This is a genomic window from Rhodococcus sp. UFZ-B548 (assembly GCF_903819475.1).
Taxonomy (GTDB): Bacteria; Actinomycetota; Actinomycetes; order Mycobacteriales; family Mycobacteriaceae; genus Rhodococcus_F; species Rhodococcus_F erythropolis.
Window position 1 is genome coordinate 114347 of sequence record NZ_CAIJDS010000011.1, and the last position, 43040, is coordinate 157386.

Sequence of the window (43040 nt, forward strand, 5' to 3'; positions counted from 1 at the left end):
GGTGTTGGCATGCGGCCTGATGATGGAGACCGCAACCTCGAGCCCACCGCAGGAGCAGCGCCACACAATTGCGCGTTCCCGTAATCATTGGTCGCGCTGGAACAGCAGAGGGTTCGAGTGGGCAATAAGTCGAGGTGTGGGGCTGCGCTTAGAGGAGAAGCTTGGCACGCAGAGAGTCGATAGTGCCCTGGTCGACGCCGAGGCCCTCCCGTACGTAAGTATCCATACCACCGTAGAGCCGGTCCACCTGGGCGTACGCCGCATCGAGCCACGACAGGTCCACCGCGTCGTCCCGGCCCAGGTACGTGTTCGACGCCATGAAGTCGGCACTGATGACCTCACGCGGGACACCGAGGATGGTCAGCAGGATCGCGGTACCCCAACCGGTGCGATCCTTCCCTGCGCTGCAGTGGTAGACGGTTGCGCCGTCGGAGTTGTTCGCGATCGCCGTCAGCAGATCATGGAAGGCGACATCGGAGCCACGGTAGTTGACCATGAACGGGTAGCCGATGCTCTGGCCGATGTTCGAGGTTCCGTTGACCGCGCCGTCGATCAACGCGCGACCGAGGGTCAGGGGAACGAACTCGTGGAACGCGATGCCATGGTCGATGCTGACGACGTCGGCGACCTGGTAGGTGACCCCGGCGGGGATCCGATCGGGATCCTCCGTGCGTTCGGAGGTGTTACGCAGATCGACGTCGAGGGTCAGGTTCGCGGCGGTGAGTTTGGCCAGATCAGTCTCATTGAGCGAGCTGAGCTTGTTGGAACGGAACACCAGGCCTGTCCGGACGGTCCTGCCGTCGGTAGTCCGATAGCCGCCGATGTCGCGGAAGTTCCGCGCCTCGTCGAGCCTGATCTCGGCCGCGGACGGCGGTGGGATCTCCGGCAGCGGCGGTTGCTCCCCGGACGATCCGAACTGGCTCGAACCCGATTGCGGGTCGCCGCTCGAGGCGGAGGCGAGTGCGGGGCCAGTCAAGGCCGCCACCACGGTAAACAGCGCAGTGAGGGCGATTCCGAAAGAATGCGCCCCTCGGCGGCGCGTGTAAGCAGTCGTCATCGTCGTCCTCTTCACTCGCTGTGCTGGACGACCCCGCGCCCCCGCAAACTCACGTGCGAGATTACAAGGGTGGCGCGCTCCTCGTCCCGACTTTGCCCCAGAAACCGGACATTTGTTCAGGTGTCCGAATTGCCCGCTCCTGCCACTCCTACACCCTCGGCACACTGAACCGCGCCCGTGCTTGTCACGCGGGGTTGGAGTCGAGTCGATTCCGAAGCCAAGCACCCATATCGAGCGCAGCGCGCCGGGCAACAGGCGTTGGATGGTTTGTAAATCCATGCGGGACAACAGGATAGAGACGCAAGTCGACGTCGTTACCGGCCGCCGACAGCCGCGCCACCATGGAGAGGTTCTCAGCCAGAACCACGTCTTCTGACCCGACCACCACGAGGGTAGGCGGCAGGCCGCTGAGGTCGCCGAATGTCGGAGAAATATCCGGGAGAGTGCGATCATCGACATGCCCGACATAGGCTTCGATGAAGTATTCGTCGCTGATGGTGCGGCCCGCGGGAGTCTGAGCACTGACGTCGTACGTGCCCGCTTCCAGCACGGCACCCGAAAACGACTTGGCCAGACCTCGATCACGAAGGCGCAGCAATGTCGTCGTCACCAAGGTTGCTCCCGCCGACATGCCACCGATGGCAAGCCTGGTTGTCCCGAACCGTTCGGCAGCGACATCAAGTAGCCACAAAGCGACTGCCTCACAATCGTCCGGCGCTGCCGGCCAAGGGAATTCCGGCGCAAGCCGGTAATCGACGGTAACCACTGCCACCCCGACCGCGTCGGCAAGTCTCGTACTTCGGGCGTCAGCGCTGGCCGCTGAACTCATGTAGAAACCACCACCCGGAAGATACAGATAGACCCCGTTGACAACGCCGTCTTTCGGCGTGACTACGCGCACTGAAACGGATCGACCCTCGATGTCGAGTGTGTGTTCAACAGCCCGGGTCGCCGTGGGCTCAACCACCCTGGATGCTCGCGCCACAAGCAGTTCCTGCAGCGAACTCGGACCGACACCGGCAAGCCGCGGCGCATAGAACGCTCGGGTGATCGCCACATCGTCGCCGGGTAGTTGTTCGACCAGATCAGTCAGTGCAAGCTTCACAAATGCTCCCTCGGGTCGCGACTTGTCGACAATTCTCGCACCCCGTACAGCAGCCTCGAGCCGGGGCATTCCAGGCAATGAAGACGTGACGGGTATGTGCGAATCGCGCCGCAATAAGGCGTTCTCACGCTACCCTCATCTCTGAATTGGACGTTTGTCTAGAAAGGTCGACGGATGCGTGCGCTGTTGCTTGCCACCCTTGCAATCCTGGCTATCCAGATTGCAGCCCCGGCGGCAAACGCTTCACCTCCGGATCCGGGCTGGACTCTCCCCCAACTGACCGTCGCAGATCGAACGATCAAGGACGTCGACGGACGAACGGTGTTGCTCCGCGGCGTGAACGCCAACGGTCTCAATGACTACGCAACCAACGGCACCGGTCTACCCACCGTTACGCCGCTGGGAAGAACGGACTTCGCGCAGATGGCCGCGCTGGGCTTCAACGTTGTCCGACTCAACGTCGCGTGGTCCCTCCTCGAACCGACCCGCGGTGCATTCGACGCTGCGTATGTCGACCGGATTCGAGGCGCAGTCCAGAACGCGAAAGACCACGGCATCTACACCGTTCTCGACATGCATCAGGACGCATGGGGCCCGTACGTCGGCACCCCGAGCGACCAGTCGTGCCCGTCTTTCATGGAGCCGGGAGTCGGCTGGGACGGCGCACCGGAGTGGGCAACCCTGACCGGCGGATGGACGACCTGCAATATCGCTGGACTCCGGGAAGCCGCACCGGCGATCGCCCATGCCTTCCAGGCGTTTTACGACGACGAGCAAGGAATCCAGAGTCGCCTCGTGGCTACGTGGGCGCGGTTGGCCGCCGAGTTCAAAGACGAACCGGCGGTGGCCGGATACGACCTGTTGAACGAACCGAATCCCGGCCTGCGCGATCCATTCACCGCCGCTGATCAGATCGGGCAGTTCTACAAGCGGGCCACCGACGCCATCAGACAGGCCGAATCAGGCGGATTTCCGCACCTCGTGTTCTTCGAGCCCAGCGCGATCTGGTCGGCATTCGGCTTCGACGCGCTGCCCCCACGCCAGTACCTGACCGATCCTCTGGTGGTCTTCTCGCCACATCTCTACAGCGAATCGATAACAGTCAGTGCCGAATTCCCCGGAATCGAAGACGGGTTCAAGATCGCCGACCGCGCTGCCGCCTGGTACGACGCCCCGTTGTGGACGGGTGAATGGGGTTGGTTCGGGGATGCCGGCGAGCAGGGAGCAGACGTCGACCGCTTCGTCGACGCCACCGACAAGTACCGGATGGGCGGCGCGTGGTGGTCGTGGACACAAGCGTGCGGTGACCCCCACCCGGTTCGCGACGGCAATACCCACCAGCCACAGGGAAATCTGAATCGCATCGACTGCCCGTCCGGTGAATCACTCGGGCTCGTAGAGGGATTCGCCGCGCCACTCTCGCGTGCTTATCCGCGAGCAGCGCCCGGCACACTGACGGAGTTGTCGCGCAACGGGTTTACCGGGACGGGTACCGGACAGGTCGAAGCCTGGTACCCCGGCACCGACCGGCCACAGCTCGAGACCACGAATCTCTCCGACGTCCGACTGTCCCCGCTAGAGGGCGGCTGGCAACTGATCAGCCACGCCGATGGCGACTACGCGGTGAACTTGGCCTGATAGGACACCCACCTCGGCGGTCCGCGTTCACACCACGTGAAAGAGGGCTTATCAGAAGATTCCGCCGATTCCTTTGCCGATCAGAACAACTCCGACGACCAAGATCAACACGCTCATTACCGTGGTGTTGTTGTCTTGGAGCCAGACCTTGAGCTTGGCCAACGGCTCGCGCAGACGATCAGCAGACACCAGGTATCCGATGACCGGGATCGCGACCGTTGAACTGGCGATGATCGTGAAGACAAGGACAGAGGCGATCACTCCACTGGTCGCCAGCGACGCCGAGCCGATCGACACTCCCGCCGCGATGCACATCAGCAGATTCTTCGGGTTGATCGCGGCGAGCGCGAATCCTAGGCCCAACCCCTTGACCGCGGTCATCTCGTCGATGGCTTGCATCCACTTCGGTGTTTCGTGTTCGCCGCTGCGCCCTCGCCACTGCTTGACCCCGAAGGCCAACAGGAGGACACCGAGAGCGAGTTTGATCCACGATACCGTGGCAGACGGTCCATTGTCCGAGGTGCTGAGGGCACTGGACAGGGTGACAAAAAGAACTGTGGCAATGAAGATTCCGAGCAGCCAACCCAACGCGAACCCGATGCTGGTGCTACCCGCGCGCTTGGAGAGCAACATCAAGATCGTGGCGATGACGGCTACCGGAGACACGGCGACACCGACAGCTATGGGGAGGAGATCTCCGATAACGGAACCCATGTCAAAACTCGTTTCTCATCGGGACGCAGTCGATACCGCTGCGCGCCAATCCTGACACTCTGTGCGCCTACATCGTTCGTGCCTCATTCGAAAGGGATGAGCGCCCGAACGCCGGACCTCCGTCTCGCCCCGTCAATTCGTCTGAGCTTGTTGGAATGCAGCGGCAACACCACCGACGTCTCCCCCGACTTGGAACACGCCCCTAGGCAGGTCGGGAAACACTGCATCGCTGACGGCGACGACAAACAGAAGTCGGCGATCGTCGGGGGTGATCATGTAACCCGACAACGCTTGAAGAGTGACTATCAACCTGCCGGTGTCAGATTCGACGTCGGCGGATGTTCCCGTCTTACCGATGACCTTCCCCTTTGCCGGACTGTCGGTTCCCACGCCCGACAACGAGCCTCGCTCACCGAGTACGGGTTGACCTGCCCAGAACGTATCGGCCCATGGCTGCTGGTCCACCCAGTCGAGCCACTGGAGGACGGCTGTGGGCGTCGATTGTGACGGGTCTCCACCCTGGCCGTCCATGACCACCAGGTCGGATGCTGCAATACCTGCCTTCTCGGCGAGTGCCCGCACGGTGGGAAGACCGTCGCTGCACGACGACGATCCTGTCGCTACTGCCAACAGACACAAGAAAGTGTTCGCGCCCGTGTTGTAGCTTGTCGCGAGAATCATCCCTCCCGACTCCGAAATTGGTGCCGATTGCAGGCTCGCAACTTGTCGACTTCCTGAATATGTCCGATCGACAGGCAGGGCAGCCGTGCTGTTCGTACGAGATACCGATGCAACCTCGATTCCATTGCGTCGCAGTGCTTCTACGAACAGCTGACGCGCCCACGTCGACGCGTCGGTAATGCGATAGACAGTCAGTGATGTCTTTCCAGCCGGTACCGACCCGGTTACGTTGATCTGGGTGAGATCGGACGGATCGGCCGCAACCTTCAGAGTCGAGTCGCTACCTTCCTCACCCGTGGTGACCTGAGCATCGACGCGGAACAGGCCGTTACCGGGAAGCATGTCGATGGCGGCGGGCTCACCTACCGCACCCGGACTCGCCTGGATATCGACGAGGTTGTCGTTGACGAAAATCGACGGGACCAGGCCTTCGACTGTCGAGTATGTGTCCCACAGACGAGGGTCCACCAGAACGTCGCCGTTTACCCGAGTGATGCCGGCGTCGGCCACTTGTCGTGCGAGATCGTTCAGGCCTGCCAGCGGATCACCGGGCGCGAGAACGGCTCCTGGCAGGGCATCGGCGTAGACGTGGTCGATGCCGTCGGTGGCGAAATCGAATCGGCCTTGTGCGGCGTTGCGCCCACCGAGCGCGAGGTCACCGGAGCCGACCAGCACCAGATCACCGGTAAGGGTGCCCTCGACGGGGAGAGAAGTGGCATAAACGGGGGTGGTGACAGTGTGGTCTACACCAAGGGTGTCGTAGGCGGTGCCGACGGTGAAATGTTTGGTCTGGGAAGCCAAAAACATAGAGCTATCAGCATTGTTGCTGTAAATCACCTCGTCGGTGGCGGGGTCGACCAAGAGATAGGACCACCGAGCCATGGCGTACGGATCGGTGGCCATGATGCGGGCTGCCTCCTCGGGAACCTGTTGCGCCGGAGCCGATGCGGAATCGGAATTCGACGGCTTCGCCGAACATGCGGTGAGGACTACTCCGACGCTGATCAACGCAGCGACGGCGCGAACTGATGTGGTGTGCGGCATGGACGCTCCTGAGGATGCATGACTGATTTGTCGTAATTTACTGCAAAGTGCAGCATGCAGAGTGCAGTATCGCTTAAAGTCCCTCTATGAACCCTTTTGGGAAGTCGACGTCCTTTCACAACGTCAAGACCAGCAAAGTGGCTGTGGCCTGCATCGCTACGGCATTGCTGCTCTCAGCCTGTTCGTCCGCAACCGATTCCGAGTCCCCCTCGTCGTCCCCGCCGACCTCCGCCGGGTCTGCGGACGGCGCCGTCTTGTCTTTCGACAGCGCCGCAATGGATTCCGTCGTCTCCGAGAAGGCAGAAGAGTTCCGTGAGATCGCAATGGTGGTCATGATCACGACGCCGACGCAGAAGTACGTCAATACATGGGGTTCGGTCAGGGAAGGCGTGAACGAGCCTCCCACTCTGGACACCAAGGTTCGCGTGGGCTCGAACACCAAGACCTGGACCGGTACGGCCATCCTGCAGTTGGTCGACGAAGGCAAGGTTGCGGTAACCGATCCGGTCAGCAAGTTCCGCCCAGATGTCCCCAACGGCGACAACATCACCATCGGCGACCTACTCGACATGCGTAGCGGCCTGTACAACTACACCGAAACCCTCGAACTCAACCGGGCGCTCGACGAGCAACCGGAGCGAGTGTGGACACCCGAGGAACTGCTGGCAATGGGGCTGAGCCAGCCGCCGTATTTCGCGCCCGACACCGGTTATCACTACTCCAACACCAATACCGTTCTCCTCGGCTTGATCGCCGAGCAGCTGGACGGCAAGCCGATTCAGCAGATCTTCGCGGACCGATTCTTCGGGCCACTCGCACTCGCAGGGACGTCGTTTCCTGCGAACACCGACACCAGCATCCCGACTCCGTTTGCAGACGGCTACACCTACAGTGGCAACGTCGAAACGCTCGGCGAAGGCAAAGAGGCTCTCCCACAATCTCGCCTCGACGCGATCGCCGCAGGCACCGAAAAACCGACCAACACCACTAGGCACAATCCCTCGTGGACATGGTCTGCAGGTCAGGGAATTTCGACTGCAAACGACATGGCGACATGGGTCAAAGCTCTGGGAACCGGTTCGCTCCTGAGTCCCGCCACACAAGAGTTGCGTTTGAACAGTGTGCAACCCACAGATGGCGAAGGATCCGCAGGATACGGATACGGTATCGCTCAAATGGGTCCGATGTACGGCCACATCGGCGAACTGCCCGGCTACAACTCGTTCATGGGGTACGACCCGGTCAACGACGTAACCTTGGTGGTGTGGGGAAATCTGGCACCCACGGCCGATGGTTTCGCCCCGGCCTCTGCCGTCGCTGCAGCGCTCGTCCCCTTCATCTACGGCAAGCCCGCTCAGGACACATCCGACGACATCGCCGACACCGAGGATGCAAACGGTGAAGGGAAGTAGCACTTGTAGGCTCGGATGTAACCGCGGAACGAAGGGAGCCATGTGGCTCAGCGTGATCTCACACCTACCTCGTACATGATCCTGGGACTGCTGACGGTCAAGGACTGGTCGGCATACGAGATCGCCGAACAGGTCGGACGCGGGGTCGCCGAGTTGTGGCCCAGCGCAGACCGACAGCGATACAACGCCCCCAAAATACTGCTTGAACGCGGTCTGGTCACGGCGAGCACGGTAACGAAAGGCACTCAGCGCTCGCGCACGGTCTACTCCATCACCGACGAAGGTCGCACAGCGCTGAGTGACTGGCTCGCCACCCAGGCCACACCCCCCGCCTTGCAGTTCGAAGGCATGATCCGCGTGATCTTCGCCAACCAAGGCACGATTGCCGACCTGCGGACCAACCTGACCACCATACGCGAACAGGCAACTCGGTCCCGAAGTCTGTTCGTCTCACACGCACAACGGATTTCGGCCCCCGAAGCCGGCACACTCCCCCAGCAGAATCATCTGATGGCACTGGCCAACCGGTTCATGATCGGCCACTTCAACCACATCGCAGAATGGGCCGACTGGGCGCTGGAAGAAACTGCTGACTGGCCCGACACAGTGCAACCGGCAACAACCCACCGAAAGCGCACCGTCTCCACCCTCGCTCACTCGATAGACGATGGAAGTAGCTAGATCCCCCTCGAAAGCCATCGGACGCCGGTCCGACACCTTCTCGAAACCAGTTCGATCAGCGATCTGGAAGAGAACAGTCCGACGGACGCGGACCGCGGACGAACGATCAGAGAAGCGGGACCCGCAAAGTCCGGTGACGAACGAGGATTCCAAGTGCACGGCCGGGAAAGATGTCGACAGCCGGCGGAGGCAGCACTGAACGACATTGAATCTGGAGTAATTTCTCCTCGGAGTGGTTGGTTCACGGGTAGAAGGCGATCTCGATGAGGCTTCCGTCGGGTTCGCGACAATAGTGCGAGACCATCTCGCCGAGGGCACCCAGTTTGGTCACGGGCCCGTCGAGCACCTCGACCCCACAGTTCTCCAGGTGCTCACGGACAGTTCCGGGTGACGCAAGAGTGATGAAGCACAAATCCTCGGAACCTGCCGTCTCGACGACGCCGGTGGTCCAGGCCGGGTCTTGCTCCGCCGATCCGAGAGGCCTCGGATTGATCTTCTGATCTCCGAACTTCAGTGCAGTGCGTACCGTGGGGCCGAATATCTCGATCGTCATTCCGAATACCTTCGCGTACCACTGGGCGGTGGCGTCGACGTCACCCCGCCGCCGATTGAAACGCGAAACGGCACCGAATCGCCGGTCAAGCGACTAGCGTCGAATCGTATGACTGCACTCAACGCTTTTGCACGTACCGGTGCCGCGGTCTTTGCGGCCCTTGCGATCTCCGGCGTGATGATGCCGGGTACCGCGGCAGCGGCGCCGAGCACGGTTCCGTTCCAGGTCGACCCTTACGTCCCGCTCGTCGACTTGCCCACTCCCCACCTTGCAGCGATCGTCGGCGAAGAACCGGGCGTCGCCGTGCTGCACGTGCAACGCGCACCCGGCGACGGAAACCCCCACTCCGCGGTCGTCCACTGGCTCAGTCTCGGCACCGGAGCGTACGGATCCGCATCATTTCCGACACTGGATGCACAACCCGTCACCATTCGTCCGGGCTCGGGTCAGGTCGTCGCATACGTCGATCCCCAGGCGATCGGAACACCGGGCCTCGGAACCTTTTTCGTGCCCTGACACCTGCGTATCCTCCAGACCGTGGTCCCTGCTCTGACAGGGCCTGTCACGTCGACAGCATCCGGGTCGCGATCCGCAATGCCGAGTCTTCCGCGGCATCCAATGCCCGTGATTGCTCTGACGTGATGTTGTCACACAGCCAATCCCAGTGCATCGTCACCAAGGCGCCCTGGACGGGCGTCGGTGCGAGTGAGCGGCGGTCAACGCTCCATCGCACTCGCTGCGTCACCGGCGTGCCGCGTACGAGTTGCTCACCGTCGAACTCGAGCGGGGACGAAACCACCAACGCGTGCTCCTCACTCACGTCCTCGACCACTCCCCATCTGATCCGGCAGTTCTGGAGGACGGACAGTGGGACCGCACCGCGCTTCCGAAGAAGCTTGACCCACGGATACACCAGAAATACGTGAAAACTGTGGTGCGCGAGCGCGCGGTCCCGATCCCCGAGGGCAGGGAGAAACCCGGTGTTTTCGCGTTCACCGAATGCCCCCCTCAAGTGCTGCAACAACGCCCCCGAATCAAGCGAGTCGAGGAGATCACCTCCTACCCAATAGGCTTCGATCACTCGCGGATCGAGAGGATCGTCGATGCCCGCACTTGCGGCCAATGCCTCGAGGTACGGCCACGCACCGTCGAATTGACGAGCGCGATCACGGTCGCCGCTGCCCGAGTTGCCGCTGGCCAGACGAAGCAGCACTGAAGGATCGTCGGGTCCGCAGTAACCCAACTCGTTCGGCGGATACGCGTAGCGGGCAAACAACGCCGGCCCGTTCATACCGACGGCAGTCATCAGCAGATCCGCGGAAGTTGTTCACCTGCCGGCAAATCCACTACCCGATTGCCTCCCAATGCCGTACGCGCCACCACCATTCCGCGATGTTCGGCCACGCACTCCCCGATCACGGCAGCTCCCGCACTCAGCGGATTACCGCGCATCGCTTCCAGAATTCGGTCGGAGTCTTCTCGCGGAACGAAGGCGATCAACTTACCCTCGTTGGCGACGTACAAAGGATCCAAACCGAGTAGCCCACAGGCGTCGCGCACGTCAGCGGGAATCGGCAGATCTCGTTCCACCAGCGCAACACCGATGTTCGACGCTTGAGCGATCTCGTTGAGGGTGGCGGCAACTCCGCCCCGGGTAGGGTCGCGCAAGACATGGATGTCGACGCCGGTGGCAATCATGTCGGCGACCACGCTGTTGAGCGACGCGCAATCACTGCGCACCTCGGTCCCGAATTCGAGACCTTCGCGACAACTCATCACGGCCACCCCGTGAACACCGATGTCGCCGCTGACGATCACGACGTCACCCTCTTGTGCGCGAGTGGGGTTGATGTCCACCCCGTCGGCGACAATCCCGATTCCCGCGGTGTTGATGAAGACTCCGTCGCCGTGACCGGCATCGACAACTTTGGTGTCACCCGTCACCAGTCGAACGCCGGCAACGTGCGCAGCCCGCCCGAGCGCCTTCGCGATCCCTGCGATGTCGGTCAACGCGGTCCCTTCTTCGAGGATGAATGCCGTCGACATCACCAAGGGTTGTGCTCCCGCCATCGCCAGGTCGTTCACCGTTCCGTTGACCGCAAGATCGCCGATCGTTCCGCCGGGAAACACCATGGGTTTCACGACGTACGAGTCCGTTGAGAAGGCGAGCCGCACCCCGCCGATGTCGAATACAGCCGAGTCGCCGAGCTCGGCATCGGCAGCGCTTCCGAACGAGGGCAGGAACAGATGCTCGATGAGCTCGGCGGACATCGCTCCCCCACCGCCGTGTCCCATGACGATGTTCGGCGAATCACGCAGCGGCAGTGGGCACACCCATGCCGACAGGTCCACGACAGCGGTCTCCTCAGCCGGCATGACCCGCCTCCTGCAGTTCCAGGCGTCGGTACAGGTAGTACGCAGCGCACGCCCCCTCGGACGACACCATCGTGGCACCGAGTGGATTCCGCGGAGTGCATTCCTTCCCGAAGGCACTGCACTCGTGTGGCTTGATCAAGCCTTGCAATACTTCACCGGACCGGCAGACACTCGACTCGTCGGTGTGGATATCGGTCACCGAAAAACGTTCTTCCGCATCAAAATACGCATACTTCGGCGCCAGCTGCCAACCACTGTCCGGGATCGATCCGATGCCGCGCCACGTCCGGTCCGACACCGCGAACACATCCTCGAGCATCGCTTTCGCTGCGGTGTTGCCCTCCGCCGTGACAGCACGGGCGTAGGCATTTTCGACCTCGTGTCGACCCGATTCCAACTGCAGCACAGTCTTTCTGATGCCCTCCAGGAGATCCAGCGGCTCGAATCCGGTGACGACGATCGGGACCTTGTACTTCTCGGCGAGGGCCGGGTACTCCGACGTTCCCATCACACTGCACACATGCCCGGCCGCCAGAAATGCCTGCACGCGGCACTCTGGCGAGTCCATTATCGCGGCCATTGCCGGCGGGACCAGAACGTGCGAGACGAGCAGCGAGAAGTTCTTGATACCCAGGCGATTGGCCTGATAGACGGTCATGGCGTTGGCCGGCGCTGTGGTCTCGAATCCGATCCCGAAGAACACCACTTGCCGGTCCGGATTCTCCTTGGCAATAGTCAGTGCATCCAACGGTGAGTACACCACGCGAACGTCGCCGCCGGCGCTCTTGATCCGGAACAGATCCGACGAACTCCCCGGAACTCGCAACATGTCCCCGAATGAACAGAAAATGACATCGGGCTTTGCCGCGATTTCGAGAGCTTTGTCGATGATCTCGAGCGGCGTGACGCAGACCGGGCAACCAGGTCCGTGAATCATCTCGATCTGCTCTGGGAGTAGTTGATCGATGCCGTGCCTGATGATCGAATGTGTCTGACCACCACACACTTCCATGATCGCCCATCGGCGCGTGGCCAGCGCGCGGATCTGATCCAGCAGTTTGCCGGCCAGTTCCGGATCGGAGAACTCGTCCAGATACTTCATGATTCCGTCTCCTTCGGTTCGATCCCGGCGGCCCGGGCAGCCCTGGCGAACCCGTCACCGAATTCCTCTTCGAGTACGCCGAGGTGTTCGAATTCCGCCAGCGTGCTGCGTGCGGATTCCTCGTCGAGTCGTTGGATCGCGAATCCGACGTGCACCACGACGTACTCGCCGACTCGGGCGCCCGGAATGTATTCGAGGCACACTTCTTTTCGGACGCCACCGAAGTTCACCACCGACATCGTCGTTCCGTCGCGTTCCTCCAAGGACTCGATACGTCCTGGTACGGCTAGGCACATGGCACAACTCCTGACCTCATGACGAACTCCCGACCAGCACTTGGCCGTAGGCGAGACCACCGTCGTTCGGTGGTAACTGCAGTCCTGTCAACGGCGTGAATCCGGCTTCTCCGAGCAGGGCACACGCCCGGACGAGCAGGAGAGGGTTCTGAAACACGCCTCCGGTGAGAACTACCTCGTCCACTCCCGCCAGTTCCCGGCCACGGATTGCCCACTTGAGTACGAGGTGCGCGACGGATTCGTGGAAGCGCGCGCCGATCACGTCGGCGGGCACCTTCGCCCGGAGATCACGGACAACGGCCCGAATGACCGACCGTGGATCAGCTGTCCATGAATCGTCGTCCGACTGCACCCAGTCGAAGGTGTACCGCGACGGGGCGCAGTCGACTCCCCTCGAAATGCCCTCCAGTTCGATGGCGGCCTGCGCTTCGTAGTCGACGCTCTGACGAACCCCGGTCAGCGAGGAGACTGCATCGAACAACCGCCCCATGCTCGAGGTGTCCACACACCCGAAACCGGTTGCCAACTGGTGAAGTAGGACCGACTGCTCTCGTGGCGGACAGGCTGCCACCGGCGCCAGGTCGGATTCCCAGTCCAACCCGGCATGCCAGAGGTGGGCGAGCGCCATTCGGTACGGTCGTTCCACTCCGGCATCGCCCCCTGGCAGCGGTACGTATCCCAGATGCGCGAGACGGCGATAACCCTTGTACGTCGCCAGCAGCAATTCCCCTCCCCACACTGCGCCGTCCGCCCCGTAGCCGGTGCCGTCGAACGCTATTCCGAGAACCGGTTCGCTCCCGTCCCGGCCGTTCTCCCCCATCACGGAAGCCACATGGGCGTGGTGATGCCCGACGACGCGCACCGGTCGGTCGCCACTACGACTGCGAGCCCACGAGGACGAGCGATACCGAGGATGCTCGTCACAGGCAATCTGGTGCGGCACTACTCCGGTGATCGACTCGAAGTGACTCTCCGAGGCAGCAAAACTGTCGATGACAGCGAGGTCGCCCATGTCTCCGATGTGCTGACTCGGCCAGACATACGCACCCTCGGCAAGACAGAAGGTGTTCTTCAGATCGGCCCCGACCGCCAAGGTGGGCGGTAGATCGAACGGCGCCGCAACGGGCAGCGGTGCATATCCGCGCGAGCGACGAAGCAACTGTCGTCCGTTGCCGACTATTCGCATCACCGAGTCGTCACACGGCATCAAGATCGGACGGTTGTGGGTCAACACCCCGCCGGCCAGGTCACCCACCCGTTCGAGATCGTCGTCAGAGTACAGAATTGGCTCGCCGCCGATGTTCGCCGACGTCATCACCAACGCCGCGGGGCCCGCAGCGTCTCCCGCCAACCCGAGAAGAAGATGCTGAATCGGATTGTAGGCCAGCATGATTCCGATGTCCGGAATACCTGGGGCAATCGAGGGAGACAGCGTGTATCCAGACGCTTTGGCAACCAGCACTATGGGACGCTCGCGCGAGGACATGGCATCGGCCTCGGCATCCCCGACCACACCCAGCGCTCTGGCTTCTCTCACATCGCGCACCATCACCGCCAACGGCTTGCTCGGTCGATGCTTGCGTTCACGCAAATCGTGAACCACGCGATCATCACGCGCATCGCAGGCCAAGTGGAATCCTCCAATTCCCTTGACAGCAAGAATCTTCCCGTCTCGTAGCAGCGATCGGGCTCGTAGCAGTGCACCCTCGCCGGTCTCCGTGGGCGCGTCGCCTTCCACGAACGAAAGCGTTGGACCGCACTCCGGGCAGGCAATCGGTTGCGCATGAAACCGGCGGTCGGAGGGATCCACGTACTCTGCCGCACAGTTCGCGCACAACGGGAACCGCTTCATCGTCGTAGCGGCCCGATCGTAGGGCATCGACTCGATGATCGTGAATCGTGGACCACAATTGGTGCAGGTGATGAAGGGATGACGATATCGCCGATCGCTCGGATCAGTCAGCTCCCGCAGGCAGTCGTCGCAGATCCCGACATCGGCCGGCGCCAAGGTTCGCCCGACCGCCCCCGCATCCGTCTCGATGATGCAAAACCCCTGACGACCTAGCGGCGGCGAGTCCTCGCGCTCTATCGACTCCACTCGTGCCAGCGGTGGGGGGCGGTTTCGCACCCGAGCGACAAACGCATCGATTGACTCTCCGTCGCCTTCGATGTCGATCACGACCCCGAGAGCAGAATTTCCCACCGAACCCGACAGTCCCAGTTCGGTCGCAGTCGCGTGAACGAACGGCCGGAATCCCACCCCCTGGACTACGCCACGAACGATGACACGGCTGGCGATCATCATGTCCCGACCTCGCCGGTACGAGTATCGGACTCGTCGATCTCACCGTCTTGACCACGGCCCATCAGTTCGAGGCCGGCCCGGGCGCGCTGTGCTCCCTGTTCGTCGACCTTCTCGACTGCAAAGCCCATGTGGATCACCACCCAGTCACCTGCCGTGACGGTGCCTTCGTCGAGCATCCCGATGTTGACCTTGCGCGGTGCACCTTCCACGTCGACGAGGGCGAGTTGACCGCCGTATCCGTCCAGTAGTTCGCGTACCCGTCCCGGAATCCCCAGACACATGACTCACACCTCCGGCCCCAATGTGGTGGCATCACAATCCACGTCGATCGACCGGACGAGTGCCATCACCGCAGAGGCGGCTTGCCCTACCGAATCACGCATCTCTGCACTCAATCCGATTCCGTCGCCGATCGATTTCGCGTGTGCCCCCACCACGAACGTCCGCGGGAGTGCTCCGCCGAGGGCCTGCAGGCTGGCAAACACCGAACTCGGATGCATCGAGTGTGCGTCGAAACCTCCTTGCGGACCTTCACTTTCGGGATCCACTTCGATGATCGCAAGCTTCCCCGGCACTCCGGTCACCGGTAATGCGTCGATCAGCACCAGCGCGTCCCACGACTCCAACAAGTCGTATGCCAGATGCACACCACGAATCCCGTAGTCGACCAGGCGAACCCCCGTCGGGAGATTCTCATGCTGCAACGCTCGAACAACTTCGGGGCCGAATCCGTCGTCTTCGAGAAATATGTTTCCGACGCCTGCAATCAGCACGCGCACAGTGCTTTACATCTTTCGCATTCGCAGATAGCGCTGGATGTCCGGCATCGACACCACCAGAACGATCGCGGCTGCGATCGCGGTGGCGCCGAGAAGTGCCGTCGACAGCAATCCCATGCTCCTCATGGCGGGTTCTCCTCTCGATAGCAGTGAAGTCCGAAAGCTGTGAAGTCCGATAGCTGTGAAGTCCGACAGCGTGAAGTACGTCAACTCGCGCCGTCTCGCGGCACCGGCTCTACCTCGTCCGGCGCGAAGTACAGGTAGCGGCCGTACCAGTTGTGCAGATCGGCGGCCGGGTCGTCCAAGAGCGTCACCCCAACATGAATGTCGCCGTCCACGTCTTCATGAATGGTGGCGACGTGGGCGATCCGGCCGTCGAAGAACAGGTCCTGAGCATCAGCGCGACGTGAGGGGTGAAGCCGAACCGTACTTCCACCACAGACGCGGACGCCGTTGATCAATACTGCGTCGGTGCGTGGTTGAACACTGGTGTCGGCTTCCGGCGTCCACCAGTCCACGCCGTCAGGCACCTCGGGTATCAGATCAGAACCGGCAATCGAATCTCGCAGCACGCCGTGCAGGCCGGCTAGATCGTCGGCCGTCAAGCTCTCACATCGATCGATGATGTCGGCAGCTTTCGAGTCGGTAGCCCGCGCCCGCGCCTTTTCCTCTTCGGTCATGGCGAGAATTCTCAGGGTGAGAATTTCGTCGATCTCCGTCGAGTCGAACAGGGATCCTTCGCTCTGCGGCGCAATCTCGGGAAAGTCGTACAGGATGATCGGTGACACCAGAACGGTGTGCGATGTACCGGGGTGAGTCGGATCCTCGGTCCCCGCAAGCACGGGATAACAGCGATTTTGCCGCAGCGGCTCCGAGTGATCTGGTTCGTCGAACAACGACACGAACCTCGAGCCTGCGCAGGTCAAAATGACGTGAGTGCCGAGCATCGACTGCGCCGTGGCCGTGCCCTTGTCCCTCATGTCGACGCTCGTGTCGTTCATGATGCTCACGGAGATCACCCTGCGTCTGTCCCCTGCGGAGGCGTTCAATTCCAAGCAGCCAGTCACCGGAAGCCGTGTCCGAACGACCCGTCCGACTACCCGGCCCAGAGAATCCGCCAGAGTCTCGCCGTCGACAACTCCCGCCGCACAGAAGGATTCTTCGACTCCGGCCTCGAGTTCGTCCAGACCCCACGGACCCAAGACGATCTCGGATTCGGTGGCTTCGTCCCACGAGATCGCCTCGTGCCCGTCGACGGCCAACCGATCCACCGGAATCCACGCGCCGCCGGCGCCGAGTCGTTCAACCGTCCGCGACTGGTGGTGCAAAAATCTCACCGTCGCCGTTACTTCGGCGCCGCTCCGCTCGAGTTCGCCGAGCAGACATTGGGCGGACATCGACGGTTCCTCGCCGACTCCGTCACCGGCGGCGCCGGGCGGTCCGAGAACCCCGAACTGCCAACGGGATTGATTCTTCGCCGAGCCGGCCCGGTAAGGATAGAGAAGATATCCCTCGTACAGGACAGCGTCGGCCACGGCCCGAACGTCGTGATCCATCTCAGTTCGGGTCATCGGGGCACCTCGCTCGCCGTGAGCAACTGCCGCACGGCTGATTCGAGGTCCGTGAAGCCGTGCGCTGCCTTGAATCGCACGAGATCGGCAATCGTCTCATGGTCGAGGCGTACCCAACCAGAGGCCGGATAATGCGTGGCCATCAGCTGTTTCCACACGTCGACCGGCAATTCGTAGGCAGCAGATCTGTCCCACGGGATCTGCTGTACCGAGAAACCGCGCTGCCCGTCGGTGAATACGGTTCCGCTCAGTAGAACCACGATCGGAATCGTTCCGTCACGGAGTGCGTGCATGTACTTCGACGCCGTCACCGAGAAGTCGTACGTACACGCCATGGGTAAGGCCGCGACCGTTGTTTCCGTGAATCCCTGAACGACCGCGGAACACTCCATCCACAAGAAGGTTCGCAGCGTACTCGACCAACGCTCCCGCGGACCGAACAAATCGCGCAGGGCGTCGCCTTCCTCGTCGGAGTACGGCCGGCGGTGCGGTTCGATTCGAACCTGTGCGCGTAGAGCGACTGCTCGGACGGTCGCGCCGGTAGTCTCCGACATCCTCAATCTCACCGTCAGATTTGGTGTAACCGCATACGGTTCCACCTCCACGTTGTCGACCGAGAAGTCGAGGACGGTCATGCCGACCTGCTTCGCGCCTCGACGCGCCCGAAGAACTCGTCCACCGCGCGCGCGGCATCCTGGCCCCCGTCGAATCCGCGCCACACTGTGCGCAGCCTGCCCACCAGCTCGTAGCAGGCGTCGATCGGAACAACGAAGCATCTCGGCGATTGTCCTGACGCGGGCACCGAGACAATCAACGCCTCGACGTCGGCCCGCATCTGCGAGAGCCCCGGATTCTCCGCGAGCACAGTCTCGAACGAGTCGATGGGCAGCTCGGATTCGGTAGCTCCGGCAGGTCCCGGATAGAAGACTATGTACTTGTCGAGGAGTGAGTTCCGAAAGAAGAATGCCAGTCCGACGGGGATTTCCAGGGACTCCCACCGGCCAGGGGCGAGTTCGAAGCCCGGAAATTCGAGATACCGATCGGGAACCGCTTTGTATCGGAGATCCGCGTCGACCGGCGCAAAGAGCAGATAGCAGGGACGGCACACGCACATCAGGCTCCGGACCTGTACGTCCACGACGTGTTGGTGTTCGTCACCTATGCCCGCCGCGCACATCTCACACAGCGGCCCGGTCGGAACGGCGCGCGTCGAGGCGATTCGCGTGAGTACCTCTCCCACAGTGGTTTTCATGACCAGGCTTCGTCCACGGCTAGGTCACCGGCAACACGGAATCGTCGGCAAGCGCGACCGAGAGCACACCGTCGCGAATAAGCACCGGCAGAGGCGCCAGGTGCTCGGAGCCGGTGCCGACCCGCGCACCCGCTCCGTACACGCTGAAGTGGGCAGAGCACATCGGACAGGTAAGGACAGCGGCGTCTCGGACAGGAAGGCCCATCATGCGTTCGAGCACAGCCCCCGCCATCGAATGGTCACATACGGGGCAGTGGTCGCGATACGCGTACAGATCGTCACCGGAGCGGCAGACCAACAGATCGGTATCCGATACCCGGAAACCCGCGACCTCACCCGCGTCGACTTCGGCAAATTCGGGGACCTCCACCCAGTGCGCGCCTCCCCCGTCGGCGTGTACGTGCGAGAACAGGGACTCGACCGAGATCACACCCGACTTCAGCTCGTGCGAATCCGGTGTTTCGACGTCGATTCCGGTGGTCTCGGGTGCCGCCGCCTGCACCGCGTCCTGGACCGCGGTTTCGAGGGTCACCGACGACGAAGGGCAACTGTTACAGCTTCCGAGAAGCCGTAGCCGCACCACGCCGTCCGCCACCTCGATCAGTTCGACGTCCCCGCCGTGCGAGCCGAGGTACGGACGCACGCTGTCGAGCGCAGTGCGTACGCGGGTCTCGACGTCGTGCGGGTGAAGTCCGTGCACCAGTAGGAGGCTCGACACCAGATCGTCGCGAACCATCGCATCCATCATGGCCGGATCCGCCAGTGCGACGGTGCGTTCGAGTGCGGCGCCGTACAACTGCACGACCTCGCGCACCAGTTGCTCGGCGCGATCCCTGGCCACCGGGCCTGCACCGGCATTGGCCTGCAACAACGTCTCGATGCGTTCACCTGCTCCGCGCCAGTAGTCGGCCGATTGCTCCATCGATCACTCCCCGGTCACGGACTGCGTCGGAGAGTACAACTTCTCCAGGGTCTTACCGCCGCCGAGATACATGTGAACACCACACGGCAGACAGGGATCGAAACTACGCACGGTCCGCATGATGTCGATGCCCTTGAAGTGGTCTCGATCGTTCTCCTCGAAGATCGGCTGACCCTGCACGGCATCCTCGTACGGACCGGGGGTTCCGTAGCTGTCGCGCGGGCTCGCATTCCACGGGGTCGGTGGGTACGGGTGATAGTTCGCGATCTTGCCGTCACGAATCACCATGTGATGTGAGAGAACTCCGCGGACGGCTTCGGTGAATCCGCAACCGATTCCCTCGTCCGGAACCTCGAACGACTCCCACGTCTTGGTGCGGCCTGCCCGGATCTCGACAAGCGCCTTCTCTGCGAAGTGAAGGGCAGCCGCTGCTGCGTATGCCTGGAAATACGTTCGCGCACGGTTTCTTTCGAGAGTATTGCTGCCATGTTCTGGAATCTTCCACTCGAGCGAGACGGGACCTTTCAGTGCTGTTTTCGGAAGATTGATCTTCACACTGTGTCCGGTCGACTCGAGGTATCCGATGTCGACCAGGCCGGCAAGAGCGGTGCTCCACAGACGAGCCAATGCTCCCCCGCCGGTATCCAGAGCGAGGTTGTCTTTTCCGTCGAACCATCGCGGTGACATGACCCAGCTGTACTTGTCCTCGAGATTACGCTTCTGCGGATGTGGGTTGGTGTGTTGATTCCACGGGTGCCGGCGATCGACCGGGTTACCCAGCGGATCGGTTTTGACGAACATCTCCTGATCACTCCAGTCCTCGTAATACGAGGACCCCAGCATGATTCGGATACCGAGGTTGATGTCCACCAGATCCGTGGTGACCAACTTTCCGTCGACAACCACACCGGGAGTGACAAACATCTTCCGGCCCCAGTCGGTCATGTCCTTGTACGAGAAATTGCAGTACTCGGGGTCTTGGAACGATCCCCAACAACCCAGCAGGGTCCGCCGCAGGCCAACCTTTTCGTAACCGGGCAGCGCCTGGTAGAAGAAGTCGAACAGGTCGTCGTGCATCGGCACGACCTTCTTCATGAATTCGACGTACCGCATCAGTCGCGACATGTAGTCCGTCATCAGTTCGATCGTCGCGACGGTTCCGACGCCGCCGGGATAGAGCGTCGACGGGTGGACGTGCCTACCCTCCATCAAGCAGAACATTTCGCGAGTCGAACGCGAGACTTGCAACGCTTCGCGATAGAACTCACCCGTGAACGGATTGAGAGTCCGCATGATGTCCGCGATCGTGCGATAACCGTGCTGCTCCTCGTGCGGGCAGCGCGTGTTCTCTGCCTGCGCCAGCACACCGGGATTCGTCTCGGAGACCATCTTCTCGCAGTAGTCGACTGCGACCAGATTCTCTTGAAAAATGTTGTGGTCGAACATGTACTCGGCGGCCTCGCCGAGATTGACGATCCACTCGCCTAGATGCGGCGGCTTGACGCCGTACGCCATGTTTTGTGCGTAGCACGAGCACGTGGCGTGATTGTCACCGCAGATGCCGCAGATACGACTGGTGATGAAATGCGCGTCGCGCGGGTCCTTCCCCTTCATGAACAGGGAATACCCACGAAAGATCGACGACGTGCTGTGGCACTCCACCACTTCGCGATTGGCGAAGTCGATCTTGGTGTAGATACCCAGACTGCCGACGATTCGGGTGATGGGGTCCCACGCCATCTCGACAAGACCGTCGCGGTCCGCAGTCGAGGTGGGTTCGGGAACGATGGCCGTCATTGCAGTGCCTCCCAGAGACGTTGCTCACGAACTGATTTGAAGGTATCCGGTCGGTCACCAGGTACGCGTCGCACCGGTGAGCAACTTCGACCCGCGCTCGCGCCAGTGCGGTTCCTTGTCCAACGTGTGACCGGTGATCCGGCGCAGACTGTGGATCACGGACCCGTACATTCCCACCGCATTGGTGGAGAGTTTGCCGCCAGGTGGTTCATCCATGAACGGCATGAATTTGTCCGGGAATCCCGGCATTGTGCAGCCGATGCAGATCCCGCCGACATTAGGGCACCCGCCGACTCCGTTTATCCAACCACGTTTGGGGACATTGCATTTCACGACCGGTCCCCAACATCCCAGCTTGACGATGCACTTCGGCGACCCGTACTCCGTCGCGAACTCGCCCTGCTCGTAGTACCCGCCACGGTCACAGCCCTCGTGAACGGTGGCACCGAAAAGCCACTGCGGGCGGAGGGATTCGTCCAAGGGAATCATCGGCGCCTGATCAGTGGCCATGTACAGAAGATAGGTCAGGGTCTCGGAGAGGTTGTCCGGCTGAATGGGACACCCGGGAACGCACACGATCGGGATGCCCGCCTTCGATTTCCAGGTCCACCCGAGATAGTCCGGCACGCCCATCGCACCGGTCGGATTTCCGGCCATCGCATGTATGCCGCCGTAGGTTGCGCACGTGCCGACCGCAACTACCGCAGTGGCTTTCGGTGCCAGCTTGTCGAGCCATTCGCTCGTGGTGACCGGTTGGCCGGTTTCGCGATTGTTCCCGAAACCACACCAGTACCCCTCGTCGTGAAGTTTCTCGTTCGGTATAGATCCTTCGACAACAAGAACAAAGGGTTCCAATTCTCCCCGGTCGGCTTTCCAGAACCATTCCAGGAAATCGTCAGCGCCGCCCTGCGGTCCACATTCGAAGTCGATGAGCGGCCAATGAACCGCCACCTGAGGCAGGCCGGGCAACGCACCGAGCGCGATCTCCTCGATACTGGGTTGCGTGGCCGCGGTGAGCGCCACCGAATCACCGTCGCAACTGAGACCGGCATTGATCCACAGCACGTGGATCAGAGTTTCTTCCGCTTTGGCCGCTGCGCTTTCGGGGGTAGCTGCGCTTTCGGAGGCAGGTTCCGCCGTGGTGCCAGCAGTCGATTTTTGTGTGTCCATGTCAGCCGCTTTCACGGGTGCACTTGCGCCTGATTCTCGGCGCCGCTACTGCCTGACACGCTATGGCCTCAAATTGCTGCGGCACCGAAACGCTGACGCCACCGGAGTCGAACCTCGGCCCACTTGCGTGGCACCCACTCATTTCATTAACTACCCGAGCAGATCAGTTGTCAACGGCCACCGGAGAAATCGCCGAACGACTACCGATCCACTCGTACCACTCGTCCATACCCTCACCTGTCGTGGCCGATAGAACAACAACGCGCACAGCAGGATTGAGTATTTTCGCTTGCGCGACACAGGCATCGACGTCGAACTCGACGTACGGGAGCAAGTCGATCTTGTTGATCACCACGAGGTCCGCGACGGCAAAGATGTGCGGGTACTTTTTCGGCTTGTCGCCCCCCTCCGGCGTCGAAATTAGGACAACCTTGCCTTCCTCGCCCAGGTCGAAGAGCGCGGGGCACACCAGGTTTCCTACGTTTTCGATCAGAAGCAGCGACCCGTCCGCGGGGTCCAAGGCGCGCAGCGCGCGGTCGATCATCTCGGCATCGAGGTGACAGCCCGCCCCCGTGTTGACCTGGACCACTGACGCGCCGGCCTCACGAATCCGCTCGGCGTCGAGCCGGGTTTCCTGGTCACCTTCGATCACGGCAATCGGTCGTTGTCGTCCTAGTTCCCGGATCGTTCGCGCCAGCAATGTCGTCTTACCCGCGCCGGGCGAACTCATGATGTTGAGCGCCGTGATTCCGCGACCACGCATCCACTCACGATTGTGAACCGCAATGCCGTCGTTCTTGGCAAGCACCTGCTGCTCGAGAATTACCGTGTGGTCGGAGTGACCGTGCCCATGGTCATGGTCATGGTCGTGGTCGTGGTGGTGACCGTGCCCATGGCTGTCGTCCTGCTCGTGTTCTCCGCCGGCGACGACCGACACCCGAGGTCCCGTGGCGTCCCCGCACCCACACGTCGCGCACATGCTCAGCTCACTTCCATCGACAGGATCCGCAACTCGCGGCCGGCGAGCACCTCGACATCAGCACTGCCGCACCCACACAACAAGAACATGTCGGGCGGCGAGAAAGTCACGCCACAGCTATTGCATCGCGCGCTGGTTGCAATCTGATCGATGTGCAAGCTGGCACCCTCGGCGTGAGTACCCGCCGTGACAACGTCGAAGCAGAACAGCAGAGAGTGTGGAACCACTGCGCAGAGTTGCCCTACTTCCAGCCGCACACTCGATACTCGTCGCTCGCCGGCACGCTCGCACACGGCTTCGACCACACTCTGCGCAATAGACAGCTCGTGCACGGTGAAACCCACGATTCGTGATCCGGAAACCTCCCTTCCACGATAAGCACCAACCGCCGCTGTGCGTAACCCGTACACGAAAACAGGCTGCGATCCGCAACTACTTGCGGATCGCAGCCTGTGACAGCGTTATTCGTGTGACGAACGCCGGCGAGAAGGATTACGGGTTCGGAACCGGCACCTTCGTCGTCGTGGTCGTCGACGTCACTGTCGTAGTCGGGGGCGCCGTCGTTGCATCCGTTCCCGCTACCGGTGTGGTCGGAACTGTCGACGTCGGCGTCACTGCCGCCGAACCCGTCGGAGTGGCAACCGCTCCCGATGTGACCGACGCCGATCCTGCCGCAGGCACCTGTGACGTGGTTGCGGGCGCTCCAGCAGATCCCGTGGAGCCAGTGGTCCCGGCCGGTGCCTGACCGGTTCCGGTGCCTTCAGCCACCGCGGCGTCGCCCTCAGCATTGCCGTCAGCCATGTAGGCATCGACAGCAGCACTGATCTGTTCCGGGGTCGGCTTCGCCGTTGTGTCGACGGGCTTTCCTTCCTTCGCCTGCTGGGCGAGGTAGGTGAGCCAGGCCGCTGCGTACTCAGCTGAAGTCAACGGCTTGCCGTTGGCCGCATCCGCATCTCGCCAGTAATCGAAGTGGTGTCCGACGTCTGGAGCGAGTGTCTGCTGGTAGGGGTCGCTCAAGATCACGGGAATCGTGTTCTGGTTGGTAGCAATCAGACCGACAATCTCCTTGAAAAGCTTCTGCGGCAGATATGCCAGCGGAGACACCTTGTCGGTGGACACCGTCTCGCCCTCGGCTACCGGCGCCGGCGCGGGTGTTTTTCCGGGCTTGTACTCCGGATCCGAGACCTTGAGCATCACCTGAAGGAATGTCTCGTCACTCTGCATCCAGTTGGGATTGGACGAAATGTCTGCGAACGCCTCGAAGACGATCTGGCCGAACACCACCGCGACGTCCTGACCGGTGGCCGGGTTCAGACCCTGCGCTTCGAGTTGGTCGATGTTCAACTGCCGACCGACATTTGCCGCCAAGATCAACAGAGAGATGTTGCTGGGAGCCGAGCAGGTGAAGTCACCGTCCGAGCAGAAGGACGCGACCTTGCCGTTCAGCTTGCCGAAACCTCCGGCAGTGCCGGGGAGTACACCTTCGCCAGGTGTCGCGGAGGTGCCGTTCTGGTACTTCGTATTGAAGTTATCCGGGTTCGTGAACGGATTCGTGGCACCGAGGAACGTGCCGTCGCCCGCTTCACGGCCTGCATCCGCCAGCATGACCACACCGACAACCTTGTCCGGGTCGACCCCGAACTCGTTGTTCTCCTGCGTACCGATGTCCATCGCGACGCGACGCACCACATCGGCGCCTTCGCTGTACCCGACGATCGAGAACTGAGTCTTCGGGCATTCCTTGGCGATGGCACTCATCACGGACTGCGTATTTGCAGCGCCGGCAGCGACGGCATCCTCGTAGGACGCCATGTTGGCCGGGTACGCGATGTACACAGCCGCGTACGAGCCGGGCTTGTTCGCGTTGACGGAGCCTGCCGGGTTGATCACCTGGTCGACGCGTTCACTCTTGTAGTCACCGGACAGGGCGGCCGGCAGCGGCTTCCCGTCGGCTCCCAGCAACATCTTCACCGTCGAAGCGTCCGGTGTGTCGTGTCGACCGGCAACCGCGATGCTGACCATGTCGTGACACTCGGTGACCGACGACGTCAATTGTGTCTCGATCGTGCGTGACTCCGGAGAGTCCACAGCGACCGCAACCGCGACCAGTGCGGCCACGCCGAGCGCTGCGGGCGCTACTGCACCCGCCAGTATTCGATGTCGCGAAAAGAACCCACGAACCGGCATATCTTCTCCCCAATCAACTTTTGGAAAACGTACGACCGACCCCCGGGGCGTCACGCAACGTCATTCGAGTAGTCGTCCAGTATGAGAGAAGCGTTACAGGAGGTAACGATTTCAGTCGAAAATAATGACCTGTCGGATTGCTTTTCCGTCCGCCAGTTCGTCCATGCCGGAATTGATGTCGTCCAACTCGATTCGCGAGGAGATGAGCTTCTCGACCGGTAGCTTCCCGTCCCGCCACATCTGCGCGTAGATCGGGATGTCGCGGGCGGGGACCGCGGATCCGAGGTAACTGCCGATAATGGTCCGCGCTTCGGCCACCAGCCCGAGCGGCGAGATCGACGAGCGCGCATCAGGCGCAGGCAACCCGACCGTGACGGTCGTGCCACCCGCTGCCGTCGCGGCCACGGCTGTCTCGAACGCCCGAGCATTTCCCGCAGCTTCGACGACGATGTCTGCGCGAACGCCACTCTCGGACAGGCCGGACGGTGTGAAGACCTCGGTCGCGCCCAGTTCCAGCGCCTGAGCCAGCTTGGACTCCAGTGCGTCGACGCCGATGACGTTCTCGACCCCGAGTGCCCGCGCCGCCAGGATTGCGGCCATCCCGACGCCGCCCAAGCCGACCACCATCACAGTGTCCGCCGGGCGAGGCTTGGCCGCGTTGAGTAGCGCTCCCCCGCCGGTCAACACCGCGCAGCCGAGTACGGCTGCAATCTCAGCCGGAATATCGTCTTCTACGGCAACTACGGACTTGGCGTTGACCACCGCATGCGTCGCGAAACCCGAAACGCCGAGATGATGTTTGACGCTCTCGCCGGAGCGCCGCAGTCGTTGCGCGCCACCGAGCAAACTGCCGTCGTTGTTGGCGGCGCTACCCACCGTGCACGGCATCCGGCCGTCAGTGGCGCATCCCGCGCACTCGCCACACCGCGGAAGAAAAGTCATCACGACGCGGGTGCCCACCGACAACGAATCAACGCCGTCGCCGAGTTCGACGATTCGACCAGCTGCCTCGTGGCCCAGCAACATCGGCACGGGGCGAACGCGATTCCCGTCGACCACGGAGAGGTCGGAGTGACAAAGCCCGGCAGCTTCGATCTTGACGAGGATCTCACCCGGGCCCGGGGATTCGAGGTCGAGTTCCGAAATCGAAATCGGAGTCGACTCCGCAAAGGGACGCTCCCGGCCGATCTCCTCGAGCACTGCACCACGGATCTTCAACTGCACACCCCGATTTCGATAGTTCGAACTACTTGCCCACGATCCCGCGTACCGACGCGGGAAGATCACGAACCCGCTTGTACGGGCCGACGACGGCGGCTGCAAACGGCCTCGTCAACAGCACCTGCGCCACCTCGAGCACCTCTTCGGAGGTAACCGCGTCGATGGTCGCGAGCGTCTGCGCAACACTGCGATGGTTGCCGTAATTGAGTTCACTGCGACCGATACGGTTCATGCGTGAACCTGAATCTTCCAGTGCCAGAACCAATCCGCCGCGCAGCGATCCCTTGGCGCGGGCGATCTCGGCATCGGTGATTCCGTCCGTCGCCACGTTCGCAAGTACCTCGCGGATCACTGTGGCAACCTCCCCGAGGTTCTCCGGCTGGCAACCCGCGTACACGGAGAACGCTCCGGTGTCCGCGAAGGTGTCTACGCCGGAATAGACGGAGTACGCAAGCCCCCGCTTCTCGCGAATCTCTTGGAACAGACGAGAACTCAGCCCGCCGCCCACTGCGGCGTTGAGAACAGACAGGGCCCAGCGATGACCCTCGTGCCGACCGAACGCGCGTACTCCGAGCGCAAGGTGGACCTGCTCGCTGTCGCGGTGGGTCAAGCTCAGTTCAGGCATCGTTCGCAAACGCAGAGTGCCTTCGCGCCGCGGCGCCGGCTTGACTCCACGCTCGAGATGCCCGGCGAAGGCGCGGCGAGCGAGCGTCACAACCTGCTTGTGGTCGACGTTCCCCGCTACTGCCAGCACCATCCGCTGCGGCGTGTAACGCCGAACATGGAAGGAATGCAACTGATTGCGCGACATCGACTCGATCGATTCGACGCTACCGATGATGGGACGACCGACAGGATGATCTCCGAACAACGCGGTCAGGAAGGCGTCGCCGAGCAGGTCTTCCGGATCGTCGTCTCGCATCGCGATCTCTTCGAGCACTACTTGCCGCTCGACGTCGACATCCGCAGTTCTGCAGCGCCCACGCAGTACGACGTCGGCAACAAGGTCCACCGCCATCGGGAGGTCCTCGTCGATCACGTGCGCGTAGAAACAGGTGTGTTCCTTCGACGTGAATGCATTGAGTTCGCCGCCCACACCATCCATGACCTGCGCGATGTCCAACGCGGTCCGTGACGGCGTCGACTTGAACAACAGATGCTCGAGAAAATGCGCGGCACCGGCCACACTCGGCTGCTCGTCGCGGGAACCGACTCCGACCCACACGCCGACGGAGGCGGAATGCACACCGGGGATGAATTCGGTGACGACGCGCAGGCCGCCGGGAAGGACCGTGCGCTGCACTCCCGATTCAGGAGTCGCATCGATCGGCGATTTCAGCACAGCGCTGCGGCTGCGCGTGGTGTTGGGAGTGGTCTTTGCCATGAAAAGGTTCAGCAGTCCTCGGTGCAAGTGTTGAATCAGGTATCTACAGGCTCGTGTCTACAGACAGTACAGATGCGGCCCCGCACGGAAATCCGCGCGGGGCCGCATCAGAGTACGAGTGAGATCTACTCGGAAGCAGCCTCGTCGGCGGCCGGAGCGGCAGCCTCGTCGTTGCCCTCTTCGACCGGGATCAGCGAGATCTTGCCACGTGCATCGATGTCGGCGATCTCGACGCGGATCTTGGATCCGACGTTGACCACGTCTTCGACCTTGGCAATGCGCTTACCGCTGCCCAGCTTCGAGATGTGCACCAGTCCGTCGCGTCCCGGCAGGAGCGAAACGAAGGCACCGAAGGCGGTGGTCTTGACGACCGTGCCCAGGAACCGCTCGCCGACCTTGGGGAGCTGCGGGTTGGCAATGGCGTTGATCATGTCGATCGCGGCCTGTGCAGACGGTCCATCGGTGGCGCCGACGAACACGGTGCCGTCGTCTTCGATGGAGATGTTGGCACCGGTCTGCTCGGTGATGGAGTTGATCATCTTGCCCTTGGGGCCGATGACCTCACCGATCTTGTCGACGGGGACCTTGATGGCCGTCACGCGGGGAGCGAACGGGCTCATCTCGTCCGGGGTGTCGATGGCTTCCGCCATGACCTCGAGGATCGTGGTCCGCGCATCCTTCGCCTGCGAGAGTGCACCGGCAAGAACCTGCGACGGGATGCCGTCGAGCTTCGTGTCCAGCTGCAGGGCCGTGACGAAGTCCTTGGTGCCTGCGACCTTGAAGTCCATGTCGCCGAAGGCGTCTTCGGCGCCGAGGATGTCGGTCAGAGCGACGTAGCGGGTTTCACCGTCGACCTGGTCGGAGACCAGACCCATGGCGATACCGGCAACCGGAGCGCGAAGCGGCACACCGGCGTTGAGCAGTGCGAGCGTGGACGCACACACCGAGCCCATCGAGGTGGAACCGTTGGAGCTCAGAGCCTCGGAGACCTGGCGAATCGCGTAAGGGAACTCTTCGACGCTGGGCAGAACCGGCATGAGAGCGCGCTCGGCGAGTGCACCGTGACCGATTTCGCGACGCTTCGGCGAACCAACGCGACCCGTCTCACCGGTGGAGTACGGCGGGAAGTTGTAATGATGCATGTAGCGCTTGGTGGTCTCGGGACCGAGCGAGTCGACCTGCTGAGCCATCTTGACCATGTCGAGAGTGGTAACACCCAGGATCTGGGTCTCGCCGCGCTCGAACAGTGCGGAGCCGTGTGCGCGCGGGATGATCGCGACCTCGGCGGACAGCGAACGGATGTCCGTGACGCCGCGGCCGTCGATGCGGAACTGATCGCGCAGGATGCGCTGGCGAACCAGCTTCTTGGTGAGCGAGCGGAACGCTGCTCCCAGTTCCTTCTCGCGGCCTTCGAAGTTGGGTGCAACCTGCTCGAGAACCTCGACCTTGACCTCGTCGGTCTTGTCGTCGCGTTCCTGCTTGCCGGCGATTGTCAGTGCGGCATTGAGCTTTTCGGACGCAGCAGCCTCGACGGCAGCAAAAACGTCGTCCTGGTACGCCGGGAAGACCGGGTAGTCACCCGTGGGCTTTGCAGCCTTGGATGCCAGTGCTGCCTGAGCAGCGCACAGGCGTGCGATGAACGGCTTGGCGGCCTCGAGGCCTTCGGCGACGATGGCCTCGGTCGGTGCCTGAGCGCCGTCGGCGATCTTCGCGATGACGTTGTCGGTGGCCTCGGCCTCGACCATCATGATCGCTACGTCGGCGTTGTCACCGCTGCCGGACACGACGCGGCCGGCTACGACCATGTCGAAGACGGCGTTCTCGAGCTGATCGACCGTCGGGAATGCAACCCACTGGCCGGCCTTGTTGTCCTCGGAGACGATGAGTGCAACACGCACGCCACCGACGGGTCCGGAGAACGGCAGGCCCGCGATCTGCGTCGACGCGGAAGCGGCGTTGATGGCCACGACGTCGTACAGATCCTGCGGGTTGAGGCTCATGACCGTGACGACGACCTGGATCTCGTTACGGAGACCGTCGACGAAGGACGGGCGCAGCGGCCGGTCGATGAGGCGGCAGGTCAGGATCGCGTCGGTGGAGGGGCGTCCCTCACGACGGAAGAACGAACCGGGGATGCGGCCCGCTGCGTACATACGCTCTTCGACGTCCACCGTCAGGGGGAAGAAGTCGAAGTGCTCCTTGGGGTGCTTGCTGGCGCTCGTGGCGGACAGCAGCATGGTCTCGTCGTCCAGGTAAGCAACGACGGCGCCGGCGGCCTGCTGAGCAAGGCGTCCGGTCTCGAAACGGATGGTGCGGGTACCGAAGGACCCGTTGTCGATCACGGCGGTGGATTCGAACACGCCTTCGTCGACCTCTACTACGGAATTCTCTGTCATTCTTTTCTCTTCACTTCCCTCTCGTCTTCGCCGTACCCGCGCGGGCGTTTCCACCCTCCTGGTGGAAACTGCGCACCGAGGGACGTCCCCCTCTTGAATTGCAGACGCTCCTTGCGATGCGAGCGATTTCTGCTTCGGGACGTCACGACGTTCGGGCGGCCGTCGATCGAAGTCCGCCGGAGCTTTCGGGCACTTGCCCGGTCCGGAGAACCACTACCGACAACCGACACCACGTTCTCTGGTGCATACGGTGTGCTGGCGGCGCACTGCACAACTGTGCGTAGACAACTGTGCATAGCGCCGACAGCGGAAACTGCCTTGCGGCAGCTAACGCCGAAAGCCAGCGAAGCCCAGTATATGCGTGGCTTCGCCGGCTAACGGAGTGTTCGGCAAACCGAAGCGTGCCGTGTTGCTTTCGATCAGCGTCGTGAGAAAAATCTAGCGACGCAGGCCGAGACGCTCGATGAGCGTGCGGTAGCGAGCGACGTCAGTCTTTGCCACGTACTTCAGCAGACGACGACGGCGACCGACCATCAAGAGCAGTCCACGACGCGAGTGGTGGTCATGCTTGTGGGTCTTGAGGTGCTCGGTGAGATCGGTGATGCGCTTGGTGAGCATTGCCACCTGAGCTTCAGGCGATCCCGTGTCGGTCTCGTGCAAGCCGTACTCGCCGAGAACGACCTTCTTTTCTTCCGTGGTCAATGCCACTTGATTCACTCCTGTGATGACGTTTGCGTGAAAGGAACTAGATCGGTGCGGCCACCGCAAACCGCAGCACGCACCGAGAGAAGATCCTACCAGCAGCAATGAGGCGCTTTCGCCCACCTGGAGCGAATGTGGCCGCCGCCACTAGTGCAACGAGCTCAACCTACGCTGCGCTCTGCATCCTCACTCAGGATTTGGCGTGCGCGTTCGACGTCTCGGTTCATCGCCGTGATGAGCGACTCGATCGAGTCGAACTTCTCCATGCCGCGAATCCGCGAAACCAGGTCGACAGCGACGTGTTGTCCGTACAGGTCTGCTTCGGTGTCGAGAACGTACGCCTCGACGGTTCGGGTCCGGCCGGAGAAGGTCGGGTTGGTGCCTACAGACACTGCGGCTTGGTATCGACGACCGGGAACGACAGTTCCGAGTTCCTCGCCGGCGCCGAGCACCGTGAACCACGCTGCGTAGACGCCGTCGGCCGGAATCGCCGAAAACATCGGCGGTGCAACATTGGCCGTCGGGAATCCCAACTCGCGTCCACGCTTGTCACCGTGGACGACCACACCTTCGACACGATGTGGACGGCCGAGAGCTTCGGTAGCCGCTTCCATGTCGCCTGCGTCGACGCACGAGCGGATGTAGGTCGACGAGAACGTCACCGCGTGCTCGGCGAGCAGCTGGACGCCGTCGACGGCAAAGCCGAAGCGAGCGCCCATCTCACGAAGAAGATCGACATTGCCGAGCGCCTTCTTGCCGAAGGTGAAGTTGTCCCCCACCACCACCTCGGCGACATGCAGACGTTCGACGAGAATTTCGTGGACGTAGCGCTCCGGCGTCAGCTTCATGAAATCAGCGGTGAACGGCATCACGCAGAACACGTCGATGCCCAGATCCTGAGCCAATTCGGCACGCCGTTGCAGCGTCGTCAACTGGGCTGGATGACTACCCGGCCGCACAACCTCCATGGGATGCGGGTCGAATGTCATCAACACGCTCGGAACACCACGTTTGCGGGCAGCGGTAACCGCTCTCGCTATCAATTGGGCATGCCCACGATGCACACCGTCGAACACACCGATAGTGAGCACACAACGACCCCAATCGGCCGGAACTTCGTCGAGACCACGCCATCTCAGCACGATTGGCAGCCTACGGGTCCACCGGCGGCGGGTCACGTTCGGACCCGCCCAGCGAATCACCGCTGTGCTGCCGCTCACGTACGGAAGTTCCGGATTTCGTAGCCTAAGCTAAGCGTTGTGGCAGCTCACAAGACCGGAACCTCGGAAGCATCATCGACGTCGGATGGCGACAGCACTTCGACGCACGGCGCGGCAATCGACACGCTCGCACTCTCGTCGGTGGCTCAGGACTACCTCAAGGTCATCTGGACGATCCAGGAGTGGTCCCACGAGCGGGTGTCCACCAAGCTCCTGTCCGAGAAGATGAACGTCTCGGCTTCGACGGTGTCCGAGGCGATCCGCAAACTCTCGGACCAGGGCCTCGTCGATCACGCCCGCTACGGTTCCATCGCTCTGACGGACAGTGGCCGCGCGGCTGCTGTGTCCATGGTCCGGCGCCACCGGTTGATCGAGACCTATCTGGTTCAGGAACTCGGGTACGGCTGGGACGAAGTCCACGACGAAGCCGAAGTCCTCGAACACGCCGTTTCCGATCTGATGATCTCGCGGATGGACGCCAAACTGGGCTTCCCCGAACGTGACCCGCACGGCGATCCCATTCCCGCCACCGATGGTTCGGTGCCGACTCCCCCGGCCCGTCAGCTCAGCGACTTCGCCAACGGCGAGCGGGGCCGCGTTGCCCGGATCTCCGATTCCGATCCCGAAATGCTTCGGTACTTCGATTCCGTCGGCGTCAGTCTCGATGTCGACATCACTGTCGAAGAACGCCGTGATTTCGCCGGAACAGTGTCCGTTCGACTCGGCGACAGCCCCGACACCATCGACCTGGGAAGCCCAGTCGCTCAAGCAATTTGGCTCGTGTAGTCGAGGCCGCTCAGCGCGGCAGACGATATCGCCGTTCCACGGGCCGGACTCCGTCGGTCCGGGTCCAGTCGGCGAGCCTCTCGTCGACGAACACCCAACCTCGACGCTCGTACAGCGCGATCGCCGGCAAAGCGTCCTCGACGACGTCGAGCACCAGTTCCAACTGACTTTCTGCTGCGAAATCCGTGACAGCGTCGAGTAGCGCACCGCTGAGGCCGTTTCCGCGGGCATGGGGATGAACGAACAATCGCGACACGGCTATCGATCCCGCGGTGGTGGGCGCGCCTGCAACCTCGCGGTCGACGGCCACATGACCGACAACACGGCCGTCGCCCTCACCGACCCACGCCTTCACCACCGTGGGCGAACTGAGCCAGCGGTGCGGGTTCTGTGGCCACGTGTTCGGATATCCGTCGCACTCGTGGACCTGTGCCAGCGCATCGACGCAACCGTCGAGGTCGCCGTCGACACGCTCGCGGACGATCACCCGCGAAGCGTCGCCGGTCGCACGACCATCACCGAACTGGCGCGTCGACCCTTCTCCTGCAGAAGCGCAATCGTGTGACCGGTGGGATCGATCGCCGCACAGATCCCCTTCATCCCGATCGGCTCGAGCCAGCGCCCCTGGCTGATCGCCTCGGCTTCCTCCGCCGTGATCTGCCGATGCGGAAAAGCCGTCTGCGCGGCCTGATCGATGTCGAGGCTCACACCCGGCTGTTCCGCGAGATCTTCGAGCGTGCGCGCATGTTCGAGAGTGAACGGCCCGACGCGGGTGCGGCGCAATGCCGTCAGATGACCACCGACGCCCAATTCACGACCGAGGTCGCGTGCAAGCGAGCGGATGTATGTTCCGGAAGAGCACTCAACGTCTACATCCAGATCGACGAAGCCACCAGGGACATCTCGCCGAGCCAGAACTTCGAAAGTCGACACCGTTACCGGGCGCGGCGCCAGCTCGACGGTTTCTCCCGCACGCACCAGGGCATGTGCGCGTTGACCGTCGACCTTGATAGCGCTCACGCTTGCCGGGATCTGCTTGATGTCTCCGGTCAGCGTTGCCACGATCGCCGCGATCTCCGCGTCCGTCACCTGCGAAGCGTCTGCGGAAGTCAGGACCTCCCCTTCGGCATCGTCCGTGTCCGTCGCTGCACCGAGGCGAATGGTCGCCGAGTACGCCTTGGTTGTCAGTGCCAGGAGTCCGAGCAACTTGGTCGCACGCTCGACGCCGAGAACGAGGACGCCGGTCGCCATGGGATCAAGAGTCCCGGCATGTCCCACCTTGCGGGTGTTCAACAACTTGCGGCATCGCGCGACCACGTCGTGGCTGGTGATGCCCGCCTCTTTGTCGACAATCAGGATTCCGGCGCCGACAAGACCGGAGGAAGGCTTTTCACGAGCTGACACGTGTGCCGATTCTGCCAGTCGCGCTCACTGCACCGAAATTGCCGTCAGAATAAGCCCGTCCGACACCAACCACCTGCCGTCGAAAGAGGTGAGCGGCGGACCAGACGTCGCCTCACCGGGGACCAGCAGACGCGAGTTGAAAGTTCCTGAAGTGTCCGACTCCGCCTCGAATGTGATGTGTGCGTCCTCGAAACCCAACCAGCGCCCGGTGAGCGGAAACCACGCCTTGTACGTGGCTTCCTTCGCGCAGAAGAGCACTCGATCCCAGTGCACCGGACCGCCGGTTTCCTGAGTGTCCAGCCACGTTCGTTCCGCTTCGATGCTGACCGCGGGCAATACCCCGTCCGGCAGCGGGCCGTGCGGCTCGGCGTCGATACCGAGTGAGCGGACCTGCATGGAGTACGCCAGGACAGCGCCGCGGTAGCCGTCGCAATGGGCGAGGCTTCCGACCACTCCCTGCGGCCAGAGTGGGGCACCACGCTCGCCGCGCATGACAGCGGCAGACGGAACACCGAGCTTGCCCATCGCCTGACGCGCAAGGTGCCGGGTAGTCACGAACTCGCGACGGCGCTTCTCGACCGCGCGGCCGATCAACGCCTCCTCACTGGGGTGCGGAACCAGACCGGGCGGATCCACGAAGGCCTCGGCCGTCGCAACTCCACCGGGAAGAATCTGTTCGATCACGTAGCGATACCTCTCAGCGTCCGGCGCGCATGCGCTCGACTTCGGCTTCCTGCTCCGGCGTGACCTTGAAGTGGCCACCCCACTTGTTGAGCGTTCCCGGCGGGTACTCCGGAACGGGAAGAATCTGACGCAACAACTTCTCCGGCAGTCCACGCCGACGCCATTCGCGCGGGTACCCGAGTGATACTTCCTCGAAGCGGACGCCGTCGTAGTACGTGGTTCGAGGAATGTGCAGGTGCCCGTACACCGAGCACACCGCGTTGTACTTCACATGCCAGTCGGCGGTCGCGGTGGTTCCGCACCACAACGCGAACTCCGGATACATGAGCACGTCCGTCGGCTGCCGGACCATCGGGAAATGGTTCACCAGAACGGTTTTTGTGCCTTCGGGGAGCGCGTCCAACCGTGCCTGGGTGTATTCGATTCTCGCCCGGCACCACGCGTCGCGCGTTGCATACGGCTGCGGGGAGAGCAGGAACTCGTCGGTGGCGACGACGTTCTTGTCCCGCGCGATCTCGAGCCCGTGTTCCTTGTCTCGCGCGCCTTCCGGCAGGAAGGAGTAGTCGTAGAGAAGGAACATCGGGACGACCGTGACCGGACCCTCGTCTCCCTCCCACACCGGGAACGGGTCCTCGGGTGTGATGACGTCGAGTTCGCGGCACATGTTGACCAGGTACTCGTACCGCGGCGCTCCGTGAATCTGAACCGGATCCTTGGCGGTCGTCCACAGTTCGTGGTTGCCCGGAATCCAGATGACCTTTGCGAATCGGCTGCGAAGGAGCTTCAACGCCCACCGAATGTCGTCAGTTTTCTCGGAAACATCTCCGGCGAGAATGAGCCAGTCGTCAGGCGAATCCGGGAACAGTTCCTCCGTCATCGGCTTGTTGCCGTTGTGACCGACATGAATGTCGCTCACCGCCATCAGCTTTGCTGCCACGATCCCTCTGCTTCCTCAGTTGAACTTCCGCGCTTCGCCGTCGCCGGACCTGTCACTGCCCACTTGCCGGAAAACGCTCGCCACGACACCGCGACCATCCGAAGTACTACGAACACGGTAAGCCCTGCCCAAATTCCGGCCAGCCCCCAGTCGTAGGCGAGGGAGAGCCAGATCGCGGGCAGAAATCCGAGAACTGCGCAGAGCATGGTCGCGTTGCGCAGAAACACCACGTCCCCGGCGCCGAGCAGAACACCGTCGAGTGCAAACACGATTCCCGCTACCGGCATGATCGCGACGAAGAACCACCAGGCGATCGACATTTGACCGAGGACCTCGGCGTCGGACGTGAAAAGTCCGGGGATCACGGAGTGGCCCGCGGCGAAGAAGATCGCGAGTACCACGGCAAATACCGTCGACCAGGCAGTGATCCGCCAGGTCATCCTCTTCGCGGCGGCTGCGAATCCACCGCCGAGGGCAGCTCCGATGAGCGTTTGGGCGGCGATCGCCAAGGAATCGAGAAGGAGCGAAACCAGGTTCCACAGTTGGAGGACAACTTGGTGTGCACCGACTACGGCTGCACCGAACCTCGACGCCACCGCGGCCGCCGAGACGAAACACGCTTGGAATGCGAGGCTGCGCAGAATCAGGTCACGGCCCATCAGCATCTGCGCCCGCATGATTGCAAAATGCGGTCGAGCCGAGACCGGTTCACGAAAGAGTGCCCAAGCGAACAGGACACCCGAAACGCTCTGGCCGACCAGATTCGCGACAGCTGATCCTTCGAGTTCCATCCGGGGAGCACCGAGCAAACCGTGCACGAGAATCGGGCACAACACCGCCGAAATACCCAGGCCGACAAGGACGAACCGAAGCGGTCGCACCGTGTTCTGAACCCCGCGCATCCAGCCGTTGCCGGCCAGGGCCACCAGGATGAGTGGAACACCCAATACCGCTATCCGAAGCCAACTTTCCGCAGCCGCGGCAATGTCGGGAGTCCCGGCCACCGCCGAAGTCAGCGGGCCCGCGATCACCTGCACGATCACTACCAAGGCCAAGCCGATCGCGGCCGCCAGCCAGGTCGCCTGAACGCCCTCGCCCACCGCGTCGCGCTCGCGGCCCGCCCCGTGCAGCCGTGCGGCGCGCGCCGTCGTGCCGTACGACAAGAAGGTCAGCTGCGTACTCACCAACGACAGGATCAGACCACCGACTGCCAATCCGGCCAGCGGAAGCGCCCCGAGTCGGCCGACCACGGCGATGTCGAACAACAGATAGAGGGGTTCGGCCGCCAGTACCCCGAGTGCCGGAAACGCCAGGGAAAAGATTCGACGCCCAGTGACGTCGAAATCAGCTGCCGAAGATCCCGCCGAGGTGGCGTCAGATTCGCTCAATGCCGCGGATTCAGCCGAGTGCCGCGACGAGCGCGGCAACAATCTCGTCGCTGGAAGTGGTCGACGTATATCCGGCCGACAGCCGGTGCCCGCCGCCACCAAGACTTTCAGCGACCGCCGACACGTCGATCGCCGACTTTGCACGCAACGAGATCGACCAGCTTCCGGAAACCGACTCTTTGAGTACTGCGGCAACTTCGGCTTCCGAAGTAGTTCGCACGATATCGACGACGCTCTCGATCTCCTCGGAGCGAAGATCGCCGATGTAACTGCGTCGGATCACCGCGTACACCAGCCCACGGCCGTCCGCGGCTTCCGGGACCAGCACCGCGGACCCGAGTACCGAAGCCAGCATCGGCAACCACCCGAACGGATGGGTGTCGAGCAGCTTTCGCGCAATCGCGTCGCCGTCGATGCCGGTCGCCAGCAAACGCGCCGCGAGCACGTGCGGAAGCGGACCTCCCCACCGGAAGGAACCGGTGTCGGTGACCAGTCCGGCATAGAGACAGTGCGCGATATCGCGATCGATCGCGACTCCCCACGCATCGAAGAATCGTGCGATGAGCGCCGTCGTCGAAGCCGCGGTTTCGTCGACGACGTTGATGGTTCCGAATTCGGAATTGGAGCGATGGTGATCAAGGACGATTGTGCGATGCGCGCCGGCGAGTCGACTCGCCAACTCACCGAGGCGGCCCTCGCTGCCGACATCCACGGTCACCAGAACATCGACGCTTTCCCGAACATCGGCGGGCGCCGTGAGCAAGTGAACACCAGGGAAATCACACATCGACTCGGGCAGCGCCGACGGCCGACTGAACGCGACCTGCACCGAAACACCCCGACGCTCGAGAACGAGACCGAGCGCAAGTCCGCTGCCGATCGTGTCCGCATCCGGCTGCACATGGCAGAGAATTGTCACCGTGTGCGCCGATTCGAGAACCTCGGCCACCTGAGCGAACTTCGCCTCGCAGGGGTCGACGTCCGAAAGTGCGGTGATCGTCATTCTCGGTGCGCGTCAGTCGGCTTCACGAACATCTGGCGACGCCTCGTCTTCGTCCGAAGCCACTCGCGGCTCCTTGTACGGATCTGCATCTCCGGCCGGCTGTGCATTCTCACGCGCCTTGGCGACCTCGTCGTCGGCGGCCTTGGCACGGGCCAGCAGTTCTTCCATATGACGCGCGGTGTCGGGAACGGTATCGGCGACAAACGTCAGAGTCGGTGTGAAGCGAACGCCAGTTCCGGCACCGACCTTCGAGCGGAGAACACCCTTGGCCTTCTCGAGTCCTGCGGCGGCGGCTTCCACATCGGGTGCGGAATCGACCTTCTCGCCCATGACTGTGTAGTACACCGTCGCGTCGTGCAGATCGTTGGTGACCTTGGTGTCCGTGATGGTCACAAATGCGAGTCGCGGATCCTTGATCTCGTGATCGATCGCGGTCGCGACGATGGTTCCGATACGCTTTGCCAACTTGCGTGCCCGGGCTGGATCTACCATGACTGTCAGTCTCCTCTACCTGGCCACTCGAATCGAGGTGACTCGATCGATCAAAGTTCTGGTTAACAAGAATTATTACCGACAACAGTCTCGTCCATCGGCTACCCGGCAACCAAATCACCATCCACCCGCGCCTGCCGGACCCAGAGCACAGACCGATCGCCCTTTTATTGGTAACGTTCGGTCGATGACGCGATCAAGAATCACCGCATCGATAATTTCCGGAGGACTCGTTGCGACTGCACTACTTTGCTCGCCGGCAATCGCGTCGGCCGACCACAGCGAGTTCACACCGCTTCCATTGACATATTCGTTGGGAAGGAACAACACCCTTCCTTGTAGCGGACAACTCACGGGCTACGTCCAAACCCCGCACGACCGTCCAGGCATTGCAGTCGTTTCAGTCTCCTGGACTTCCTTTTTCGACAGCCCGTGTTCGATCACCGCCTACGTCAATTATTCGAACCGCGACACTCGCACCGGTGGAACCAGAGCAATCGACTTGACGCATATCTCTGACGGATCCGGTTCGCTGCGGGGTGAATCGAGCCGCCAGATATCCATTGAGGTCGGGTCGGGAAACGCGGGCCTCAATCTGACCAGCGAATCGCTCACATCAACCTTGATCGATCCGGGCGCGTCTACCGTGCGCTTCGTCGTGGCATGAAGTAGCGCGCCGCCTACCGGGAGGTCCTCGCCAAGGGCGCCCCGCGAATCACGCGCTCCCGGACCGGATCTGAGTCGACTCACCCGTCGTCGATCCCTCGGGCAACAACGTCATCTTCATTCAGCGTGACGAACCCGAAGACGTCGAATACGGCGATCGAAGTTGCTGAGAGAGCTGGTGAGGGTTGTCGACGACGCCCAGATTCTTCGGGGATTCAGAAGCGACGATCACACCGCCGCTTGGGTTTTGGACGTTGGTCTACTTCGATTCCCGGACGCAGGCGCGGACCGGGTGAAAGCGCTGACCGCTTCTGTCGGGATCACCATTGCACAGAGTGAAACCGAGATTGCGCGGAAAATGCGCGACGCGGTCGACACAGTCGCACTCGGTTGTGAGGACGCCGAATCCCTTGCCGACCAACTCGATTCGGTACGCGGTCTGGATGCCTGGCTCACCGACACACACCAGTGACACTCAGTCTTCCGGGCCGAAGATTCGCCTTCGCACGGCCAGCAACTGAATCTCCGGACGCTCGGCGACCGCTCGCTCACAATGATCGAGAACATCGTGCAGGTGATCGACGGACGAACTGACCACACCGACGCCCACGAGCGCACGACGCAGGCGTCCCTGCTCCCCCGCCTCCGCTGCACTCACGCCGAATCGACGGAGTTCCGTCAGGATCGGCGACAGCATCGAACGCTTTTCCTTGAGTGAGTGGACATCGCCGAAAAGAATGTCGAACTCCAGTGCCCCTACAAACATTTTCCCCCTAGACAGAGCCGAATGGACTCTTCCGGACTTGTATGTTCAAGTCCGGAAGAGTCCATGTCAGCTAGTACTCACGTGCGTCCGCCCCAACGCCCGTGTCGACATAATCAGTCGCGCGGCTTCTCGCGAAGCTCGTAGCACTCGAGAACGTCACCGATCTTGATATCGGAATAGGTGACGGTCAAACCACATTCGTAGCCTTCGCGAACCTCGGTAGCGTCTTCCTTCTCCCGCTTGAGCGAGGAGATGGTGACCGTCTCGGCGATGACCTTGCTGTCGCGGATGAGACGTGCCTTGGCGTTGCGACGGATGCTGCCCGACGTGACCAAGCAACCGGCAATGTTGCCGATCTTGGACGAACGGAACATGGCGCGGATCTCTGCCTTGCCCAGCTCGACCTCTTCGTACACCGGCTTGAGCAGACCCTTGAGTGCCTTTTCGACCTCATCGATGGCCTGGTAGATCACCGAGTAGTAGCGAATGTCGACGCCCTCGCGGTTCGCCAGCTCCGTTGCCTTGCCTTCGGCGCGGACGTTGAAGCCGATGATGATCGCGTTGGACGCAGCAGCCAGGTTGACGTTGGTCTCCGTGATGCCACCGACACCGCGGTCGATGACGCGCAACTGCACCTCGTCGTCGATCGGAATTCCGAGGAGAGCCTCTTCGAGGGCCTCCACGGTTCCCGAGTTGTCACCCTTGAGGATCAAGTTCAGCTGTGAATGTTCCTTCAGAGCTGCATCGAGATCGTCGAGGCTGATGCGCTTACGACTCTTCGCTGCAAGCGCGTTGCGCTTACGTGCGTTGCGACGGTCCGCGATCTGACGAGCGATACGGTCCTCGTCGACCACGAGCAGGTTGTCGCCTGCACCGGGGACCGACGTGAAGCCGATGACCTGGACCGGACGTGAAGGCAGTGCCTCGTGGACGTCCTGACCGTGCTCGTCCACCATGCGGCGGACGCGGCCGTAAGCATCGCCGGCAACGATCGAGTCGCCGACCCGCAGCGTTCCGCGCTGGATGAGCACGGTAGCGACGGGGCCGCGGCCACGGTCGAGGTGCGCCTCGATGGCAACACCCTGAGCATCCATGTCCGGGTTGGCGCGCAGATCCAGGGAAGCGTCCGCCGTCAACAGCACTGCTTCGAGCAGTGCGTCGATGTTGAGACCCTGCTTCGCCGAGATGTCGACGAACATGGTGTCTCCGCCGTATTCCTCGGCCACCAGTCCGTACTCGGTGAGCTGCTGCCGGATCTTGTCCGGGTTCGCGCCTTCCTTGTCGATCTTGTTCACCGCGACCACGATCGGCACGTCGGCCGCCTGGGCGTGGTTGATCGCTTCCACCGTCTGCGGCATGACGCCGTCGTCGGCTGCGACAACAAGGATCGCGAGGTCGGTGGCCTTGGCACCACGAGCACGCATGGCCGTGAAGGCCTCGTGACCCGGGGTGTCGATGAACGTCACGAGACGCTCGTTGCCCTCGAGCTCGGTCAGCACCTGGTAGGCACCGATGTGCTGCGTGATGCCGCCGGCTTCGCCCTCACGGACATTCGCCTTACGGATCACGTCGAGCAGACGGGTCTTACCGTGGTCGACGTGGCCCATGACGGTGACCACAGGCGGACGGGACTCGAGGTCCTCTTCTCCGCCGGCGTCCTCGCCGTAGGTGAGGTCGAAGCTGTCGAGCAGCTCGCGGTCCTCGTCCTCCGGGCTGACGACCTGCACGACGTAGTTCATTTCGCCGCCGAGCAGCTCCAGCGTCTCGTCGTTGACCGACTGAGTTGCCGTGACCATCTCACCGAGGTTGAACAACGCCTGCACGAGTGCTGCGGGGTTCGCATCGATCTTGTCCGCGAAGTCCGACAGCGATGCGCCGCGAGCGAGACGGATGGTCTCACCGTTGCCGCGTGGCAGCCTGACGCCGCCGACTGCGGGAGCCTGCATGCTTTCGTACTCGGCGCGCTTCGCCCGCTTCGACTTACGTCCACGGCGAACTGCTCCGCCGGGACGACCGAATGCACCTGCCGCTGCGCCGCGCTGACCGGGACGGCCACCGCCGCCGGGACGACCGCGGAATCCACCGGCCGGAGCTGCTCCACCGGGAGCACCTGCACCAGCACCGGCGCCGGGAGCGCCGCCGCCGCGGTATCCACCGCCGCCGCCGCCCGGACGACCACCGGGAGCGCCACCGGGACGACCCGGACGTCCGCCGCCACCGGGCGCGGGACGAGCGGAACGAGCAGGCATTGCACCCGGGTTCGGGCGAGGAGGCATGGAGCCGGGGCTGGGACGGGGTCCGCCCTGACCTGCAGGCGGACGAGGTCCACCCTGGCCGGGAGCCGGACGGGGACCGCCCTGACCCGGAGCC

Annotated in this window: 41 protein-coding genes and 1 pseudogene; 6 read left to right on the top strand and 36 right to left on the bottom strand. The window is 62.4% G+C overall.

What is annotated here, in order from left to right; genetic code table 11:
- Positions 1 to 148: 148 nt before the first annotated feature.
- Positions 149 to 1057 carry a tyrosine-protein phosphatase gene (locus tag H7C86_RS12665; RefSeq protein ID WP_042951711.1) on the bottom strand — a complete coding sequence of 303 codons (909 nt, stop codon included), beginning with the start codon at positions 1055 to 1057 and terminating at the stop codon, positions 149 to 151.
- A gap of 184 nt (positions 1058 to 1241) precedes the next feature.
- Positions 1242 to 2162: an alpha/beta hydrolase gene (locus H7C86_RS12670; protein ID WP_182261627.1), complete on the bottom strand. Its 921-nt coding sequence runs from the start codon at positions 2160 to 2162 to the stop codon at positions 1242 to 1244.
- Positions 2163 to 2336: 174 nt separating this feature from the next.
- On the opposite strand from H7C86_RS12670, the gene H7C86_RS12675 reads away from it, so the two are divergent.
- The gene (locus H7C86_RS12675) at positions 2337 to 3800 is read left to right on the top strand and encodes a glycoside hydrolase family 5 protein (RefSeq protein ID WP_182261628.1); all 1464 of its coding nucleotides are present in this window, start codon (positions 2337 to 2339) and stop codon (positions 3798 to 3800) included.
- Positions 3801 to 3851: 51 nt separating this feature from the next.
- On the opposite strand, the gene H7C86_RS12680 is transcribed toward H7C86_RS12675, so the two are convergent.
- Positions 3852 to 4514, bottom strand: a complete 663-nt coding sequence (locus H7C86_RS12680) for a GAP family protein (protein ID WP_019748097.1) — start codon at positions 4512 to 4514, stop codon at positions 3852 to 3854.
- A 132-nt stretch (positions 4515 to 4646) separates the two neighbouring features.
- Positions 4647 to 6239, bottom strand: coding sequence for a D-alanyl-D-alanine carboxypeptidase/D-alanyl-D-alanine-endopeptidase (locus tag H7C86_RS12685; RefSeq protein WP_182261629.1), 1593 nt, complete (start codon positions 6237 to 6239; stop codon positions 4647 to 4649).
- An 86-nt stretch (positions 6240 to 6325) separates the two neighbouring features.
- Here H7C86_RS12685 and H7C86_RS12690 point away from each other — a divergent pair, with 86 nt between their 5' ends.
- Positions 6326 to 7651 carry a serine hydrolase gene (locus H7C86_RS12690; protein WP_031333274.1) on the top strand — a complete coding sequence of 442 codons (1326 nt, stop codon included), beginning with the start codon at positions 6326 to 6328 and terminating at the stop codon, positions 7649 to 7651.
- A 42-nt stretch (positions 7652 to 7693) separates the two neighbouring features.
- Complete coding sequence (locus H7C86_RS12695) at positions 7694 to 8332, top strand: PadR family transcriptional regulator (protein ID WP_182261630.1); 639 nt, start codon at positions 7694 to 7696, stop codon at positions 8330 to 8332.
- A 241-nt stretch (positions 8333 to 8573) separates the two neighbouring features.
- On the opposite strand, the pseudogene H7C86_RS12700 reads toward H7C86_RS12695, so the two are convergent.
- Positions 8574 to 8936: pseudogene (locus H7C86_RS12700) on the bottom strand (VOC family protein); the annotation flags it as partial.
- Positions 8937 to 8993: 57 nt separating this feature from the next.
- Here H7C86_RS12700 and H7C86_RS12705 point away from each other — a divergent pair.
- Positions 8994 to 9401: a hypothetical protein gene (locus H7C86_RS12705; protein ID WP_019748092.1), complete on the top strand. Its 408-nt coding sequence runs from the start codon at positions 8994 to 8996 to the stop codon at positions 9399 to 9401.
- 46 nt (positions 9402 to 9447) lie between these two features.
- Here the strand turns inward: H7C86_RS12705 and H7C86_RS12710 are convergent, their stop codons facing one another.
- The 22 genes from H7C86_RS12710 to H7C86_RS12810 all read right to left on the bottom strand — a co-directional run bounded on the left by H7C86_RS12710 (position 9448) and on the right by H7C86_RS12810 (position 32466).
- Entirely contained in the window at positions 9448 to 10191 is a 744-nt protein-coding gene (locus H7C86_RS12710; protein ID WP_182261632.1) for a DUF6390 family protein, read from the bottom strand.
- On the bottom strand, positions 10191 to 11261 hold the full coding sequence (gene hypE, locus H7C86_RS12715; protein ID WP_182261633.1) for a hydrogenase expression/formation protein HypE: 1071 nt from the start codon (positions 11259 to 11261) through the stop codon (positions 10191 to 10193). The genes H7C86_RS12710 and hypE overlap by 1 nt, the downstream gene beginning before the upstream one ends.
- A complete protein-coding gene (hypD, locus tag H7C86_RS12720; protein WP_020969419.1) occupies positions 11251 to 12363 on the bottom strand; it encodes a hydrogenase formation protein HypD in 1113 nt (370 codons plus the stop codon). The genes hypE and hypD overlap by 11 nt, the downstream gene beginning before the upstream one ends.
- Positions 12360 to 12659, bottom strand: a complete 300-nt coding sequence (locus H7C86_RS12725) for a HypC/HybG/HupF family hydrogenase formation chaperone (protein WP_020907459.1) — start codon at positions 12657 to 12659, stop codon at positions 12360 to 12362. The genes hypD and H7C86_RS12725 overlap by 4 nt, the downstream gene beginning before the upstream one ends.
- A gap of 16 nt (positions 12660 to 12675) precedes the next feature.
- Complete coding sequence (gene hypF / locus H7C86_RS12730; RefSeq protein ID WP_182261634.1) at positions 12676 to 14964, bottom strand: carbamoyltransferase HypF; 2289 nt, start codon at positions 14962 to 14964, stop codon at positions 12676 to 12678.
- Complete coding sequence (locus tag H7C86_RS12735) at positions 14961 to 15245, bottom strand: HypC/HybG/HupF family hydrogenase formation chaperone (RefSeq protein ID WP_021333538.1); 285 nt, start codon at positions 15243 to 15245, stop codon at positions 14961 to 14963. Before H7C86_RS12735 ends, hypF begins: the two co-directional genes overlap by 4 nt.
- Positions 15246 to 15248: 3 nt before the next feature.
- Complete coding sequence (locus tag H7C86_RS12740; protein WP_021333537.1) at positions 15249 to 15743, bottom strand: hydrogenase maturation protease; 495 nt, start codon at positions 15741 to 15743, stop codon at positions 15249 to 15251.
- Positions 15744 to 15749: 6 nt separating this feature from the next.
- On the bottom strand, positions 15750 to 15869 hold the full coding sequence (locus H7C86_RS37930; RefSeq protein ID WP_003942178.1) for a DUF6893 family small protein: 120 nt from the start codon (positions 15867 to 15869) through the stop codon (positions 15750 to 15752).
- Between the two features lie 80 nt (positions 15870 to 15949).
- Positions 15950 to 17314: a hypothetical protein gene (locus H7C86_RS12745; protein WP_182261635.1), complete on the bottom strand. Its 1365-nt coding sequence runs from the start codon at positions 17312 to 17314 to the stop codon at positions 15950 to 15952.
- Positions 17311 to 17949: a DUF6084 family protein gene (locus H7C86_RS12750; RefSeq protein ID WP_021344000.1), complete on the bottom strand. Its 639-nt coding sequence runs from the start codon at positions 17947 to 17949 to the stop codon at positions 17311 to 17313. The genes H7C86_RS12745 and H7C86_RS12750 overlap by 4 nt, the downstream gene beginning before the upstream one ends.
- Positions 17946 to 18566, bottom strand: coding sequence for a DUF5947 family protein (locus H7C86_RS12755; RefSeq protein WP_166655195.1), 621 nt, complete (start codon positions 18564 to 18566; stop codon positions 17946 to 17948). The genes H7C86_RS12750 and H7C86_RS12755 overlap by 4 nt, the downstream gene beginning before the upstream one ends.
- 19 nt (positions 18567 to 18585) lie before the next feature.
- Positions 18586 to 19488 (bottom strand): NifU family protein, encoded by a 903-nt coding sequence (locus tag H7C86_RS12760; RefSeq protein ID WP_182261636.1) that lies wholly within the window; start codon positions 19486 to 19488, stop codon positions 18586 to 18588.
- Between the two features lie 3 nt (positions 19489 to 19491).
- On the bottom strand, positions 19492 to 21285 hold the full coding sequence (locus tag H7C86_RS12765; RefSeq protein WP_182261637.1) for a nickel-dependent hydrogenase large subunit: 1794 nt from the start codon (positions 21283 to 21285) through the stop codon (positions 19492 to 19494).
- Positions 21286 to 21339: 54 nt separating this feature from the next.
- A complete protein-coding gene (locus H7C86_RS12770; RefSeq protein ID WP_020969412.1) occupies positions 21340 to 22455 on the bottom strand; it encodes a NiFe hydrogenase small subunit in 1116 nt (371 codons plus the stop codon).
- A 163-nt stretch (positions 22456 to 22618) separates the two neighbouring features.
- Positions 22619 to 23434: a hydrogenase nickel incorporation protein HypB gene (hypB, locus tag H7C86_RS12775; RefSeq protein ID WP_182261638.1), complete on the bottom strand. Its 816-nt coding sequence runs from the start codon at positions 23432 to 23434 to the stop codon at positions 22619 to 22621.
- Positions 23435 to 23436: 2 nt separating this feature from the next.
- Positions 23437 to 23766: a hydrogenase maturation nickel metallochaperone HypA gene (locus H7C86_RS12780; protein WP_020907448.1), complete on the bottom strand. Its 330-nt coding sequence runs from the start codon at positions 23764 to 23766 to the stop codon at positions 23437 to 23439.
- A 160-nt stretch (positions 23767 to 23926) separates the two neighbouring features.
- Positions 23927 to 25621: a cutinase family protein gene (locus H7C86_RS12785; protein ID WP_007735070.1), complete on the bottom strand. Its 1695-nt coding sequence runs from the start codon at positions 25619 to 25621 to the stop codon at positions 23927 to 23929.
- Positions 25622 to 25732: 111 nt separating this feature from the next.
- Complete coding sequence (locus H7C86_RS12790) at positions 25733 to 26839, bottom strand: alcohol dehydrogenase catalytic domain-containing protein (protein WP_182261639.1); 1107 nt, start codon at positions 26837 to 26839, stop codon at positions 25733 to 25735.
- A gap of 28 nt (positions 26840 to 26867) precedes the next feature.
- Complete coding sequence (locus H7C86_RS12795) at positions 26868 to 28226, bottom strand: pitrilysin family protein (protein ID WP_182261640.1); 1359 nt, start codon at positions 28224 to 28226, stop codon at positions 26868 to 26870.
- Positions 28227 to 28351: 125 nt separating this feature from the next.
- Positions 28352 to 30622 (bottom strand): polyribonucleotide nucleotidyltransferase, encoded by a 2271-nt coding sequence (locus tag H7C86_RS12800; protein ID WP_020907444.1) that lies wholly within the window; start codon positions 30620 to 30622, stop codon positions 28352 to 28354.
- Positions 30623 to 31060: 438 nt separating this feature from the next.
- Complete coding sequence (gene rpsO / locus H7C86_RS12805; RefSeq protein ID WP_003942254.1) at positions 31061 to 31330, bottom strand: 30S ribosomal protein S15; 270 nt, start codon at positions 31328 to 31330, stop codon at positions 31061 to 31063.
- A gap of 155 nt (positions 31331 to 31485) precedes the next feature.
- The gene (locus H7C86_RS12810; protein WP_019748071.1) at positions 31486 to 32466 is read right to left on the bottom strand and encodes a bifunctional riboflavin kinase/FAD synthetase; all 981 of its coding nucleotides are present in this window, start codon (positions 32464 to 32466) and stop codon (positions 31486 to 31488) included.
- A 117-nt stretch (positions 32467 to 32583) separates the two neighbouring features.
- On the opposite strand from H7C86_RS12810, the gene H7C86_RS12815 reads away from it, so the two are divergent.
- Positions 32584 to 33330, top strand: a complete 747-nt coding sequence (locus H7C86_RS12815; RefSeq protein WP_283551619.1) for a metal-dependent transcriptional regulator — start codon at positions 32584 to 32586, stop codon at positions 33328 to 33330.
- Positions 33331 to 33340: 10 nt separating this feature from the next.
- On the opposite strand, the gene H7C86_RS12820 is transcribed toward H7C86_RS12815, so the two are convergent.
- From H7C86_RS12820 to rbfA, 7 genes are read right to left on the bottom strand one after another with little or no spacing between them, the layout of a single operon-like run.
- The gene (locus H7C86_RS12820) at positions 33341 to 33817 is read right to left on the bottom strand and encodes a GNAT family N-acetyltransferase (RefSeq protein WP_182261641.1); all 477 of its coding nucleotides are present in this window, start codon (positions 33815 to 33817) and stop codon (positions 33341 to 33343) included.
- Positions 33814 to 34734 carry a tRNA pseudouridine(55) synthase TruB gene (truB, locus tag H7C86_RS12825; RefSeq protein WP_021333527.1) on the bottom strand — a complete coding sequence of 307 codons (921 nt, stop codon included), beginning with the start codon at positions 34732 to 34734 and terminating at the stop codon, positions 33814 to 33816. Before truB ends, H7C86_RS12820 begins: the two co-directional genes overlap by 4 nt.
- Before the next feature lie 24 nt (positions 34735 to 34758).
- Positions 34759 to 35418: a 4'-phosphopantetheinyl transferase gene (locus H7C86_RS12830; RefSeq protein WP_182261642.1), complete on the bottom strand. Its 660-nt coding sequence runs from the start codon at positions 35416 to 35418 to the stop codon at positions 34759 to 34761.
- Between the two features lie 13 nt (positions 35419 to 35431).
- Entirely contained in the window at positions 35432 to 36355 is a 924-nt protein-coding gene (locus tag H7C86_RS12835) for a metallophosphoesterase (RefSeq protein ID WP_003942180.1), read from the bottom strand.
- Positions 36340 to 37743 (bottom strand): MATE family efflux transporter, encoded by a 1404-nt coding sequence (locus tag H7C86_RS12840; protein WP_256065069.1) that lies wholly within the window; start codon positions 37741 to 37743, stop codon positions 36340 to 36342. Before H7C86_RS12840 ends, H7C86_RS12835 begins: the two co-directional genes overlap by 16 nt.
- A 10-nt stretch (positions 37744 to 37753) precedes the next feature.
- On the bottom strand, positions 37754 to 38746 hold the full coding sequence (locus tag H7C86_RS12845) for a bifunctional oligoribonuclease/PAP phosphatase NrnA (RefSeq protein WP_182261644.1): 993 nt from the start codon (positions 38744 to 38746) through the stop codon (positions 37754 to 37756).
- Between the two features lie 12 nt (positions 38747 to 38758).
- Complete coding sequence (gene rbfA, locus H7C86_RS12850; protein ID WP_003942248.1) at positions 38759 to 39238, bottom strand: 30S ribosome-binding factor RbfA; 480 nt, start codon at positions 39236 to 39238, stop codon at positions 38759 to 38761.
- A gap of 844 nt (positions 39239 to 40082) precedes the next feature.
- Between rbfA and H7C86_RS12855 the strand changes: the two genes are divergently transcribed.
- Complete coding sequence (locus tag H7C86_RS12855; RefSeq protein WP_135000352.1) at positions 40083 to 40376, top strand: hypothetical protein; 294 nt, start codon at positions 40083 to 40085, stop codon at positions 40374 to 40376.
- 3 nt (positions 40377 to 40379) lie between these two features.
- On the opposite strand, the gene H7C86_RS12860 is transcribed toward H7C86_RS12855, so the two are convergent.
- Both H7C86_RS12860 and infB read right to left on the bottom strand, forming a co-directional pair.
- Positions 40380 to 40670: a DUF503 domain-containing protein gene (locus H7C86_RS12860; protein ID WP_003942205.1), complete on the bottom strand. Its 291-nt coding sequence runs from the start codon at positions 40668 to 40670 to the stop codon at positions 40380 to 40382.
- Positions 40671 to 40783: 113 nt separating this feature from the next.
- Positions 40784 to 43040, bottom strand: a 2257-nt coding sequence (gene infB / locus H7C86_RS12865; RefSeq protein ID WP_182261645.1) for a translation initiation factor IF-2, incomplete at its 5' end; no start/stop codon positions are given.

What these genes read in the sequence shown, in the direction of transcription:
- hypF (WP_182261634.1), bottom strand. Translation starts at nt 14,964, where the DNA reads ATGATGATCGCCAGCCGTGTCATCGTTCGTGGCGTAGTCCAGGGGGTG.
- hypD (WP_020969419.1), bottom strand. Translation starts at nt 12,363, where the DNA reads ATGAAGTATCTGGACGAGTTCTCCGATCCGGAACTGGCCGGCAAACTG.
- H7C86_RS12685 (WP_182261629.1), bottom strand. Translation starts at nt 6,239, where the DNA reads ATGCCGCACACCACATCAGTTCGCGCCGTCGCTGCGTTGATCAGCGTC.
- H7C86_RS12710 (WP_182261632.1), bottom strand. Translation starts at nt 10,191, where the DNA reads ATGACTGCCGTCGGTATGAACGGGCCGGCGTTGTTTGCCCGCTACGCG.
- H7C86_RS12745 (WP_182261635.1), bottom strand. Translation starts at nt 17,314, where the DNA reads ATGACCCGAACTGAGATGGATCACGACGTTCGGGCCGTGGCCGACGCT.
- hypE (WP_182261633.1), bottom strand. Translation starts at nt 11,261, where the DNA reads ATGCCGGCTGAGGAGACCGCTGTCGTGGACCTGTCGGCATGGGTGTGC.
- H7C86_RS12690 (WP_031333274.1), top strand. Translation starts at nt 6,326, where the DNA reads ATGAACCCTTTTGGGAAGTCGACGTCCTTTCACAACGTCAAGACCAGC.
- H7C86_RS12735 (WP_021333538.1), bottom strand. Translation starts at nt 15,245, where the DNA reads ATGTGTCTGGGGATTCCGGGACGGGTACGCGAACTACTGGACGGATAC.
- H7C86_RS12760 (WP_182261636.1), bottom strand. Translation starts at nt 19,488, where the DNA reads ATGGAGCAATCGGCCGACTACTGGCGCGGAGCAGGTGAACGCATCGAG.
- H7C86_RS12860 (WP_003942205.1), bottom strand. Translation starts at nt 40,670, where the DNA reads ATGTTTGTAGGGGCACTGGAGTTCGACATTCTTTTCGGCGATGTCCAC.
- H7C86_RS12800 (WP_020907444.1), bottom strand. Translation starts at nt 30,622, where the DNA reads ATGACAGAGAATTCCGTAGTAGAGGTCGACGAAGGCGTGTTCGAATCC.
- H7C86_RS12665 (WP_042951711.1), bottom strand. Translation starts at nt 1,057, where the DNA reads ATGACGACTGCTTACACGCGCCGCCGAGGGGCGCATTCTTTCGGAATC.
- H7C86_RS12755 (WP_166655195.1), bottom strand. Translation starts at nt 18,566, where the DNA reads ATGAAAACCACTGTGGGAGAGGTACTCACGCGAATCGCCTCGACGCGC.
- H7C86_RS12765 (WP_182261637.1), bottom strand. Translation starts at nt 21,285, where the DNA reads ATGACGGCCATCGTTCCCGAACCCACCTCGACTGCGGACCGCGACGGT.
- H7C86_RS12675 (WP_182261628.1), top strand. Translation starts at nt 2,337, where the DNA reads ATGCGTGCGCTGTTGCTTGCCACCCTTGCAATCCTGGCTATCCAGATT.
- H7C86_RS12725 (WP_020907459.1), bottom strand. Translation starts at nt 12,659, where the DNA reads ATGTGCCTAGCCGTACCAGGACGTATCGAGTCCTTGGAGGAACGCGAC.
- H7C86_RS12845 (WP_182261644.1), bottom strand. Translation starts at nt 38,746, where the DNA reads ATGACGATCACCGCACTTTCGGACGTCGACCCCTGCGAGGCGAAGTTC.
- H7C86_RS12750 (WP_021344000.1), bottom strand. Translation starts at nt 17,949, where the DNA reads ATGACCGTCCTCGACTTCTCGGTCGACAACGTGGAGGTGGAACCGTAT.
- rbfA (WP_003942248.1), bottom strand. Translation starts at nt 39,238, where the DNA reads ATGGTAGATCCAGCCCGGGCACGCAAGTTGGCAAAGCGTATCGGAACC.
- H7C86_RS37930 (WP_003942178.1), bottom strand. Translation starts at nt 15,869, where the DNA reads ATGAGGAGCATGGGATTGCTGTCGACGGCACTTCTCGGCGCCACCGCG.
- H7C86_RS12795 (WP_182261640.1), bottom strand. Translation starts at nt 28,226, where the DNA reads ATGGCAAAGACCACTCCCAACACCACGCGCAGCCGCAGCGCTGTGCTG.
- H7C86_RS12680 (WP_019748097.1), bottom strand. Translation starts at nt 4,514, where the DNA reads ATGGGTTCCGTTATCGGAGATCTCCTCCCCATAGCTGTCGGTGTCGCC.
- H7C86_RS12705 (WP_019748092.1), top strand. Translation starts at nt 8,994, where the DNA reads ATGACTGCACTCAACGCTTTTGCACGTACCGGTGCCGCGGTCTTTGCG.
- H7C86_RS12785 (WP_007735070.1), bottom strand. Translation starts at nt 25,621, where the DNA reads ATGCCGGTTCGTGGGTTCTTTTCGCGACATCGAATACTGGCGGGTGCA.
- H7C86_RS12770 (WP_020969412.1), bottom strand. Translation starts at nt 22,455, where the DNA reads ATGGACACACAAAAATCGACTGCTGGCACCACGGCGGAACCTGCCTCC.
- hypB (WP_182261638.1), bottom strand. Translation starts at nt 23,434, where the DNA reads ATGTGCGCGACGTGTGGGTGCGGGGACGCCACGGGACCTCGGGTGTCG.